50 protein-coding genes and 1 tRNA gene (2 of these 51 only partly in view) are annotated in these 56,628 nt (G+C 68.5%); 25 read left to right on the top strand and 26 right to left on the bottom strand.

Features of this window, described 5'->3' with window-relative positions; all coding sequences use genetic code 11:
* The 3 genes in view from ACK4SG_RS00575 to ACK4SG_RS00585 are tightly spaced (at most 3 nt apart) and all read right to left on the bottom strand, a layout consistent with a single transcriptional unit that may run on beyond the window.
* Positions 1 to 1,707, bottom strand: partial view of an efflux RND transporter permease subunit gene (locus ACK4SG_RS00575; RefSeq protein WP_409598926.1) — the 5' portion only. It extends 1,368 nt beyond the left edge of the window; only the first 1,707 of its 3,075 coding nucleotides appear in the window; its start codon is at positions 1,705 to 1,707; the stop codon falls past the left edge of the window.
* A 3-nt stretch (positions 1,708 to 1,710) separates the two neighbouring features.
* A complete protein-coding gene (locus tag ACK4SG_RS00580) occupies positions 1,711 to 5,196 on the bottom strand; it encodes an efflux RND transporter permease subunit (RefSeq protein ID WP_409598927.1) in 3,486 nt (1,161 codons plus the stop codon).
* A complete protein-coding gene (locus ACK4SG_RS00585; protein ID WP_409598928.1) occupies positions 5,193 to 6,323 on the bottom strand; it encodes an efflux RND transporter periplasmic adaptor subunit in 1,131 nt (376 codons plus the stop codon). The genes ACK4SG_RS00580 and ACK4SG_RS00585 overlap by 4 nt, the downstream gene beginning before the upstream one ends.
* A 227-nt stretch (positions 6,324 to 6,550) precedes the next feature.
* On the opposite strand from ACK4SG_RS00585, the gene ACK4SG_RS00590 reads away from it, so the two are divergent.
* From ACK4SG_RS00590 to ACK4SG_RS00600, 3 genes are all read left to right on the top strand, one after another.
* The gene (locus ACK4SG_RS00590) at positions 6,551 to 6,931 is read left to right on the top strand and encodes a c-type cytochrome (protein WP_409599675.1); all 381 of its coding nucleotides are present in this window, start codon (positions 6,551 to 6,553) and stop codon (positions 6,929 to 6,931) included.
* 8 nt (positions 6,932 to 6,939) lie between these two features.
* A complete protein-coding gene (locus ACK4SG_RS00595; RefSeq protein ID WP_409598929.1) occupies positions 6,940 to 7,353 on the top strand; it encodes a c-type cytochrome in 414 nt (137 codons plus the stop codon).
* 126 nt (positions 7,354 to 7,479) lie between these two features.
* Positions 7,480 to 7,767: a DUF6522 family protein gene (locus ACK4SG_RS00600; RefSeq protein WP_409598930.1), complete on the top strand. Its 288-nt coding sequence runs from the start codon at positions 7,480 to 7,482 to the stop codon at positions 7,765 to 7,767.
* A 198-nt stretch (positions 7,768 to 7,965) separates the two neighbouring features.
* Here ACK4SG_RS00600 and ACK4SG_RS00605 read toward each other — a convergent pair whose 3' ends face one another.
* The 5 genes from ACK4SG_RS00605 to ACK4SG_RS00625 are packed head-to-tail and all read right to left on the bottom strand — an operon-like array spanning position 7,966 to position 13,096.
* A complete protein-coding gene (locus tag ACK4SG_RS00605; protein WP_409598931.1) occupies positions 7,966 to 8,421 on the bottom strand; it encodes a hypothetical protein in 456 nt (151 codons plus the stop codon).
* Between the two features lie 2 nt (positions 8,422 to 8,423).
* Positions 8,424 to 9,494, bottom strand: a complete 1,071-nt coding sequence (locus ACK4SG_RS00610) for a class III poly(R)-hydroxyalkanoic acid synthase subunit PhaC (protein ID WP_409598932.1) — start codon at positions 9,492 to 9,494, stop codon at positions 8,424 to 8,426.
* A 1-nt stretch (position 9,495) separates the two neighbouring features.
* A complete protein-coding gene (gene phaE, locus ACK4SG_RS00615) occupies positions 9,496 to 10,575 on the bottom strand; it encodes a class III poly(R)-hydroxyalkanoic acid synthase subunit PhaE (RefSeq protein ID WP_409598933.1) in 1,080 nt (359 codons plus the stop codon).
* 59 nt (positions 10,576 to 10,634) lie between these two features.
* A complete protein-coding gene (locus ACK4SG_RS00620) occupies positions 10,635 to 11,252 on the bottom strand; it encodes a CDP-alcohol phosphatidyltransferase family protein (protein WP_409598934.1) in 618 nt (205 codons plus the stop codon).
* Positions 11,253 to 11,308: 56 nt separating this feature from the next.
* Positions 11,309 to 13,096 carry a 3-hydroxybutyrate oligomer hydrolase family protein gene (locus ACK4SG_RS00625; RefSeq protein WP_409598935.1) on the bottom strand — a complete coding sequence of 596 codons (1,788 nt, stop codon included), beginning with the start codon at positions 13,094 to 13,096 and terminating at the stop codon, positions 11,309 to 11,311.
* A 109-nt stretch (positions 13,097 to 13,205) separates the two neighbouring features.
* Here ACK4SG_RS00625 and ACK4SG_RS00630 point away from each other — a divergent pair, with 109 nt between their 5' ends.
* Both ACK4SG_RS00630 and ACK4SG_RS00635 read left to right on the top strand, forming a co-directional pair.
* Positions 13,206 to 14,024, top strand: a complete 819-nt coding sequence (locus ACK4SG_RS00630) for a 3-hydroxybutyrate dehydrogenase (RefSeq protein WP_409598936.1) — start codon at positions 13,206 to 13,208, stop codon at positions 14,022 to 14,024.
* A 4-nt stretch (positions 14,025 to 14,028) separates the two neighbouring features.
* Complete coding sequence (locus ACK4SG_RS00635; protein ID WP_409598937.1) at positions 14,029 to 14,694, top strand: response regulator transcription factor; 666 nt, start codon at positions 14,029 to 14,031, stop codon at positions 14,692 to 14,694.
* Positions 14,695 to 15,100: 406 nt separating this feature from the next.
* Here the strand turns inward: ACK4SG_RS00635 and ACK4SG_RS00640 are convergent, their stop codons facing one another.
* Both ACK4SG_RS00640 and ACK4SG_RS00645 read right to left on the bottom strand, forming a co-directional pair.
* A complete protein-coding gene (locus tag ACK4SG_RS00640) occupies positions 15,101 to 16,147 on the bottom strand; it encodes an NAD(P)-dependent alcohol dehydrogenase (protein ID WP_409598938.1) in 1,047 nt (348 codons plus the stop codon).
* A 90-nt stretch (positions 16,148 to 16,237) separates the two neighbouring features.
* On the bottom strand, positions 16,238 to 16,726 hold the full coding sequence (locus tag ACK4SG_RS00645) for an NUDIX hydrolase (RefSeq protein WP_409598939.1): 489 nt from the start codon (positions 16,724 to 16,726) through the stop codon (positions 16,238 to 16,240).
* A gap of 194 nt (positions 16,727 to 16,920) precedes the next feature.
* On the opposite strand from ACK4SG_RS00645, the gene ACK4SG_RS00650 reads away from it, so the two are divergent.
* Positions 16,921 to 17,010: transfer RNA gene (locus tag ACK4SG_RS00650), tRNA-Ser, on the top strand.
* 3 nt (positions 17,011 to 17,013) lie between these two features.
* On the opposite strand, the gene ACK4SG_RS00655 is transcribed toward ACK4SG_RS00650, so the two are convergent.
* On the bottom strand, positions 17,014 to 18,000 hold the full coding sequence (locus ACK4SG_RS00655; RefSeq protein WP_409598940.1) for a LysR family transcriptional regulator: 987 nt from the start codon (positions 17,998 to 18,000) through the stop codon (positions 17,014 to 17,016).
* A gap of 114 nt (positions 18,001 to 18,114) precedes the next feature.
* Between ACK4SG_RS00655 and ACK4SG_RS00660 the strand changes: the two genes are divergently transcribed.
* Positions 18,115 to 18,699 carry an FMN-dependent NADH-azoreductase gene (locus ACK4SG_RS00660; protein WP_409598941.1) on the top strand — a complete coding sequence of 195 codons (585 nt, stop codon included), beginning with the start codon at positions 18,115 to 18,117 and terminating at the stop codon, positions 18,697 to 18,699.
* Positions 18,700 to 18,780: 81 nt separating this feature from the next.
* On the opposite strand, the gene serS is transcribed toward ACK4SG_RS00660, so the two are convergent.
* A complete protein-coding gene (serS, locus tag ACK4SG_RS00665) occupies positions 18,781 to 20,061 on the bottom strand; it encodes a serine--tRNA ligase (protein WP_409598942.1) in 1,281 nt (426 codons plus the stop codon).
* A 91-nt stretch (positions 20,062 to 20,152) separates the two neighbouring features.
* On the opposite strand from serS, the gene ACK4SG_RS00670 reads away from it, so the two are divergent.
* Entirely contained in the window at positions 20,153 to 20,809 is a 657-nt protein-coding gene (locus ACK4SG_RS00670) for an energy transducer TonB (RefSeq protein WP_409598943.1), read from the top strand.
* Between the two features lie 21 nt (positions 20,810 to 20,830).
* Here the strand turns inward: ACK4SG_RS00670 and ACK4SG_RS00675 are convergent, their stop codons facing one another.
* On the bottom strand, positions 20,831 to 22,231 hold the full coding sequence (locus ACK4SG_RS00675) for a class II fumarate hydratase (protein WP_409598944.1): 1,401 nt from the start codon (positions 22,229 to 22,231) through the stop codon (positions 20,831 to 20,833).
* An 81-nt stretch (positions 22,232 to 22,312) separates the two neighbouring features.
* On the opposite strand from ACK4SG_RS00675, the gene purB reads away from it, so the two are divergent.
* The 11 genes from purB to pilH all read left to right on the top strand — a co-directional run bounded on the left by purB (position 22,313) and on the right by pilH (position 34,517).
* Complete coding sequence (purB, locus tag ACK4SG_RS00680; protein ID WP_409598945.1) at positions 22,313 to 23,677, top strand: adenylosuccinate lyase; 1,365 nt, start codon at positions 22,313 to 22,315, stop codon at positions 23,675 to 23,677.
* A gap of 1 nt (position 23,678) precedes the next feature.
* Positions 23,679 to 24,590, top strand: a complete 912-nt coding sequence (gene bla, locus ACK4SG_RS00685; protein ID WP_409598946.1) for a subclass B3 metallo-beta-lactamase — start codon at positions 23,679 to 23,681, stop codon at positions 24,588 to 24,590.
* Positions 24,587 to 25,795: a JmjC domain-containing protein gene (locus ACK4SG_RS00690; protein ID WP_409598947.1), complete on the top strand. Its 1,209-nt coding sequence runs from the start codon at positions 24,587 to 24,589 to the stop codon at positions 25,793 to 25,795. Before bla ends, ACK4SG_RS00690 begins: the two co-directional genes overlap by 4 nt.
* Positions 25,792 to 26,292 (top strand): hypothetical protein, encoded by a 501-nt coding sequence (locus ACK4SG_RS00695; protein ID WP_409598948.1) that lies wholly within the window; start codon positions 25,792 to 25,794, stop codon positions 26,290 to 26,292. Before ACK4SG_RS00690 ends, ACK4SG_RS00695 begins: the two co-directional genes overlap by 4 nt.
* Positions 26,293 to 26,454: 162 nt before the next feature.
* Positions 26,455 to 29,283 (top strand): 2-oxoglutarate dehydrogenase E1 component, encoded by a 2,829-nt coding sequence (locus tag ACK4SG_RS00700; protein ID WP_409598949.1) that lies wholly within the window; start codon positions 26,455 to 26,457, stop codon positions 29,281 to 29,283.
* A 30-nt stretch (positions 29,284 to 29,313) separates the two neighbouring features.
* Positions 29,314 to 30,513, top strand: a complete 1,200-nt coding sequence (gene sucB, locus ACK4SG_RS00705; RefSeq protein ID WP_409598950.1) for a dihydrolipoyllysine-residue succinyltransferase — start codon at positions 29,314 to 29,316, stop codon at positions 30,511 to 30,513.
* A gap of 92 nt (positions 30,514 to 30,605) precedes the next feature.
* A complete protein-coding gene (gene lpdA, locus ACK4SG_RS00710) occupies positions 30,606 to 32,036 on the top strand; it encodes a dihydrolipoyl dehydrogenase (RefSeq protein ID WP_409598951.1) in 1,431 nt (476 codons plus the stop codon).
* 65 nt (positions 32,037 to 32,101) lie between these two features.
* Positions 32,102 to 32,455, top strand: a complete 354-nt coding sequence (locus ACK4SG_RS00715) for a DUF3147 family protein (protein WP_409598952.1) — start codon at positions 32,102 to 32,104, stop codon at positions 32,453 to 32,455.
* Positions 32,452 to 33,063, top strand: a complete 612-nt coding sequence (locus tag ACK4SG_RS00720) for a TIGR00730 family Rossman fold protein (protein WP_409598953.1) — start codon at positions 32,452 to 32,454, stop codon at positions 33,061 to 33,063. Before ACK4SG_RS00715 ends, ACK4SG_RS00720 begins: the two co-directional genes overlap by 4 nt.
* Positions 33,060 to 34,064, top strand: coding sequence for a YhdH/YhfP family quinone oxidoreductase (locus ACK4SG_RS00725; protein ID WP_409598954.1), 1,005 nt, complete (start codon positions 33,060 to 33,062; stop codon positions 34,062 to 34,064). Before ACK4SG_RS00720 ends, ACK4SG_RS00725 begins: the two co-directional genes overlap by 4 nt.
* 60 nt (positions 34,065 to 34,124) lie before the next feature.
* Positions 34,125 to 34,517 (top strand): twitching motility response regulator PilH, encoded by a 393-nt coding sequence (gene pilH / locus ACK4SG_RS00730; protein WP_409598955.1) that lies wholly within the window; start codon positions 34,125 to 34,127, stop codon positions 34,515 to 34,517.
* Positions 34,518 to 34,625: 108 nt separating this feature from the next.
* On the opposite strand, the gene ACK4SG_RS00735 is transcribed toward pilH, so the two are convergent.
* Positions 34,626 to 35,531 (bottom strand): DnaJ C-terminal domain-containing protein, encoded by a 906-nt coding sequence (locus tag ACK4SG_RS00735; protein ID WP_409598956.1) that lies wholly within the window; start codon positions 35,529 to 35,531, stop codon positions 34,626 to 34,628.
* Positions 35,532 to 35,785: 254 nt separating this feature from the next.
* Positions 35,786 to 36,280, bottom strand: a complete 495-nt coding sequence (locus ACK4SG_RS00740; RefSeq protein ID WP_409598957.1) for an Hsp20/alpha crystallin family protein — start codon at positions 36,278 to 36,280, stop codon at positions 35,786 to 35,788.
* 139 nt (positions 36,281 to 36,419) lie between these two features.
* Between ACK4SG_RS00740 and ACK4SG_RS00745 the strand changes: the two genes are divergently transcribed.
* Positions 36,420 to 36,902, top strand: a complete 483-nt coding sequence (locus ACK4SG_RS00745) for a peroxiredoxin (protein ID WP_409598958.1) — start codon at positions 36,420 to 36,422, stop codon at positions 36,900 to 36,902.
* 51 nt (positions 36,903 to 36,953) lie between these two features.
* Here the strand turns inward: ACK4SG_RS00745 and ACK4SG_RS00750 are convergent, their stop codons facing one another.
* From ACK4SG_RS00750 to ACK4SG_RS00795, 10 genes are all read right to left on the bottom strand, one after another.
* Complete coding sequence (locus ACK4SG_RS00750) at positions 36,954 to 38,069, bottom strand: HDOD domain-containing protein (protein WP_409598959.1); 1,116 nt, start codon at positions 38,067 to 38,069, stop codon at positions 36,954 to 36,956.
* A gap of 129 nt (positions 38,070 to 38,198) precedes the next feature.
* Entirely contained in the window at positions 38,199 to 40,763 is a 2,565-nt protein-coding gene (gene gyrA / locus ACK4SG_RS00755; RefSeq protein WP_409598960.1) for a DNA gyrase subunit A, read from the bottom strand.
* A 177-nt stretch (positions 40,764 to 40,940) separates the two neighbouring features.
* Positions 40,941 to 42,008, bottom strand: a complete 1,068-nt coding sequence (gene mtnA, locus ACK4SG_RS00760; RefSeq protein WP_409598961.1) for an S-methyl-5-thioribose-1-phosphate isomerase — start codon at positions 42,006 to 42,008, stop codon at positions 40,941 to 40,943.
* A gap of 38 nt (positions 42,009 to 42,046) precedes the next feature.
* Complete coding sequence (locus tag ACK4SG_RS00765; protein ID WP_409598962.1) at positions 42,047 to 42,757, bottom strand: DUF3011 domain-containing protein; 711 nt, start codon at positions 42,755 to 42,757, stop codon at positions 42,047 to 42,049.
* A 150-nt stretch (positions 42,758 to 42,907) separates the two neighbouring features.
* A complete protein-coding gene (epmA, locus tag ACK4SG_RS00770; protein WP_409598963.1) occupies positions 42,908 to 43,879 on the bottom strand; it encodes an EF-P lysine aminoacylase EpmA in 972 nt (323 codons plus the stop codon).
* A gap of 46 nt (positions 43,880 to 43,925) precedes the next feature.
* Positions 43,926 to 46,274 carry an NAD-dependent DNA ligase LigA gene (gene ligA, locus ACK4SG_RS00775; protein ID WP_409599677.1) on the bottom strand — a complete coding sequence of 783 codons (2,349 nt, stop codon included), beginning with the start codon at positions 46,272 to 46,274 and terminating at the stop codon, positions 43,926 to 43,928.
* Between the two features lie 57 nt (positions 46,275 to 46,331).
* Entirely contained in the window at positions 46,332 to 47,045 is a 714-nt protein-coding gene (gene zipA / locus ACK4SG_RS00780; RefSeq protein ID WP_409598964.1) for a cell division protein ZipA, read from the bottom strand.
* A 22-nt stretch (positions 47,046 to 47,067) separates the two neighbouring features.
* A complete protein-coding gene (smc, locus tag ACK4SG_RS00785; protein WP_409598965.1) occupies positions 47,068 to 50,571 on the bottom strand; it encodes a chromosome segregation protein SMC in 3,504 nt (1,167 codons plus the stop codon).
* A gap of 129 nt (positions 50,572 to 50,700) precedes the next feature.
* The gene (locus tag ACK4SG_RS00790) at positions 50,701 to 50,985 is read right to left on the bottom strand and encodes a BolA family protein (protein WP_409599679.1); all 285 of its coding nucleotides are present in this window, start codon (positions 50,983 to 50,985) and stop codon (positions 50,701 to 50,703) included.
* A 23-nt stretch (positions 50,986 to 51,008) separates the two neighbouring features.
* A complete protein-coding gene (locus ACK4SG_RS00795; protein ID WP_409598966.1) occupies positions 51,009 to 51,308 on the bottom strand; it encodes a YciI family protein in 300 nt (99 codons plus the stop codon).
* A gap of 291 nt (positions 51,309 to 51,599) precedes the next feature.
* On the opposite strand from ACK4SG_RS00795, the gene ACK4SG_RS00800 reads away from it, so the two are divergent.
* From ACK4SG_RS00800 to ACK4SG_RS00820, 5 genes are all read left to right on the top strand, one after another.
* Positions 51,600 to 52,532, top strand: coding sequence for a segregation and condensation protein A (locus tag ACK4SG_RS00800; protein WP_409598967.1), 933 nt, complete (start codon positions 51,600 to 51,602; stop codon positions 52,530 to 52,532).
* Complete coding sequence (gene scpB, locus ACK4SG_RS00805; RefSeq protein WP_409598968.1) at positions 52,529 to 53,338, top strand: SMC-Scp complex subunit ScpB; 810 nt, start codon at positions 52,529 to 52,531, stop codon at positions 53,336 to 53,338. The genes ACK4SG_RS00800 and scpB overlap by 4 nt, the downstream gene beginning before the upstream one ends.
* Positions 53,335 to 54,915: a pseudouridine synthase gene (locus tag ACK4SG_RS00810; RefSeq protein WP_409598969.1), complete on the top strand. Its 1,581-nt coding sequence runs from the start codon at positions 53,335 to 53,337 to the stop codon at positions 54,913 to 54,915. The genes scpB and ACK4SG_RS00810 overlap by 4 nt, the downstream gene beginning before the upstream one ends.
* A 149-nt stretch (positions 54,916 to 55,064) precedes the next feature.
* Positions 55,065 to 55,454: a hypothetical protein gene (locus tag ACK4SG_RS00815; protein ID WP_409598970.1), complete on the top strand. Its 390-nt coding sequence runs from the start codon at positions 55,065 to 55,067 to the stop codon at positions 55,452 to 55,454.
* Positions 55,455 to 55,593: 139 nt separating this feature from the next.
* Positions 55,594 to 56,478 carry a pirin family protein gene (locus tag ACK4SG_RS00820; protein WP_409598971.1) on the top strand — a complete coding sequence of 295 codons (885 nt, stop codon included), beginning with the start codon at positions 55,594 to 55,596 and terminating at the stop codon, positions 56,476 to 56,478.
* Between the two features lie 52 nt (positions 56,479 to 56,530).
* Here the strand turns inward: ACK4SG_RS00820 and tpx are convergent, their stop codons facing one another.
* A protein-coding gene (gene tpx, locus ACK4SG_RS00825; RefSeq protein ID WP_409598972.1) for a thiol peroxidase crosses the window boundary here: on the bottom strand, positions 56,531 to 56,628 show its 3' portion. Its footprint extends 403 nt past the window's final position; only the last 98 of its 501 coding nucleotides appear in the window; its start codon lies off the right edge, out of view; its stop codon occupies positions 56,531 to 56,533.

Raw genomic sequence — 56,628 nt, forward strand, 5'->3', positions numbered from 1 at the left:
CACTTCCTTGCCCATCTCCTCCTTGGAGTAGGCGCCCTTCCACTGGTAGAAGACGTTGATCTCGGTGGGATCGCTGTCGTCCCCACTGCCGGGGGTGTGCAGTATCGGATACACGCTTGCCAGCGAGATGGCGAGGATGCCGGCCACACTCCAGCCGCGGTGCTGCAACGTCCAGCGCAGCGCCCGCGCATAGCGCTCCTGCAGGCGCGAAATGAAGGGCGACTTCACCGCCGGCGGCGTTTTCATGCGCGCGGAAAGCATCGGGATCAGGCTGATGGCCACCAGCCATGACGCCAGCAGCGAAACCGAGATCGTCACCGCCAGCTGCGACAGGTAGATGGTGATGATGTTCTTCTCGCCAAACAACATCGGCAGGAACACCACGCAGTGGCAGAGCGTGCCCGCCGACAGCGCGATGGCAACGTGGCGGGTGCCAAGGATCGAAGCGAGCCAGGGCTTGTCGGGATACTTTTCGCGCTCCTGGTAGATGCTCTCGACCACCACCACGGCGTTGTCCACCAGCATGCCTACCGCCAGCAGCAGGCCCATCATCGAGATGATGTTGAGGGTGATGCCGGCGAAGTACATGAAGCCCAGGGTCATGGTGAAGCAGATCGGAATCGCCGTGGTCACCATCAGGGTGGACGGCCAGTGGCGCAGGAAGGCGTACAGCACGACCACCGACAGCAGCAGGCCGATGGCGCCGGCCTCAGCCAGAGCGGACAGCGAACCCACCACGGCCTGGCCCTGGTCGTCGGTGATCTCAATGGCCACGCCGCGCATCGCCGGATCGGCTTCCAGCACCTTGATTTCCTCGCGTACGCGGCGCGACAGATCAACCAGGTTCGCGGCGCGCTCCTTGTAGATGTCCACGCCCACGCTGGGCTTGCCGTCCATCTGGCGCACATAGTTCATGCGCTGCGGCTTGAATTCGACATCGGCGACGTCGGACAGGCGGGTACCCTTCCTGTCGATGGGCAGGTCACGCAGCTGCTGCAATTGCTGCAGCTCCCCCAGCGGCTGCACGCGCAGGCGCTGACCCGCCTCGGTGATCTGCCCGGCGGAAACCGCAAAATTGGCCGCCTGCAGCTTCTGCACCAGCTCATTGAGCGCCACGCCATGCGCGGTCAGGCGGTCCTTGTCCAACGCGACCAGCACCTCCTGCTTGGCCACGCCCTCCACTTCCACGCGGGCGACGCCCGGAATGCGCTCCAGCCGCTGCTTGATGCTGCGTTCGATCAGGTCGGCGCGCGTGGTCAGATCCACGTCGCTGGTCAGGCGCAGGCTTATCGCCTCGCGATCGGACGTACTCCAACGCTGCACGAAATAGCGCCGGAAATCGTCGGGAAGCTGGTCGCGGATGGCGTCGATGCGCTCGCGCGCCTCGGACGCAGCGATGGCCACGTCCCGGCTCCAGTCGCTGAAACGCACCTGGATCGAGCCACCGTCGGCATTCGCCCGTGAGTTCATCGACTCGATGCCCGGCATCGTTGCCAGCGCTTCCTCCACCGGCCGGACCAGGTTGCGTTCGACCTCCTCCGGGGTGGAGCCAGGATACGGCAGAGATACGAAGAAAAACGGGATGGAGGCTTCCGGCTCCGCCTCCAGCGGCAGCCGGAAGGAGGCGATCAGGCCGATCACCACCATCGACACGAACAGCATGATCGTGGTGATGGGACGGCGGATGGAGAGTTCGGTGATGTTCATCCGTCAGGCCTTCGCGCCACCGCTCAAGGGGTCGTGCTCGTGGGCGATCACGTCCGCCGCCTGCGCGGCCACGCTGCGGGCGCGGCGCCCCCGCTCGGCGTAGTACTCGTCCGGCTTGCGGTCCAGCAGGTCGTACACGATCGGGATCACCAACAGCGTCAGCAGCGTGGAGACCAGCAGGCCGCCGATCACCGTGATCGCCATCGGGCTACGCACTTCGGAACCCTCGCCAAAAGCCAGCGCCAACGGCAGGAAACCGAACACCGCCGTCAGCGTTGTCATCATGATCGGCCGCAGGCGCGAACGCGCGCCGTCCACCAGCGCCTGCCGCTTGGGCACGCCGGCCTCGCGCAGCTGGTTGACCTTGTCGATCAGGATGATCGCGTTCTTCACCACCAGGCCGACCAGCAGGATCAAGCCGATGAACACCACCACCGAGGCCGGCGAACCGGTCAGCAGCAGCGCGGCCACCGCACCGACCAGTGCCAGCGGGATGGTGAACAGGATGACGAACGGATGCAGCAGCGATTCGAACTGCGAGGCCATCACCAGGTAGACCAGGAAGATGGCGAGCGCGAACGCGAACAGCAGCGAGCGGATGGATTCGTCAAGCTCCTGGCCCTGACCACCAATGCGCATGTCGATATCGGTACCCAGCGGATTCTTCGCCACCATGGCCTCGACTTCCCGGATCGCGCCGCCAAGGTCGATATCGCGCAGGTTGGCGGACACGATGGCGACCCGACGCTGGTCGACACGGTGGATCTCGCTGGGGCCGGTGGTGGCAATCACGTCGGCGACCGCGGCCAGCTCCACCGGTGTGCCGCTGCCGGGATTGACGATCAGCCGGCGCAGGGTGTCCACCGAGCTGCGGTCGGACTCCTGGACACGCACCAGCACGTCGATCTTGCGGTCGCGGAAGCTGTAGCGTGTGGCCACGTTGCCCTTGACCTTGTTGACCACGACATCGGCGATCTGGCGGGTGGTCAGGCCCAGCGCGGCAGCGCGGTCCTGGTCGAAGCGGATCTGGATCTCGGGGAAGCCCTGCTCCACCGTCGATTTCACGTCGGCATAGTGCGGGTTGGCGCGCAGCATCCCCGCCAGCTTGTTGCCGGCCTTGCGGATCGCCTCCAGATCGGTGCCCTCCACCTCGATCTCCAGCGGCGGCGACAGGCTGAACAGCTCGGGCCGGCTGAAGTCCACCTGCACGCCGGGGAACTGCTGCATGGTCTTGCGCAGCGACTCGGTCAGCGCACCCTCTGCATCGTTGCTGGTCATCACCACCGACAGCTTGCCGATGTTCTCGCCGCTCTCGGTCGGATTGGCATCCAGCCGGGTGCCGCTGCCGGACACGCCGTAGAGCACCCGCACGCCTTCGTCCTTCGCATGCGCGGCCTGCACGTCGCGGATCAGCGCGTCGGTTTTGGCCAGCGGCGTGCCGGGCGGCAGCTTGGCGGTCATGTCGAAGCGGTCCTGCGCGAACTGCGGGATCAGGTCGGTGCCCAGCAGCGGCACCGCGGCCATGGTCAGCGCGAACGCCAGCGCGGCGACGGCGAGCACCGGCACCGGCCGCTGCAGCGCCTTCGGCAGCACCCGCATGTACGCGCGCTCGGCACGGCCGTAAGGCGCCATCGCCAGGTCGCTGGCCTTGCGCATCACCGGCCCGACGACCGCCGCCAACCCGCGCCAGACCCGCACGATCAGCCAGGTCACGCCGAAGAAGCCATAACGGAACATCGCGCCGAGGCCACGGCCAGCATAGGCCGCCGGCCTCTGCCATTTCTTGCCCGGCTGCCAGTGCGGATGCGCGGCCTCCTCGGGGAAACCCAGCGGCGGACGCCCCTTCAGCGCGCTCAGCATCGGGATCAGCGTCATCGCCACCAGCAGCGAAACAGCGATGGCGATCGCCACGGTCAGCGCCTGGTCGCGGAACAGCTGGCCGGCGATGCCCTGCACGAACACCAGCGGCAGGAAGACCGCGATGGTGGTCAGGGTGGACGCGACCACGGCCATGCTGACTTCACGGGTGCCGGCGATGGCGGCATCAAGGATGCCCAAGCCGCGCTCACGGGCTTTGGCAATCGATTCCAGCACCACGATGGAGTCGTCCACCACCAGGCCGGTGGCCAGCGCCAGCCCCCCCAGCGACATCACATTGAGGCTCAGTCCCAGCTGGCCCATGAAGAAAAAGGTGGCGATGATCGACACCGGCAGCGACAGCGAAATGACGAAGGTGCTCCAGCCGTCGCGCAGGAACAGGAAGATGATCAGCACCGACAGGATGCCGCCGATCACGCCGTCCAACTTGACGTCATGGATGGCATTGCGGATGAATTTCGACTGGTCCTCGATCGTGGTCAGCTCGATGTCGGCCGGCAGCTTCTCGCGGATGCTCTTGAGCTTGGCTTCCAGCGCATCGGCGGTGGATACCGTGTTGGCATCGCCTTCCTTGTAGATGGCGAGTTCCACCGCTTCGCGGCCGTTGAGGCGGATGATCGCCTCGCGCTCCTTGTAGCCCTGGCGCACGGTCGCTACGTCGCGCAGGCGCAGCGGCGAGGCGCCCGACTGGGTGTTGCCGCCGCCCTGCGACAACGCCGCCATCACGCGCGCATCGCCGCTGGCCGCAGCCAGGCGCAGCGCCTGCTCGGTGGAAGCGTTTGAAGAAGCGCCCGCTGTGCGAGTGGTCAGCAGCATGTTCGCCATTTCCTCGACGGTGGCGAACTGGTTCACCGTGCGCACGAGGTAGCGCTGCGAGCCTTCCTCCAGGCGACCGCCAGAGACGTTGACGTTTTCCTGGGCCAGGCGGTTGATGACACTTTCCAGCGACAGGCCGTACTGCGCCAGCTTGCGCTGATCGATATCGACCTGCACTTCATCCTCAAGGCCGCCGCCGACCTTCACCGCGGCAACACCGTCCACCGGCTCGAGCTTGCGCTTCAAGTCATCGTCGGCAAAGCGGCGCAGTTCGATCAGCTGGCGGATGCTTTCCTCCTGGCTGCCCGGCTGCCGCTTCGGCGACAACGCAAGCCGCATGATCGGCTGGGTGGAAGGGTTGAAGCGCAGCAGCACCGGCGGTTTGGCGTCCAGCGGGAACTGCAGGGTCTCCATCTTGTCGCGCACGTCCAGGCTGGCCTGGTCCATGTCGGTCCCCCAGGCGAACTCCAGCACCACGTCCGACTGGCCCGTCCGTGAAATCGACTTGAGCTTGCGCAGCCCCTTGACCACGCCCAGCGCTTCCTCGGCAGGTTGCGAGATCAGGGTTTCCACCTCGGCTGGCGCCGCGCCCTCGTAGTCGGTGCGCACGGTCAGGGTGGGATAACTGAGGTCGGGCAGCAGGTTGACCTTGAGGCTGCCCAGCGAGATCAGGCCGAACAGCACCAGGGTCAACGTCATCATCGCGACGGTGACGCGGCGGCGGGTGGCGAACTCCACCAGGTTGAAACCGCCCGTCGGCGCGTGGTCCGGCGGCGTGTTCGACGGCACGCTCATCGGGCACCCGCCTGCGCGGGCGCCGGGGCGGCAGGCTTGTCACCGATCACCTGCACGGCGCTGCCTTCGCGCAGGGCCGACTTGCCGGCAACCACCACCAAATCGCCCGCGCGCAGGCCCTGGCGTACCTCCACCCATTCGCCATCGACGTAGCCCAGCTTGAGCTCGGCGCGAATGGCCTTGCCGTCTTTCACCGTGAACACCGCAGGCGTACTGCCGTCTTCCAGCAGCGCGGCACGCGGAATCACCAGCGCATTGGCACGCTGGTCGTAATTGATGCGGATGCGCCCGAACATGCCTGGCTGCAGCAGGCCGTCACCGTCGAACGCGCATATCACCCGGAAGGTGCCGCTGCCGGAGTCCACCACTGGCGAGACGCGGTCGATGCGGCCATTGAACACCTTGCCCGGCAGGGCATCCACGGTGAGCTGGACGGCCTGGCCGGCCTTCAGCGTCTCGATCTCGCGCTCCGGCACGTTCAGCGTGGCTTCCAGACGCGAGGTATCGACGATGGTGAAGATCGGCGTATTGATCTGCACCAGGTTGCCCGGTTTGATGCTGCGCGTCGCCACCACGCCGGAGATCGGCGCGGTCACCGTGCCGTAGGACAGCTCAAGCTTGGCCATGCGCAACTGCGCGCGGGCGTTCTCCAGGTTGTAGCGGAGCTGGTCCACGTCGTTGATGCTGACCATGCGCTGCTCCAGCAGTTGCGCGGACCGCCGGTAGTTGGCCTCCAGCTTGCGCACCTCGGCATCGGCCTGGGCCACTTGGAGACTGGCACGATCGCGATCGATCCGCACCAGCGGCTGGCCGGCGACGACCTTCTGGCCGACGTCGGCATAGACCTGCAGGGCGATCCCGGAGGTCTTGGCGACCACCTGCGCTTCCGCGCGTGCTTCCAGTGGGGCGGTGCCGGTGTAGCTGGCGGCGATCGATCGGGTGGTGGCTTTGGCAACCTCCACTGGAATCGCCTCGGGGCCCTTGCTGGCCGCCTCCTTGGCATCCGCCCCTTGGCCACTGCCTCCCTTGCAGGCACTCAACCCCAGGGCGATGGCCAACAGGCCAAGCCTGGCGAGGAAACGCACGCGGTCGCTGTGTTGACGGTGGACATGGCGCAATAGGGACATGGGATAGGGAATCGCAATTGGTTGGTGTTGTAGTCAAGTATTTCACCACACCTGGTGCCCGCGCTATCCGCCGAAGGTCATGCCTGACCCGATTTCCAGGTCAGGCTGGAGAACTGACCTGCCTGCCTGAATAGGAACAAACCGGGATCATCGCTATACTCGAAAACCGCGACGCCGGATGCGGCGTCTTCCATCTCCCGAACGACACAGCCCGGAACAGCCCGATGATGCGACCGCTGCCGATTGCCGCAAGCCTTGTCCTGCTTCTGGCGGCTTTTGCCGTCACCGCGCAGGACCCGCCCGCCCCCGCGGCGGCGGAAACCTCCGCCACCGCAGCCGCACCGGCCGCATCCGCCGCCGGCGATGCCGCCCGTGGCAAGGGATTGGCCTATACCTGCCGCGGCTGCCACGGCCTGACCGGGTACAAGAACGCCTATCCCAGCTATCACGTGCCGAAAATTGTCGGTCAGTCGGAAACCTATCTGCGCAACGCCCTGACCGAATACCGCACCGGCAAGCGCAAGCACCCGACGATGCAGGCCCAGGCGCAGAGTTTTTCCGAGCAGGACATCGCCGACCTTGCCGCCTACCTGTCCAGTCTGAAGTGAGCCGCGCCATGACCAAGATTTCCCTGTCCCTGCTCGTTCTCGGCTGCGCGCTGGCCCTGTCCGCCTGCGGCGGCAAGGCCGAAGGCGAGCACGCCAGCTCGTCCGCCGGCCTGCCGAAGGGCGATGCCGCCGCCGGTCGCGAATTCGCCGCCCAGGGCGGCAGCGGTGCGGCGCCCTGCGCGTCCTGCCACGGCGCCGACGGCAATGCACCGATCGATGCCATGTACCCGAAGCTGGGTGGGCAGTACGCCGACTACATCGCGCATGCACTGCAAGCCTATCGCGACGGCTCGCGCGACGGGGCGACGGCCACCGTGATGGCCGCGCAGGCCAAGGGGCTGAGCGACCAGCAGATCGCCGATCTGGCCGCCTACTACGCCAGCGTCACCGGCACCCTGCGCGACCTGCACGACGCGAACTGACCAACCACGCCACGCGCCAGACTTCCAGAAAGGGGCCGCAAGGCCCCTTTCTGCTGCGGGCGCCGCAGCTGGGGGATTGATCGACATCAGGGCGCCTCGCTCCGGTCGCAGCCACAATCAACGGCGATGCCACCCGCCAAGCGGATTTCCATGGGCAACCCCATCCCGATCGACGTCAACCCGTCTCCCGATATCGCGCTCGACCCGGCGCCGGTGGCCGCGGCACTGGGGCTGTCGACGGCCGAGTTCCTGCGCCTGCTGGAGACGCGCCGGATCAGCCAGCTCTGCGAACGCGGCACCGGCGAGGACGCAGGCCTGTACCGCGCCAGCTTCTATCGTGGCCGCAGGCGTGTCCGCGTGGTGCTGGATCACGCGGGGCGCCAGGTCGGCCCGCTCGAGATTCGCGACGCCTGACCAGCGCACGCATGAAAAAAAGACCCGGTCTCGCAGGCATTGCGCCTGGAGGGGACCGGGTCCGCGGCCGGAGCGATTCTCCAGCGGCGCCTTGCACACCGCGGAGTTTTTCTCCGGAGTGCCAAGGCTACGACCGGCGACGTTAGGAAAAAGATAAGTCCGCCGCATTCAGCACTGCCGTTCGTCGGCGATGCGCATTCAGTCGCGCGCCCACGGCCACCAGCCGCGGCCAATGCGCGCGTAGCGGTCGGCGGCGCGCTCGAAGGGATTGCTGGCCACCACGCCGCCATGCAGCAGGTACAGCGGCAGAAACAACGCACCCAGCGCCATGTACTGGAAGACATGGGCGCGCTCGTGGTCGGCCAACAGAATCTGTGGCTCCTGACCCTGCCCGGCATCATGCGCATACGTGTTGCACGCACGCTCGAGCACGTCGCCGGTGTCCAGGATCACGTTACCCAGCGTGAGTGCCCCGCCCGGCCCCCATGGCACCCGCTGGAACACGCAGGCAAGCTCGCGTCGGCTGATGCGCACGCGCGCCCCGGCTGCCAATGCCGCCAGCCCCACCGCCAGGCCAAGCGCAGTGACAGGCATCGCCCAGACGATGCCGACGCCCTGCGCGAGGCGCAGCAGCCAGCGCGGCGGCACGCACATGCTCAGCGCGACCGCTGCGCCAGCCAGTCGTGGATGGTCTGCGGCACTTCCTTCTGGGCGCGCCCGGACACGTAAATGCCGATATGCCCGCCCTTGAACGACAGCTCGGTGTAGTCAGCGCTGCCGCACAGCCCGCGCAGCGCGCGCGAAGCATCCGGCGGCACCAGGTGGTCCTGCTCCGCGTAGATGTTGAGGATGGGCATTTCCAGCAGGCCCAGATGCACCTCGCGCCCGCCCACCTTCGCGCCACCGGTGACGAAGCGGTTCTCCTGGAAGAACTGCTTGCTGAACTCCCTGAACGCCTCACCCGCCTGGTCGGGCGAATCGAAGATCCACTTCTCCATCCGCAGGAAATCCTCCATCGCCTTGCGGTCGTCGAGGATGTCAACCATGCCCACGTACTTCTGCGCGAACAGCCGCCAAGGCTTCAGCATCAGGTACGTGAAATTCATCATGTCGGCCGGCACGTTGCCAAGCGTGTCCACCAGCAGGTCCACGTCGATCTCGCGGTTCCAGTTCGACAGCATGTTGTCCGGGGTGTGGAAGTCCACCGGGGTCACCATGGTGATGAGGTTCTTCACCCGTTCCGGGTGCAGCGCCGCATAGCACAGCGAGAACGCGCCACCCTGGCAGATGCCGAGCAGGTTGATCGCCGGCAGGCCGTGCGCGTCGCACAGGTGCTCGACCGCGCCGCCGATGAAACGCTCGATATAGTCCTCCAGGGTGAGGAACCGATCCGACCGGTCGGGATAACCCCAGTCGATCACGTAGACGTCCTCGCCGCGGGCCAACAGGCCCTTCACCAGCGAGCGGTCGGCCTGCAGGTCCACCATATAGGGGCGATTGACCAGCGCGTAGGAGATCAGGATCGGGACGCGGGCCGAGGGCGGGGCGTCGCCCCGAAAGCGGTACAGCACCACCTTGCCGTCACGCCAGACTTCCTCGCGCGGCGTCACGCCGTAGTGCACGTCGTCCAGGTCGCGCAAGGTGTCAAGGCTGGCGGACAGCTTGCGCTGCAGCCGGGCGGCGTCTTCGACCAGCGATTCGAAGGTGATGTTCAGCGGACCGATCATCTCAGCGCTTCCTGGCAGGCGTCTTGGCGATCTTGCGGGTGGTCCGGGTGGACTTGGCCGGTGCCGGCTTCACGGGCGCGGCCTTGGCGGTGCGGGTGGACGCCACACGGGTGGCGCTTTTCGTCACCTTGCTCGCTGTCGCGGGTTTGGCCGCCGCCTTCTTCTTGACCACGGAGGTGCGCGGCGCGGGTGCAGGGGAACGCGGTGCAGGCGCATTCTCCCGACGCTGCAGCCGGCGCAGCTGACGCTCCACTTCAGCCAACCGGCGGTAGGCGCCATCCAGTTCCGAGCGCGCCGGCCAGCCGAAGGTGGCTGCAGCCTGCTCGCCCACCGCCTGCGCGGCCGCGCGCAGGCGCATCTGTGCGTTGACCAGTTCACCGAAAGCGTGGCGGTACTCCGGCGACAGCGCCATCTGCGCCCACGCTTCCTCCGCGGCATCCACCCAGAGGTCGAACAGGGCGCGCACGCTGCCGATCTGACGGCCGGGCTCCTCGTGCTCGGCCAGCTTGGCTTCGAACCGCGCCATCGCGTCGCGGGACACCGCGTCCATCAACTTGCCGTAAGCCTGCTGCGCGTCCTGCCAGCGCAATTGCGCCAGCGCCAGCGCTTGCAGGCGCTCCTGATGCTCGCGGGTGAAGCCGAAGGCCGGCATCCGCAGGGCGGCAGCCGCATCGGCGCGCAGCCCCTGCAACGAGGCATTGGCAGCGTCCATCCACTGCGCGATGCCTTCCAGCCCGGGCCCGCGCATGCCATCCACCAACCCCGCGAACGGATGGCTGCCGGCAAAAGCCTCCTGCCACGCCGCCGCGACATCGGCGGCGCTGTGATCGCGGCCGGCAAAGCGCGCGGCCACCTGCTGCATCTGCGCGTACCAGTCGCCGCACTGGCGGTTGAAATGCGCCAGCGCCGGGCCGAAGGCCTCCGTGCCCCCCGCCTGCCGCATCCACGCCTCCAGCATGTCACGCATGCCCTGCAAGCCGGGGTCGGCCGGCGGCGGCGCGGCGATGCCGCGCATCGCATCCCCCCACAAGGACATGTACTGGCGCGCCAGCGCCGCGAAATCGTTGGATGCGTCCGCCATGGTTCCTCCCGGAATTGCCCGATCCTAGCAATGCGGCGATGACACCGCCATCGCGCCGCTCACGGTTTCGGAATGCGCAAGGTCTTGCTGATCATCAGCGAGCCCGACAGCGCATACAACAGCACCAGTGGATGCAGCTGCCAAGGCCCCAGCTGCACGACGCCCAGCCACAGGGAAGGGCCGATCTCGCCGCGCCAGGCCAACCAGGCCAGCAGGCCCACGATGACCACGCTGGTCGGAATCGGCGTGCCCTCGAAATAGCGCACCTTGCCCGCGTCGCCGGACAGCTGCTCGGCGGTGACGTTGTAGCGCGCCAGCCGGCTGACGCCGCAGCCGACGAAATAGCTCAGCACGCCCCAGTCCCAGCCGCCCTGCAGGCCGCAGGCATAGCCCAGTGCCGCCGGGGCGACGCCAAAGCTGATCACGTCGGCCAGCGAGTCGAGCTCGCGCCCGAGGGTGGAGGACACCTTGCGCCAACGGGCGATCCGGCCGTCCAGTGCATCGAAGACGAACGCCAGTGGAATCAGCGCCATGCCCACCAGCAGGTCGCGCACGTTGCCGTCCTGCAGGAAGCGCATCGCCGCGAAGATCGCGCCGGTACCGCAGAAGGCATTGGCCAGGGTGAACCAGTCGGCGAGATGGAAGTCCCGCAGCATCGAGAAGTGGCGCTGCTTCATCGGGGGCTCCGGCAATGGAGCCCCCAGCGTGCCAAGCGGGCGCGAAGCCCGCAAGCTCAGCGTGGGATCGCCAAGTTGGCCGGCGCCAGCGGCGCCCCCATGCGTGGCACCGTGGCGATCACCGCATCCGCTGGCAGCGCGCCGGTTCCGTCGAGCCAGGCATCGACGCGATCCAGCGCCTCGTACACGTACGGCAGCAGTGGCAGGTAGGCCGCGGCCATGTGCGGCAGGCCGAGGAACGCATCGAAGTGCTGGGCGTTGCGGACCTGCCAGTAGCGCACGTCGCGGCCGGCGGCCTTGGCCATCGCCACGTACGGCGCGCTGGAGAACGCCTGCGGCACCAGGCCATCGTCGGTACCGTGGATCACCACCACTGGCAGCCCGGCCCGCGGCGGCGCGGCACGGGTGGCCTTGATGCCCGCTTGCACGCGCCGGGCGTCGTTGCCATCGCCGGTCCAGAGGGAGCGCAGGCACTGCAGGCCGGTCAGGCCCAGGTCGGCCAGCGGCTGCGGATCGACGATACCCACGCCGGCACCCGGGGGGATGCCGCTGCCGTCCGCGATCCACGCGGCCCGCTCCGCCGCGGTGGCCGCGCGCGGGCTGAAATCGGCGCCGAGGGCCGCATAGCGGTAGCCACAAGGATGGGCATCGTGCGGATAGCGGCCGTAAGCCGAGGCATAACCCACGGCGATCGCACGCCACAAGTCGAAGCCCACGCTGATCGCACCCGCGCGCAGGGCCGCATCGGTCCAGCCAGCGGCATGCAGCTTTGCCAGCGCGTCCCGCTGCTGCGCGTCAAGGGTCGCGCCCGACAGCACGCCGCGCGCGGCCAGCGCCGCGCACTTCGCCTCCAGCCCCGGCATGGCCGGGATGCCAAGCGGCGGCAAGGCGCAGGGCATCAACAGCGCGGCCTCGGTGGTGTAGTCGTAGAGCGATCGTGCCCCGTGGCCCTCGGCCAGCACGTTGGGTTCACCGGCCACGACCGCATCGAGCCAGGGCTCGCCGTCCTCCGCCGCGCGCAGCACCGCGCCACCCCCGTTGGAGATGCCAACGGCAATAACCCGCGTGTTGCTGAAGGTGAATGGCGCCTGCTGCGGCAGCTGCGCATTGAGCGTGGCCAGCGCGAATTCCGCCGCCTGCTTCACGTGGCGCCCCCAATCGACTTCCGGGTTGTCCTGCGAATGGGCGTGTTTGTAGGCGATGCCGGTGCCGGTGGCGGGCGTCGGCGTGAAGGCAAGCCCCGCACCGGCCGGCGCCACCGTCCCATCCTCGCGGATGCCCTGCCCCGCATCGAGGTCGAAATAGTCGGTACCGGCGCCTTTGTCGGTGTAGGCCACCGCGCAGCCGCGCGGCAGGCCCCAGGCGCCCGCCACGGCGATCGCGCCATAGACTCCGCGCGAGCCGGACGAGGCCGCCACCACCACGCAGCGCTTCCCGGCATCGAAGGCATCAGGCAGCTGTACCAGCACGCGGTGGGGCTGCGATGCGTCGGGCACCCGCGCCAGTGCACTGAACTCGCGGCCCGGCACCGGCGCCAGACTGCCGTACAGGGTGCCGTAACCGCCGCCGGGGGCCAGGTCGGCAATGCCGCGCCAGTTGCTCCACAGCGCGCGCCGGCGCAATTCCGCCGGCGTGGGATGGTCGACATCGGCGAACGCGGGCGGCACCATCGTCTGCAGGCCCGCCACGCCGAGGCCAGCGGTCAGCAGGTCGTCGTGGTCGCGGTGCACAGTGGCGCGCGTCGGGCTGAACATGGCGGCAGGCTCCTGGGCGGCGGGCAGGCCCGCGCAGCCGGCCAGCAGGACGAGGGCCGCAGCGAAGGCGCGATGGTGGAATGTGGTCATGCCCCGACCATACCGCGAGGCCGGGTCAGGCTGCATCGTACTTTCGTCCCGGCCACGGCCGCGGTGATCCTGCTAGCGTATGGCTCCCCCTTTCCACCGGACGCCCAGCATGCGCGAGTCCTTCCTCCACGGCCGCACCGCCCTGGTGACCGGCAGCACCTCCGGCATCGGCCTGGCTATCGCCAAGGCCCTGGCGGCGGCCGGCGCGCGCGTGGCCATCAATGGCCTTGGCACCGATGAGCAGATCGCCGCAGCCATCGCCGAAGTGGACGCCGCCGGCGGCGCCCGCCCGGATTCAGTCAGGCACTTCGGCGCGGATCTGCGCGAGCACGCCGAGATCGAGGCGATGATGTCGGGGCTGGCCGAGTGGTCGAACGGCGGCATCGACATCCTCGTCAACAACGCCGGCATCCAGCACGCGGTGCCGCTGCACGAGATGCCGGTGCACAAGTGGAACGACATCATCGCCGTCAACCTCTCCTCGGCGTTCCACACTATGCGCATCGCGATGCCGGCGATGGCCTGCCGCGGCTACGGACGGGTCATCAACATCGCCTCCGTGCACGGCCTGGTGGCATCGAAGGACAAGGCGCCTTACGTGGCCAGCAAGTTTGGCGTGGTCGGCCTGAGCAAGGTCGCCGCGCTGGAATACGCCGCGCTGGGCAACCGCGACTCCGGCGGCGTGACGGTCAACTGCATCTGCCCGGGCTGGGTGGAAACGCCGCTGATCGAGCCGCAGATCGAGGCGCGCATGCAGGGCGGCAGCCGCGAGGACGGCGTACGCGCCCTGCTGGCGGAGAAACAGCCCAGCCTACGCATGACCCTGCCCGACGAAATCGCCACGCTGGCGGTGTTCCTGTGCCGCCGCGAAGCGCACAACATCACCGGCACCGCAATACCGGTGGACGGGGGTTGGACCGCGCAGTAACACCATGCCTTCGCTGCTGATCGCCGACGACCACCCGCTGTTCCGCGCCGCGCTGCGCCAGGCCGCGCGTGACGCGCTGGGCGACGTGCAGCTCTTCGAAGCAGGCGCGCTGGACGACGTGCTGGCACTGCTGGACGCGCAGCCGCAGGTGGACCTGGTGCTGCTGGATCTGCACATGCCCGGCAACCACGGGCTGGCCGGGCTGGCGGCGATCCGCGCACAGTTCCCGGGGGTGGCGGTGATCGTGGTGTCGGCCAACGACGACCCGCGCGTGGTGCGTCGCGCGCTGGACCACGGCGCCGCGGGCTACCTGCCCAAGAGCGCGGGTCTGGACGAACTGCGCGATGCCATCCGCAGCGTGCTGGCCTGCGAGACCTGGCTGCCGCCAGCCCTGCGGGCCAGCGTGGCGCGGGCGCAGAGCGCGCCACAGGACGCGGATCTGGCCGCACGCCTGGCCAGCCTGTCGCCGCAGCAGTTCCGGGTACTGGCGCTGGTGGCCGAAGGCCTGCTCAACAAGCAGATCGCCGACCGCCTGGACGTGCAGGAGCGCACGGTGAAGGCGCACCTGACCGCCATCTTCGAGCGCCTGGGCGTACGCAACCGTACCCAGGCCAGCGTGGTGCTGCGCGAGCTGGAGCTGTCTGATCCCGCTCGACAGATCGAGGCGTGACCGGCAGGACACGCGCTGGCGAATTCATCGCCAGCCCCGCTGACAGCCGCACCATGCCTGGCGTGGAACCCGTTATCCACACTCTTATACGGCACTCCATCCACAGCATGTGTGGACAACCGGCCTCGCCTTGCTTCATGTGCATGCATTCGCGTTGGCGATTTTCCAGCCAAACCCGTTGACAGCCGCGCCAGGCTTGGCGGACGCGGGCTTATCCACACCGTTATACGCGTTGCATCCACAAGCCCTGTGTACAACCGGCGCGCACTGCAACGGCCACAAAAAACGGAGTGGCGAACAATTCGCCACTCCGCTGGAGCCCTTGCAGCGCCTTGCGATCAGACGCTTATCCACATCGTTATGCGACGCACCATCCACAGCTGCTGTGGACAATCGCCGCAAAGCCTCACATGGTCGCTGCATCAATGACGAAACGGTACTTCACGTCGCTCTTGAGCATGCGCTCATAGGCCGTCTCGATCTGGTCCGCACGGACCATCTCGATGTTGGCGACGATGCCGTGCTCGGCACAGAAGTCCAGCATCTCCTGGGTCTCCTTGATACCGCCGATCAGCGAACCGGCGATCGCACGACGCTTGAAGATCAGGTTGGCGACGCTGGGCGAAGGATGCGCGTGCTCGGGGACACCGACCAGGCACAGCGTGCCGTCGCGTTTGAGCAGGCTGGTGAACGCATCCAGGTCGTGGCTGGCAGCGACGGTATCAAGAATGAAGTCGAAGCTGTTGCGCTGGGCCTTCATCTGTTCGGCGTCACGCGAGATCACCACGTCGTCGGCACCCAGCGCATGGGCTTCCTGGCGCTTGGACTCGCTGGTGGTGAACGCCACGACACGCGCACCCATCGCATGGGCGATCTTGATGCCCATGTGGCCGAGGCCACCGATGCCGACGATGCCGACCTTCTTGCCCGGACCAACGTTCCAGTGGCGCAGCGGCGAATAGGTGGTGATGCCGGCGCATAGCAGCGGGGCCACGGCCGCCAGCTGGTCATGCGGATGGCGCACGCGCAGGACGAACTTCTCGTCCACCACGATCCGCTGCGAGTAGCCGCCCAACGTGTGGCCGGGCGCGTCGGCGGTCGGGCCGTTGTAGGTGCCCACCATGCCCTGCTCGCAGTACTGCTCCAAGCCTTCCTCGCAGGCGGCGCAATGTTGGCAGCTGCCGACCATGCAGCCGACGCCAACGGTATCGCCGACCTTGAAGCCGGTCACCTCGCCACCGACGGCACTGACGTGGCCGACGATCTCGTGGCCGGGCACGCACGGGTACAGCGTCCCGGGCCACTCCGAGCGCACGGTATGGAGGTCCGAATGGCAGATCCCGCAGTACGCGATTTCGATCTGGACGTCGTGCGGGCCCGGCGCGCGGCGCTGGATGTCGAGGGCGACGATGGGCTGGTCGGCGGCGTGGGCGCCCCAGGCTTTCACAGTCATGGCAGTTTCCTGATGGGGGATAAGCGCTTCATTGTGCGCTCATCGCATGCGCGGGGGGAGCATCCCATCGGAATGCAGCGTTGCGCGGGATCAGACCCGGGAGTAGCGCCAGGACACCATGCGCCCGTCGCGGTACGGCATCACGCCGTGGAACGGGCGCGGATCGGCGTCGAACACCAGCGGCAGGAAATGGCGGTCGCCCTCCCACAGTGGCAGCTCGAGCAGGCGATCGACGTCCACCCACTCCAGCGTGCCCTCCGGGTTCCGTTCGGGCGGCTCGCCGCAAAAGGCATCCACCACGAACACGAAGCCCAGCCAGTCCTCGCCCTGCTTGCCGAAACCAGGCCAGCTGATCGTGCCGCGCAGGCGCACGGCCCTGCATTCGATGCAGGCTTCCTCGCGCAGCTCGCGACGCAGGCCGGCCAGCACGTCCTCGTCGGGCTCAAGCTTGCCGCCCAGACCGTTGTACTTGCCAAGGTGCTGGTCGCCGGGACGGGCGTTGCGGTGGATCATCAGCACGCGACGACGGTCGGGTGACAGGACGTAACCGAGGGTGGCGACAATGGGGGTATAGGGCATGCGCACAGTGTGCCAGCGGAGGCTCTGCATGCGACAATCGCAGGCATCGACGGAAGCGTGGCCGAGTGGTTTAAGGCAGCGGTCTTGCTCGCGCAGGCAGGATGCCAGAGCGAACAGCGGCGCAGCCGCTGGCCCGCAGGGCGAGGCGCAGGATGCGCCGAGTAAAACCGCCGTGAGACAATCCGCAGATACACGGAAGCGTGGCCGAGTGGTTTAAGGCAGCGGTCTTGAAAACCGCCGTGGTAGCGATACCACCGTGAGTTCGAATCTCACCGCTTCCGCCATCCCTATGCCGGGGCCTTGGCCTTGCCGTTCGCCCGGGCCTTCGCCTTGGCCTTCAGGCATTCGGGGTCGCTGCAGCCCAGCCGTGCGGCCTCCAGCATCGGTGGCAGCTTCTGCGCCAGGAAATCGATGAACACGCGCACCGCCGGCAACATACCGCGACGGGAGGCGAACACCGCATGGGCGATGCCCTGCGGCAGCCGCCAATCCGGCAGCACCACTTCCAGCCGACCCGAGCGCACGGCCTCGGCGCAGATGGTCTCCGGCAGCAGGGTGATGCCGATGCCTGCCTCGGCCATGGCCTGCATCATCGGGAAATCGAACCCGGTGACGCGCGGCTGCAGTTCGATCCGGCGCACCTCGCCGTCCGGGCCGTGCAGCTCCCAGCGCTGGCGCGCCTCGTCCTCGCTGATGCTGAGGGTGACATGCTGGGCAAGCTCTTCCGGGGATTGCGGGCGACCGGCGCGATCCAGATAGGCGGGGCTGGCGACCAGCAGCTCCTGGATCTGGCCGAAGCTGCGCATCACCAGGCTGCCGTCCTCGTCCAGCTTGCTGCGCACGCGGATGGCCACGTCCACGCCTTCGTTGATGACGTCCACCCGACGGTTGCTGACCACCAGCTGCACCCGCACCTTTGGATATAGCGCCATGAACTCGGGCAGCAGCTTCGGCATCTGCTGCTGCGCCATCGACACCGGCACGCTGACCCGCACGCTGCCGCGCGGCTCTGCGCTCAGGCGGTCCACCGCCTCGCGGGCGGCCTGGGCCTCGGCCAGCATGGACTGCGCGTGACGGTGCACGCTGGTGCCGACATCGGTCACCGCGAAGCGGCGGGTGGAACGCTGCAACAGGCGCACGCCCAGTTCCGTCTCCAGTGCGCTGATACGCCGGCTCAGCCGCGACTTGGGAATGCCCAGCGCGCGCTCGGCGGCGGCGAACCCGCCGTGGTCCACGACCGCGGCGAAGTAGTAGAGGTCATTCAGGTCATGCACGTCGATAATTCCATTTATGGAACGATTAGTGATATCTGATCACGCTTATCCCATCAAAGCAACAGCCTAGAGTGCCGCCCACACGGCAACGCCGCTTCCCCACAAGGCACTCCGATGAAACTCCTGCATCTGGATTCCAGCATCCTCGGCGACGGCTCGGCCAGCCGCGCGCTCTCGTCCGCCATCGTCGCACGCTGGACGCGCGACGTCCCCGGCCTGGAGGTCCTGCACCGCGACCTGGCCGGCGAGCACGTCCTGCCCCACCTGGACGGCGCCAGCTTGGCCAAGGCCGACCCCACTGAGGCTGCACGCTCGGCCCGCGCGCTCGAGGATTTCCTGGCTGCCGACATCGTGGTACTGGGCGCGCCCATGTACAACTTCGGCATTCCCAGCCAGCTCAAGGCCTGGATCGACCGCATCGCGGTGGCGGGCAAGACGTTCCGCTACACCGCCGACGGCCCGCAGGGCCTGGCCGGCGGCAAGCGCATCGTGGTGGCCGCCACTTACGGCGGGCAGCACCCGGCGGACAGCGGGCGCAATTTCGTCGAGCCCTACCTGCGCCAGGTGTTCGCCTTCCTGGGCATCACCGCGGTGGAGTTCGTCAGCGCCGAGGGCCTGAACATCTCGCCCGACCTGTGCACCCAGGCGCTGGACGCCGCGCAGGCGCGCATTGACGCGATCCTGCCGCTGGCCGCTTGAACCCTTCCGCGCCCTCCCCCCTGCCGGAACGCGACGGGCCCGCAATGCGGGCCCGCTTTTTAGCTGCACGAATCAGGTGCGTCAGGCGATGCGGTCGGCCCCGCCCATGTAAGGGCGCAGGACCTCCGGCACCACGATGCTGCCGTCGGCCTGCTGGTAGTTCTCCATCACCGCGATCAGCGCGCGCCCCACGGCCACGCCGGACCCGTTGAGCGTGTGCACCAGCTCCGGCTTGCCGGTGGCCGGGTTGCGCCAGCGCGCCTGCATGCGGCGGGCCTGGAAGTCGCCGCAGTTGGAACAGGACGAGATCTCGCGGTAGGTCCCCTGCGACGGCAGCCAGACCTCCAGGTCGAAGGTCTTGGTGGCGCCAAAGCCCATATCGCCGGTGCACAGCAGCACGCGGCGGTACGGCAGGCCCAGCTTTTCCAGCACGGCCTCGGCACTGCGGGTCATGCGTTCATGCTCGGCGCCTGACTCGTCGGGTTTTGCGATGCTGACCAGCTCGACCTTCTCGAACTGGTGCTGGCGGATCATGCCGCGTACGTCGCGGCCGCCGCTGCCCGCCTCGGAACGGAAGCACATCGAATGCGCGGTCATCCGCAGCGGCAGGCGCTCGGCGTCGAGGATCTCGTCGCGGACGATATTGGTCAGCGGCACTTCGCTGGTGGGGATGAGGTAGCGCTTGTGCTCGCCCAGGTGGGTGGAGAACAGGTCTTCCTCGAACTTCGGCAGCTGGCCGGTGCCGCGCATCGACTCGGCGTTGACAATCACCGGGACGTTGGTTTCCTCGTAGCCGTGCGCGCCGGTGTGCAAATCCAGCATGAATTGCGCCAGCGCACGGTGCAGGCGAGCCAGCTGGCCGCGCAGCACAGTGAACCGCGAGCCGGACAACTTGGCCGCGGTCTCGCCGTCCAGCCAGCCGTGGCGCGCACCCAGCTCCACGTGGTCCTTGACCTGGAACTCGAATGTCCGCGGTGTGCCCCAGCGGTGCTGCTCGACGTTGGCGGTCTCGTCGGCGCCCAGCGGCACGGACGGATCCGGCAGGTTGGGAATGCCCAGCGCAATGGCTTCGATCTCGACCCGGATGCGCTCCAGCTCGACTTCCGAGGCCTTCAGCTCTTCGCCGAAGCCGGCCACCTCGGCCATCACCGAGGTCACGTCCTCGCCCTTGGCCTTGAGCATGCCGATCTGTTTGCTGCGGGTGTTGCGCAGGTTCTGCAGCTCCTGCGTGCGCACCTGGATGCGCTTGCGGTCAGCTTCCAGCGCCTCCAGCCGGGCCACGTCCAGTTCGAAGCCGCGACTGGCGCGCAGGCGCTCGGCGAGATCGGCGGTGTGGTTGCGCAACAGGACGGGATCAAGCATGGGGATCTGGCGGGTCGAAAGTGAACCGTCATTATCACCGAGCGCGCGCCTGATCACAGGCCGCCCGTCAGGGCTGTGCCAGAATGCAGGCATGTCGCCGTCCGCTCCGCCGCCGCCATCCCGGCCCGCCCTGCCGCTGTCGCCCCGCCTGCTCAAGCGTCTGGCCATCGCCTTCGGCATCGGCCTGCTGCTGTTCCTGCTGGTCTGGCTGAATTCGCGGCACGATTACGACTTCTACAAGCCCGACGGCTCCGAGGCCGCGCCCGGCCAGACCGAATCGCTACCCGCCCCGCTGCCTCCCGATGTTGCAGGACGCCAGGACGGTGCCAGCGGCCTGCGGGTGGTTGGCAAGGGCAGCGCCAGTGACACCCCGGTGGCGCCGGGTGACAGCCCGGCCCGGATCCTCCAGGCTCCCGCGCGCCCGGCCGCGCCTGCGCCAGCACCGCCACCCGCCACCGCCGCCGCCACCGACCGTACGACGCCGGAACCGCTCTCCACGCCCGCGCCGCGCTACCCGCAGGAAGCCCTGCGCATGGGCGCCGGCGGCACGGTGCAGATCCGGGTCACGGTGGCGGCGAACGGCAGCGTGGACCGTCTGGAGATCACCGAGAGCAGCGGCAACCGCTATCTCGATCGTGCCGCGCTGGAGGCAGTGCGGCGCTGGCAGTTCCAGCCCGCGATCCGCAACGGCCAGCCGGTCGCCGCCGATGTCACGGTGCCAATCGCGTTCAACCCGAACGGGCGCTGAGAACGGGCGCTGCGGCCCGCCTCAACCCCCGATCCCACCGTGGGTGAGCGCGGCCGGGTCCAGCAGCCGACGTAAGGTGTCGGCGTCCAGCCCGCTGTCTTCCAGCGCCACCTCCAGCACCGGACGGCCTTCGGCGTAGGCGCGCTTGGCGATCCGTGCCGCCCGCTCGTACCCGATCACCGGATTGAGCGCGGTGACCAGGATGGGATTGCGCGCCAGCGCGGCGGCAACGCGGTCTTCGCGCACGCGCAGGCCGGCGATGGCCTGGTCGGCCAAGGCGCGCATCGCGTTGGCCAGCAGGCCGATGGCCTCGTCGAGGTTGCTGGCGATCAGCGGCAGCATCACGTTGAGCTGGAAGTTGCCGCTCTGCCCGGCCACGGTCACCGCCTGATGCAGGCCGATGACCTGGGCACAGACCATGCACACCGCCTCTGGGATCACCGGATTGACCTTGCCCGGCATGATCGAGCTGCCCGGCTGCAGGGCCGGCAGCTCGATCTCGCCCAGCCCGGCCAGCGGGCCGGAGTTCATCCAGCGCAGGTCGTTGGCGATTTTCATCAGCGCCACCGCCAGCGCATTGAGCTGACCCGACAGCTCCACCAGGTCATCCTGCGCTGCCAAGCCTTCGAACAGGTTGTCGGCCTGGACAAACTTGATGCCGGTAGCGGCCGCCAACGCCTTGGCCACGCGCTTGCCGAACTTGGGATGGGCATTGATGCCGGTGCCGATGGCGGTGCCGCCAACCGGCAGCCGGCGCACGCGCTTCAGGCTGTCCTCGATCCGGGCCTGCGCCGAGTCCAACTGTGCGGCCCAGGCGGAAAACTCCTGCGCAAACGTGAGCGGCATGGCATCCATCAGGTGGGTGCGGCCGGTCTTGACCACGCTGCCCAATGTCTTGGCGCGCTTGCCGATGGTCTTGCGCAGATGCGTCAGTGCCGGCAGCAGGGCTTGCCGCACCTCGAGTGCCGCCATCACCCGGATCGCCGTCGGCACCACGTCATTGCTGCTTTGACCCAGGTTGACGTGATCGTTGGGATGCACCGGCTGGCCACAGGCGGCGCTGGCCAGATGGGCGATCACCTCGTTGGCATTCATGTTGCTGGACGTGCCCGAGCCGGTCTGGTAGCGATCCACCGGGAACTGGTCGGCGTGGGCCCCACCGGCAATGGCCGTGGCGGCCGCCACGATGGCGTCGGCGCGGGGAGAATCCAGCAGCCCCAGGTGGCCATTGACCATGACCGCCGCCGCTTTGACCAGCGCCAGCGCGCGCACGAACGCCGCTGGCATCGGCCGTCCGGAAATGTGGAAGTTGTCGCGTGCACGCTGGGTCTGCGCGCCCCACAGCGCATCGGCAGGCACCTGCAACGCGCCCATGCTGTCGTGCTCGGTGCGGGTCTTGCTGCGGGTCATGCGCGTGGCCATGGGCTGCTCCAGGGGTGTGGTGCCCCGGAGCATAGCCCTGCGACGGTTTAGAATGCGCGTTTACCCGCCCGCACGCTGCCCATGTCCAACGCCCTGACCGCCCTGTCTCCGCTCGATGGCCGCTATGCCGGCAAGGTCGATCCGCTGCGCCCGATCTTCTCGGAATACGGGCTGATTCGCGCCCGCGTGATCGTGGAAGTGGAATGGCTGCTGGCGCTGGCCGCCGAGCCGGGCATCCCGGAACTGGCGCCGTTCTCCGCTGACGCCGTGGCGCGTCTGCGGGCGCTGGCCGACGGCTTCTCGGTCGAACACGCGGCGCGGGTCAAGGCCATCGAGGCGACCACCAACCACGACGTCAAGGCGGTGGAATACTTCATCAAGGAACAGCTGAAGGACGATGTCGAGCTGGGCCCGGCGCTGGAGTTCGTGCACTTCGCCTGCACCAGCGAGGACATCAACAACCTGTCCTACGCGCTGATGCTGCGTCAGGCGCGGCAGGACGTGCTGCTGCCGAAACTCGACGCACTCATCCAGACGCTGCGCGCAATGGCGCACGAGCACGCCGCGCTGCCAATGCTCTCGCGCACCCACGGCCAGACTGCCTCGCCCACCACCGTCGGCAAGGAACTGGCCAATGTGGTGGCGCGCCTGCACCGCCAGCGCACGGTGCTGGCCGGGCTGCCGATGCCCGGCAAGATCAACGGCGCGGTGGGCAACTACAACGCCCACGTGGCGGCCTATCCGGACGTGGACTGGCCGGCGTTCTCGCGCCGCTTCGTCGAGTCGCTTGATCTCGACTGGCAGCCCTACACCACCCAGATCGAGCCGCACGACGGCATCGCCGAACTGTGCGACGCCGCCAAACGCATCGATACCATCGCGATCGACCTGTGCCGCGATATCTGGGGCTACATCTCGCAAGGCTACTTCAGGCAGGCGGTCAAGGCTGGCGAAGTGGGCAGCAGCACCATGCCGCACAAGGTCAACCCGATCGACTTCGAAAATGCCGAAGGCAACTTCGGCATCGCCAACGCCCTGTTCGAGCATTTCGCCGCCAAGCTGCCGATCAGCCGCTGGCAGCGCGACCTCACCGACTCCACCGTGCTGCGTGCGCTGGGCACCGCCTTCGGCCACATGCTGATAGGCTTCGACGCCCTGCAGCGCGGCCTGGGCAAGCTGAGCGTCAACCCGGAGCGGCTGGCCGCCGACCTCGACGCCAGCTGGGAAGTGCTGGCCGAGGCCGTGCAGACGGTGATGCGCCGCCACGGCCTGCCGAATCCGTACGAACAGCTCAAGGCGCTGACCCGCGGCCAGGGCATCACGGCGGACTCGATGCGTGCCTTCATCGCCGCGTTGGATCTGCCCGATGCCGACAAGGCACGCCTGCTGGACATGACCCCGGGCCGCTACACCGGCCTGGCGGAGCGGCTGGCGCGGGAGATCTGACATGCAGTCTGGCCACCCGGTAGTCCTGGTGGCGGCCCTGCTGGCGCTGGCCGCGAGCGGCCCATCGCGCCCAATCGACGGTGTGCCGGCGCCCGTGGACGTGCCGGCGTGCCCGCTTGACGCCAGCCCGATGGACGGCTGGAGCGACCGCGCTCCGCCGCGTCGCATCTTCGGGAACACCTACTTCGTCGGCACCTGCGGCATCGCGTCCATCCTGGTGGTGGGCGATGCCGGCGCGATCCTGATCGACGGCGCGACCGACCGGGCTGCCGACGCGATCCTCGCCAACGTCCGCGCGCTCGGCATCAATCCGCGGCAGGTCAAGCGCCTGCTCAACACCCACGAGCACATGGACCATGCCGGCGGGCTGGCCGGCCTGCAGCGGGCCACAGGCGCTCCCGTATTGGCACGCGCCCCTGCGGTCGCTACCCTGCGGACCGGCAAGCCCGGCCACGACGACCCGCAGTTCGGCGAGCTGGCCGGCTTTCCCGCCGTGGCCGACGTGCGCCCCCTGGCCGAAGGCGCCGCGGTGCGCCTCGGCAACCTCGTGCTGCAGTCGCATCCGACGCCCGGCCACGCCCCCGGCGGAACCAGCTGGACGTGGCGGTCCTGCGAAGGCAGGCGGTGCCTCGACTTTGCCTACATCGACAGCCACAGCGCGCTGACCGACGGCCACTTCCGCTTCATCAACCATCCGGCCTACGTGGCCGCGTTTGAGCGCAGCCTGGACACCGTCGCCCGCCTCCCCTGCGACGTGCTCCTCACACCCCATCCTGTCGCCAGCAACCTGCTGGCGCGGCTCCGCGGCGAGGCACCGCTGGTCGATGCGGGGGCCTGCCGGGCCTTCGCTGCGGCCGCGCGCGCCAACCTCGCCAGCCGCCTGGCCGACGAACGCAAGGAACCGAGGCGATGACCGAGGTGCCCCCGCCCATCGAAATCGACGCCGCTGCCGGGCCGGCCCCACTGGGCATGCCACCGGAAACCTTCCTGCGCGACTACTGGCAGAAGCGTCCGCTGCTGATCCGCAACGCCTTTCCCGGCTTCGTCTCGCCAATCACGCCGGAAGACCTGGCCGGGCTGGCCTGCGAGGACGGCGTGCTGGCGCGGCTGATCGAGCATGACAAGGCCCGCGATGGCTGGACGGTGCGCCACGGGCCGTTCGCGGAGGACGATTTCCCCGGCCTGCCCCACCACGACTGGACGCTGCTGGTGCAGGACGTGGACAAATGGGATGCCGACCTGCGTGCGCTGTTGCCACACTTCGACTTCCTGCCGCGCTGGCGGATCGACGACATCATGGTCAGCTTTGCCGCCACCGGCGGCTCCGTCGGCGCGCACGTGGACCAGTACGACGTGTTCCTGCTGCAGGCGCAGGGCCACCGCCGCTGGCAGATCGACGCCTCGCCCGCGCCGCCGCTGGAGTTCCGCAACGACGTCGACATCAAGCTGCTCCGCGACTTCCAGCCCACCCACGACTGGGTGCTGGGCCCCGGCGACATGCTCTACCTGCCGCCCGGCGTCCCCCACCACGGCGTGGCGGAAGACCCTTGCCTGACCTTCTCGGTGGGCATGCGCGCGCCGTCCGCGGCCGAGTTGCTGGGCGACTACGCCGACACGCTGGCCGCCGACGCCCCGGACGAACTGCGCTACGCCGACCCCGATCTCGTGCTGCCTGCCGATGCCACCGAGATCGACGAGGCCGCGATGGCACGGGTGGAAGCGGCGCTGCGCCGGTTGCGGATGGACGATCCCGACCGCTTTGGCGACTGGTTCGGCGCCTTCATCACCACCTACCGTAGCGCCGTGCAGCCGGCACCCGACGACGATGCCCCGCCGCGTACCGCGCTGGAGCGGGCGCTGGCCGCCGGGGCCCGGCTGTGGCGACACCCGTGGTCGCGGATGGCCTGGCGGCGCGCCCGCCAGGGCGGCCCGGGCGCGGCGCGGCTGTACGCCGGCGGCGCCGCCCACGCCCTCGACGTAGACGACGCTCGCCGGCTGGCCGCCGCGGACACCGTCGATGCGACGCTGTACGCTGGACTTGCGGAGGCGGGCAAGGCCACGGTGGTGGCCCTGCTGGCCGCCGGCCACTACCGCCTGGACGAGGAGGACGCGCCATGACCGAGGACGCCGCCAACGACGGCCTGCTGCGGATCACCGACAAGGCCAGCGCGGTCGAAGTCACCGCCCGCGTGCTGGCGGGCGCACGGCGGGCCGTGTGGATCCGCAGCCTGGATCTCGAACCGTGGCTGTTCGACCACCCCGACGTGCTGGCGGCGCTGCGGGCCTTCGCCACCTCCGGCCGCGAGGTCGAGGTGCGCGTGCTGCTGCACGATGCCGCCGCGCCGCAGTCCGCGCGCATGAAGCTGCTGGCACTGGCCCAGCGCCTGCCCAGCGTGTTCCAGTTCCGCGAAGTGGTGGATCCCGCCTACCGCGAGGACCGCGCCGCGATGGTGGCCACCGACGCCGGCGGCTACTACGTGCGCGCGCAGGGCGACGACGTGGCCGGCAGCGCCTGCCTGGATGGCCGCGCCCGGGTGCGGCAGTTGCAGCAGCGGTTCGAGGAAATCTGGGAGCGATCCCGTCCCGTGACTGAATACCGGGCGCTGGGCATCTGAAATCCGCCGCTTATTGACTTCGGTCGCATGCGCCCGCGGCACCCCTGCGGCTATAATTCCGACTCTTTGCTTGCGCGCATTCAGATTTTGTCCCGTCCTGACCTGAGGCCAGCGCCGGAACGGGCACACCCCCCACCCCACCGATAGGTTGCTTGCCACACCGTGGACAGTCTCCTCAAGCAGTTCGCCCAAACCTCCCAGCTCGGCGCCAATGGCGCGTACATCGAAGATCTCTACGAGCAGTACCTGGTCGCGCCGGACAGCGTGGACCCCAAGTGGAAGCACTATTTCGATGCCCTGAAAGGGCGCGAAACCGGCGATATCCCGCATTCGGCGGTGATTGCCCAGATCGCCGAAGCCAGCCGCCAGGCCCGCCAGGCCAGGCCTTGCACAGGTGCCGGCGACGAGCGCGAGCGCCATGTCGGCCGCCTGATCACCGCCTACCGTTCGCGCGGCCATCTGGCCGCCAAGCTGGACCCGCTGGGGCTGACCCCGCCGCTGGATCCGCCCGACCTCACCCTGCCATTCCATCAACTCTCCGAGCGGGACCTGGACAGCGAGTTCAGCACCGGCGGCGTGGCCGGACGGCCGCGCATGAAGCTGCGCGAGCTGCTGGCCGTGCTGAAAGCCACCTACACCGGCAGCATCGGCGCCGAGTTCATGCACATCACCGACGCCGATCAGCGCCGCTGGATGTACGAGCGCCTGGAAGCCGCAGCCGGCAATTACGGACTGACCAATGAGGACAAGCGCCGCATCCTTGAACGGCTGACCGCCGCCGAGGGGCTGGAGCGCTACCTGCACACCAAGTACGTCGGCCAGAAGCGCTTCTCGCTGGAAGGCGGCGAATCGCTGATCCCGCTGCTGGACGTCACCATCCGCCGCGCCGGCACCCAGGGCGTCAAGGACATCGTGATGGGCATGGCCCACCGCGGCCGTCTCAACGTGCTGGTCAACACCCTGGGCAAGCCGCCGCGCAAACTGTTCGACGAGTTCGAGGGCAAGTTCGAGCACACCCGTAGCGAAGGCCACGCCCACACCGGCGACGTCAAGTACCACATGGGCTTCTCCAGCGACGTGGCCACCCCCGGCGGCCCGGTGCATCTGGCGCTGGCGTTCAACCCGTCGCACCTGGAAATCGTCGATCCGGTGGTGGCCGGCAGCGCACGCTCGCGCCAGCACCGTCGCAACGATCACGAGCGCAAGCAGGTGATGCCGATCCTGATCCACGGCGACGCCGCCTTTGCGGGTCAGGGCGTGGTGATGGAGCTGTTCCAGATGTCGCAGGCACGCGGCTTCCGCGTCGGTGGCACGGTACACATCGTGGTGAACAACCAGGTGGGCTTCACCACCAGCGCCACCGAGGACGCCCGCTCCACGTTGTATTGCACCGACGTGGCCAAGATGGTCGACGCCCCGGTGCTGCACGTGAACGGTGACGACCCCGAAGCGGTGGTCTTCTGCGCCGGACTGGCGCTGGATTTCCGCCAGACCTTCGGCAAGGACGTGGTCATCGATCTTGTCTGCTACCGCCGCCACGGCCACAACGAAGCCGACGAACCGGCCGCCACCCAGCCGGTGATGTACAAGAAGATCCGGTCGATGAAGACCACCCGCGAGCTGTATGCCGAGCGGTTGGCCGCTGAAGGTAGCGTACCGGCCACCGAGGCACAGGCGCTGGTGGATGCCACTCGCACCAAGTTGGACGCTGGCGAAGTCACCACGGAGCTGGCCAAGCCACAGCCCGACGCATTGGCCGTGGACTGGTCGCCGTTCCTGTCCGGGAAACTGTCCGATCCGGTGGATACCCGGGTGGCGCGCAAGACGCTGGACGCGCTGGCCAGCCGGATCAACACCATTCCGGACACGATCAAGCTGCATCCGCGCGTGGCCAAGATCTATGACGACCGCCGCAAGATGGCAGCCGGCGAGCAGCCGGGCGACTGGGGCTTCGCCGAAAACCTGGCCTATGCCACCCTGCTGGACGAAGGCTATCGCCTGCGCCTGGTCGGCCAGGACTGCGGCCGCGGCACCTTCTTCCACCGCCACGCGATCCTGCACGACCAGAACACCGACGCCTACCACCTGCCGCTGCGCGAGCTGGTGAAAAACCCCGAGGACGTCACCATCATCGACTCGCTGCTCAGCGAGGAGGCGGTGATGGCGTTCGAATACGGCTATGCCACCGCCGATCCGATGACTCTGGACATCTGGGAAGCCCAGTTCGGCGACTTTGCCAATGGTGCGCAGGTGGTGATCGACCAGTTCCTCGCCGCCGGCGAGGCCAAGTGGGACCGCCTGTGCGGCCTGGCCCTGTACCTGCCGCACGGCTACGAAGGCCAGGGCCCGGAGCACAGCTCGGCGCGGCTGGAGCGTTTCCTGCAACTGTGCGCGCTGGACAACATGGTGGTCTGCACGCCCACCACCCCGGCGCAGGATTTCCACATGATCCGTCGGCAGATGCGTCAAAGCACGCGCAAGCCGCTGGTGGTGATGACGCCCAAGTCGCTGCTGCGCCACAAGCTGGCGGTGTCCACGCTGGACGAGCTGGCCAACGGCAGCTTCCAGCGGCTCATCCCGGACACCACCGCGACCGCCAAGAAGGTCAAGCGCGTGGTGGTCTGCGCCGGCAAGGTCTATTACGACCTGCTGGAAGAGGCGCAGAAGCAGGAGATCAAGGACGTGGCCCTGGTCCGCGTGGAGCAGCTGTATCCCTTCCCGCGTCCGGAGCTGACCGCGGAGTTGAAGCGCTTCGCCTCCGCCACCGAGGTCATCTGGTGCCAGGAAGAGCCGCAGAACCAGGGCGCTTGGTACCAGATCCAGCACCATCTGCGCGCCTGCCTGCAGCCCAAGCAGGTGCTGGGCTACGCGGGCCGCGCACGCTCGCCCTCGCCCGCCGTCGGCCACATGGCCGACCACGTGGCCGAACTCAACAAGCTGCTTGCCGACGCCCTGGTGAACCCGCTGGGCGGCGACAGCGACGCCGACTAACCTATTTCCGCATTCCGACAGGACGCCCTCATGGCCATCGAAGTCAAAGTCCCGGTTCTCCCCGAATCCGTCTCCGACGCCACCATCGCCAGCTGGCACAAGAAGGCCGGCGACGCGGTGAAGCGCGACGAAAACCTGCTCGACCTGGAAACCGACAAGGTCGTACTGGAGGTTCCCTCGCCGGTCGACGGCGTGCTGAAGGAAATCCGCTTCAAGGAAGGTGACACCGTCACCAGCCAGCAGGTGATCGCAGTGATCGAGGAAGGCGCCGTGGCGGCTGCCCCGGCCGCCGAGCCTGCCAAGCCCGAAGCATCCAAAGCCGAAGCCCCCAAAGCCGAAGCCCCCAAGAGCGAACCGGCCAAGCCGGTGCCGGCCGCTGCCGACAGCCTGCCGCCGGGCGCCCGCTTCGCCGCTGCCACCAGCGGCGTGAACCCCGCCGACGTGGCCGGCACCGGCCGCCGCGGCATGGTCACCAAGGAAGACATCGTCAACTACGCCAGCGGCAAGACCGCCGGCGTGGCCGGCGGCGCCCGCCCCGAGGAGCGCGTGCCGATGACCCGCATGCGCGTCCGCATCGCCGAGCGCCTGATGCAGTCCAAGAACTCCATCGCCATGCTGACCTCGTTCAACGAGGTCAATCTGGCCAAGGTCATGGAGATGCGCAAGGAGCTGCAGGACGACTTCGTCAAGACCCACGGCATCAAGCTCGGCTTCATGAGCTTCTTCGCCAAGGCGGCCGCCAACGCGCTGCAGCGCCATCCGATCATCAATGCCTCGGTGGACGGCAACGACATCATTTACCACGGCTACGCCGACATCAGCATCGCCGTGGCCACCGACAAGGGCCTGGTCACGCCGGTGCTGCGCAACGTCGAACGGATGGGCTTTGCCGAGATCGAACAGGGCATCGCCGACTACGCCAAGAAGGCACGCGACGGGAAGCTGGGCCTGGACGACCTGCAGGGCGGCACCTTCACCATCACCAACGGCGGCACCTTCGGCTCGCTGATGTCCACCCCGATCGTGAACCCGCCGCAGAGCGCCATCCTCGGCATGCACGCCATCAAGGAGCGTGCCATCGTCGAGAACGGCCAGGTCATCGCCGCGCCGATGATGTACATCGCGCTGAGCTACGACCATCGCATCATCGACGGCAAGGACGCGGTACTGTTCCTGGTCGACATCAAGAACCAGCTGGAAAACCCGCACCGCATGCTGCTGGGCATGTGATTCCGGCGACGGGAACCGGCAACGGTTCCCGTCCTGTTTCGGGGCATCACAGGTCGAATCCTGCCCCCGCTACCAAGTTCAGGAACAAAGCAATGAGCGAACAACAGCAATTCGACGTCGTCGTCATCGGTGCCGGCCCGGCCGGCTACCACGCCGCCATCCGCGCCGCGCAGCTGGGCCTGAAGACCGCCTGCATCGATGCCGCCCTCGGCAAGGACGGCAAGCCCGCACTGGGCGGTACCTGCCTGCGCGTGGGTTGCATCCCGTCCAAGGCGCTGCTGGATTCCAGCCGCCAGTTCTGGAACATGGGCCACCTGTTCGACCAGCACGGCATCAGCTTCAAGTCGCCTGCGATCGATGTGGCCAAGATGGTGGCCCGCAAGGATGCCATCGTGAAGCAGTTCACCGGCGGCATCGCGGCGCTGTTCAAGGCCAACAAGATCACCACCTTCTACGGCTTCGGCCAGCTGCAGCCTGGCAACGTGGTGACGGTGAAGCAGCACGACGGCAGCGAAATCGCGCTGAAGGGCACCAACGTCATCCTCGCCGCGGGTTCCGACTCCATCGAGCTGCCGTTCGCCAAGTTCGGCGAGCACATCATCGATAACGTGGGTGCACTGAACCTGGAACAGGTACCCAAGCGCCTGGGCGTGATCGGCGCCGGTGTGATCGGCCTCGAACTGGGCAGCGTGTGGAACCGCCTGGGCGCCGAGGTCACCATCCTCGAGGGCATGCCCACCTTCCTCGCCGCTGCCGATGCCGAAGTCAGCAAGGTCGCGGCCCGCGAGTTCAAGAAGCAGGGGCTGGACATCCGCCTGGGCTGCAAGGTCAGCAACACCGAAGTGAAGAAGGACGGCGTGCACGTCCGCTACACCGACGACAAGGGCGCCGAGCAGACCCTGGTGGTGGACAAGCTGCTGGTGGCCGTGGGCCGCCGCGCCGCCACCCGTGGCCTGCTGGCCGAGGGCACCGGCGTGCAGCTCAACGAGCGCGGCCAGATCGTGGTGGACGAGCATTGCCACACCGGCGTCGACGGCGTGTGGGCGGTGGGCGACTGCGTGCGCGGCCCGATGCTGGCGCACAAGGGCTTCGAGGAAGGCATCGCGGTGGCCGAGCTCATCGCCGGCCTGCCCGGCCACGTCAACTTCGACACCATCCCTTGGGTGATCTACACCGAGCCGGAAATCGCCTGGGTCGGCAAGACCGAGGAGCAGCTGAAGGCCGAGGGCATCCCGTACAAGGCCGGCAGCTTCCCGTTCGCGGCGGTCGGCCGTGCGGTGGCGATGGCCGAGCCGGCAGGCTTCGTGAAGGTGCTGGCGCACGCCGAGACCGACACCATCCTGGGCATGCACCTGGTCGGCGCCAACGTCTCCGAGCTGGTGCACGAGGGCGTGCTGGCGATGGAGTTCAAGGGCAGCGCCGACGACCTGGCGCGCATCTGCCATGCGCACCCGTCGCTGAGCGAGGCCGTGCACGATGCCGCGATGGCGGTGCACAAGCGGGCGATCCACAAGGCCAACTGAGGCCGCCCGCGTCCCCGGACGGCGCCTTCGCGGCGCCGTTCGCATTTCGAGACCCCGCCACGCCGATGCCCCTGCAGTTCCTGCTCAAGACGACGATCACGGTGGCGCTGGTGCTGCTTGCCTCGGGCCTCGCCAAGCGCCCCGGCCTGCTGGGCGCACTGGTGGCGGCGCTGCCGGTGACGTCGCTGCTGGTGCTGGGCTGGCTGTATGTCGATACCGGCGACCCGCGCCAGGTGGCGCGACTGTCGATGGATATCTTCTGGTTCGTGCTGGGCGGGCTGGCGTTCTTCCCAGCGCTGAGCCTGTCGCTGCGGGCCGGCTGGCCGGTGTGGACATGCTTCGCGGTCGCGGCACTCGCCGCCTTCGCCGGCATGAGCGCCACCCAGGCGGCCTTGACCCATTTCAGGAGTGCAGGATGAAGACCCTCTGCGTCTATTGCGGTTCCAACGCCGGTGGCGATCCGGCCTACGTCGCCCTCGCCCGCCGCTTGGGAAAGCGGCTCGCCGATGACGGCATCGCGCTGGTCTACGGCGGCGGCAATGTCGGTCTGATGGGCACGGTGGCCGACGCCGTGCTGGCGGGCGGCGGCGAGGTGATTGGCGTCATCCCGCAGCAGCTGGTGGACTGGGAAGTGGCGCACAAGGGCGTCACCCGGCTGGAGGTGGTCGACTCCATGCACACCCGCAAAGCGCGGATGTTCGAACTGGCCGACGGCTTCGTCGCCCTGCCCGGCGGTTTTGGCACGCTTGATGAAATGTTCGAGATGCTGACCTGGCGCCAGCTGGGCCTTGGCAAGAAGCCCTGCGCCTTCCTCGAAGCGAACGGGTTCTGGCAGCCGCTGATGGCGATGCTGGACACCATGGTGCGCGAGCGCTTTCTGCATCCCGAGCAGCGCCAGGACATGTGGCACGGCAGCGACATCGACGCCCTGCTGGCCTGGATGCGCAGCTACGTGCCGGCGCAGGCCGACAAGTGGTTGGACGAGAAGCGCCGCTCGCAATTGCAACTCACCCCGGAGGACGTATGAGCATCCCCACCCGTTTCCGCGCCTTCCGCATCCATAACGACGCAACCGGCTATCACGCCGGCATCGAAACCCTAGCGCTGGACGACCTAAGCCCCGGCGACGTGGTGATCAAGACCGCGTACTCCTCGGTCAACTACAAGGACGCCCTGGCCGGCACCGGCAAGGGCAAGATCCTGCGCCAGTTCCCGCTGGTCGGCGGCATCGACGTCGCCGGCCATGTGGTCGCCTCCACCGATCCACGCTTCAAGGAGGGTGACCCGGTGCTGGTGACCGGTTGCGGCCTGTCGGAAACCCGTGACGGTGGCTATGCGGACTACGCACGCCTGGACGCGCGCTGGGTGATTCCGCTGCCCGCGGGCCTGACCCTGCGCGAGGCGATGATCCTGGGCACCGCCGGCTTCACCGCCGCATTGGGCCTGCTGCGCATGATCGAGAACCGGCAGACACCGGCACTGGGCCCGCTGGCGGTGACCGGTGCCACCGGCGGCGTGGGCTCGCTGGCCATCGCCATCTTCCGCAAGGCCGGTTTCGAAGTGCATGCCATCAGCGGCAAGGCCGACCAGGCCGACTATCTGCGCGCACTCGGCGCCCACGCCGTGCTGGGCCGCGAGGCCCTGGCCCCGAACCGCCCACTGGATTCGGCGCGCTTCGGCGGCGGCCTGGACAATGTCGGCGGCGCCATGCTGGCCAGCCTGCTGGCCCAGACCGCACCCTACGGTAATGTCGCCAGCTGCGGGCTGGCGGCCTCGCCCGAGCTGCACGCCACGGTCATGCCGTTCATCATCCGCGGCGTCTCGCTGCTGGGCGTGGCCTCGGCTGGCACCGCACGCGAGATTCGCGACGAGGTCTGGCGCCGGCTGGCGCACGACTGGAAACCGGACAACCTGGACGCGATCTGCACCCACGAAACCACCCTGGACACACTGCCCGAGGTGTTCACCCGGATGCTGGCCGGCGGCTCGCTCGGCCGCACCCTGGTGCGCATCGACAGCGGGCACTGACCGGGTTGCAGGCAGACGACCTACCGCTACAATCGAACCCATACCCAGGGGATTTTCCGCATGGCTCGCATTCTGATCGTTGACGACTCGCCCTCGCAGTTGATGAGCATCCGTCGCATCGTCGAAAAGCTCGGTCACGAGGCGTTGACCGCCGAAGACGGTGCGGCCGGTGTGGAAGCCGCCAAGCGCGAGCTGCCGGATTTGATCCTGATGGACGTGGTGATGCCCAACCTCAACGGGTTTCAGGCCACCCGCTCGATCACCCGGGATCCGGCCACCAAACACATCCCGGTGATTCTGGTCACCACCAAGGACCAGGACACCGACCGCGTCTGGGGCATGCGTCAGGGCGCCAAGGCCTATATCACCAAGCCGTTCAGCGAGTCCGAACTGGCGGAGATGATTCGCCAGTACCTGCCCGGCAACGCCGGCAGCGGGGCCGGCACCGCCTGAGCCAGGCACCCGCATGGCCAAGCGGCGCATGCGGGCGCGGGCGATGCGACGGGCCGGAGACCACAACCACGGCCTGCTGCCCGCGGGCGCCGGCGGGAACGCCGCCGGTTACGCACGCCGCCAGTCGTCACCGAACGCATCGCGCATCTTTTCATAGGCCTTGCGCTGGGCCTCCGTATGCGCTTTTGGCGCAAGGATCTCCAGTTCGACGATCTGGTCGCCCGCCGGCGCATTGCCGCTACCGGGTAGCCCGCGACCGCGCAGCCGCAGTTTGCGACCAGCTTCCGAATCCGGCGGAATCTTCACCTCAACCGGCCCGCCCAGGGTGGGCACATTGAGCGTGGCCCCCAGCGCCGCTTCCCAGGGCGCCACCGGCAGGGTGTAGAGGATGTTGCGGCCATCGACCTCGAACTGCGGGTCGGCCGCGTACTCCACTTCCAACAGCAGGTCGCGGCCGCCGTTGCCCTGCCCGGCCAAGCGGATGACCTGGCCAGGCCGTATGCCCTTGGGCACGCGCACGTCCAGCGTGCGGCCGGCCACGCCGATGCGCACGCTGCTGCCGTTGTAGACCGCATGCAGCGGCACCGCCAGCCTGGCGCGGGTGTCGCCCATCGGCTGCCCTGCACGGGCGCCTCCGGGGGCGCGGCCACGGCCTCCGAACAGGTTCTCGAAGAAGTCGGAGAACCCGCCGCCGGCACCACCGCCGGCGAAGATCTCGTCGAAGTCAAAATCGGGCTGCCCGCCCGGACCGCGCCCGAAGCCACCCGGCGGCGGCCGGATCTCGTCGCCCGGGCGGTAGCCGCTGGCGCGCAGCTGGTCATAGGCCGCCCGCTTCTGCGGATCGCGCAGCGCCTCGTAGGCCTCATTGACGGCCTTGAACTTCTCCTCGGCGCCTTTTTCCTTGCTGACATCCGGGTGGTACTTGCGCGCCAGCCGGCGGTAGGCCGTCTTGATTTCCGCTTCGCCGGCGCTGGGTTCGACCCCGAGGATGCCGTAGTAGTCCTTGAATTCCATGCCAGCCAATTTCCAGATCAAAGGGGGGAAGATACGACATGCCGGGCCTTCCCCGATATGTCCTCCATGTCGTCACCACCTATATGGATGCGACAGCTCCGGCCGTTCATGCTGCGGATCACCGCTGCACGATGGGCCGCACAACCACGGGGGGAGACGGTCTGTTGGAGGATGCCCCAACAAAGACGGCCCGCGAGCAGCGCGGGCCGTCCAACATACACTCACCGGGCCCCGACGTCCGGCGCGTGGCCGCATCAGGACACGCGGGTCTCGCGCTTGCCAACCGGGATGCGACGCGGGGTGGTTTCAGGCCGCTTGGGAATGCTGATTTCCAGCACGCCGTTGTGGCCCTGGGCCGTAATGCCCTCCGGATCGGCGCTGTCGGGCAGCGCGAAGCGGCGGTGGAACATGCCGTAGCGGCGCTCGATGCGGCTGTAGCGCTCGGCGTGCTCCTGCACCTCGCTCTTGCGCTCGCCCTTGATCGACAAGATGCCCTTGTCCATCATGATTTCGACATCATCCGGATCGATACCGGGCAGATCGGCCAGGATCAGGAAGCGGTTGTCCTCCTCGCGGATGTCCACCCGCGGCGTCCACTCGCTGGTCACCACCGACGACCCATCGGCCAGGTCGCCCAGTTGGAAGAACCGTTCGAACAGCTGACGCACGTCATCCGCAGCCGAGAGCTGGCCGGTACGACGCGGCGCTTGCGTGATCCTGGAATCATGGGTATGAGTGATCGTGTTCATAGCATCCTCCTCCTGCGAGTTGCGGCAGTACCACTGCCGCGACCCAGTAGATGGGAGCAAGGGCATCGTCGCTCAAGAGACGCGCCGCCGGCCCGCTCAACCGCAGTCAGGATTTTTTCAGCCATACAGGAGGCCCCCAATGTCCATCCAGATCGGCCAGCGCGTCCCCGAAGCCGTCCTGCAGTACATCGAGGACGGCGTCCACCGGATCGATACCCACACGTTGTTCGGCAATCGCAAGCTGGTCCTGTTCGCGGTGCCGGGGGCCTTCACCCCGACCTGTTCGGAACGCCACCTGCCCGGCTACGTGGAGCACTACGATGCCTTCCGCGCCAAGGGCATCGAGGTGGCCTGCATGGCCGTCAACGATGCCTTCGTGATGCACGCGTGGGGCAAGAGCCAGCATGTGCCGCCGGGGATGAAAATGCTGGCAGACGGCAATGCGGACCTCACCCGCGCGCTGGGGCTGGAGCTGGATGCCAGCGGCTATGGCATGGGGGTGCGCAGCAAGCGCTTCGCCCTGTATGCCGAGGACGGCATCGTGCGGGGGTTGTGGGTGGAAGCACCGGGTGAATTCCGGGTCTCTTCCGCGGAGTACGTGCTGGCCCATCTCCCCACCTGACTGCCATTCCCTGCCGCCGGCATCACGGAGGTGGGGTGGCGGCCGGACAGGTCAAGCCAGCAGCCGCACCCACATCCCGGCAAAATCGGCACTGACGCCGCGGCTGGCGGCCCAAGCTTCCAGCATCTCCAGGCCTTCGTCCCGACTGAAGCGCCCCTCACGCACCAGCATGGCCAGCGCCGCGGCGATGCGGCCGGCCCGCAATGCACGGCCCAGCGGGTCGGTGGGCATGGCTTCGGCGCGTTGTGCCTCCAGCGCTACGCCTATGCGATCGGACAGCTCCCACGCCATGGCGATGCGATGGGCCATGGGCGCAGCCTGCTCGTCCAGGACGCGCGCCACCGTGCGCGGATCGGGGGCCAGGTGCGCATGCAGCGCATAGTTGTCCCGCAGCACCTGCGCCACCACGATGGCGCCCAGCCCGTGCAGCAAGCCCACCATCTGCGCGGCGAAGGCATCCTCCTGTCCACGCCCGGCGCGTATCATCCCGGCAGCCACGTCGGCAGCCAGCTGGGTGTGCTCCCAGATCACGCCCGGCAGGCGACCCAGCGGGCCATCTCCGGTCTGCATGACAGGCTGCAGCAGCGCGGCGGCAATAACCGGCCGCAGGCCATCCAGGCCCAGCAGCGTTGCCGCACGCATCAGACTTTCGACCGGTTTTTCCTGGATCCGGTAGAACGGGCTGTTGGCGATCCGCAACAGGTTGGCGGAGAGCGTCGGATCCTCGCTGACGATATGGGCGATCTGTTCCAGCGAGATGTCGGGATCATTCAGCGCACGCATCAGCTTGGGCAACAGCTGCGGCCGGCGCGGCATGTGGCGGGCCTGGAACTGGGTGCGGGAGAGCAGGTTGGCACAGGCCGCGGCGATGGCGGCGTGCGCGGCAGCGGCCTCGTCGGCCGGCATGGGATCGGCCGCCGATGCAGGCGTCACCGCGGCGGCATAGAGCTCGCGTACCAGTGCCCGGCCGGTGGGAATGCGGGGATCCGCAGCAGCCTCGGCGTCCAGCGGGGCGGCATCCGCGTCGCCCTCGTCGTCCGACGGGCGTGGCGCGTAGCGGGGGGCTGGACGGCGATCATCACCGTCGTCGCGCAGGTACCACCAGATGGCGATGCCGATCACCACCACCAGCACGCCAGCGATCGCCCCCCATGCCCACGCGTCCATTCTTCCTCCGCCGTCCGTTTCCCCGGTGCACGCACAGGCACCGTCCCCGGCATGCACGGGGACAGGCTACCCGAAGTCGAGCGCGAAATCGCAGGCCGGGGCGTCCCCGCCGGGGGGCATCGCCGCGGCTCATTCCGCCGCGTCAGCGATCTCGTCGGCAGCGGCGTCCAGGGTGGCGTCCAGGCGCTCGATCGCCTGCAGCTTCTCCCCTTCGGCCAGACGCATCAAGGTGACACCCTGGGTGTTGCGGCCCACCTGCGAGATGTCCGATGCCGGCGTGCGGACCAGCGTGCCGCCGTCGGAGATCAGCAGCACATCGTGGTGATCCGACAACTGGATTGCGCCGACCAGCGCGCCGTTGCGCTCGTTGGTCTTCATCGCGATCACGCCCTGGGTGCCGCGCCCCTTTTTCGGGAACGCGTCCAGCGCGGTGCGCTTGCCATACCCGTTTTCGCTGGCGGTCAGGATATCCCCCTCGCCATCGACCACGATCAGACTCACCACCCGTTCGCCCTCGGCCAGCTTCATGCCACGCACGCCGGTGGCGGTGCGGCCCATGGCGCGGACGCTGGCCTCGTCGAAGCGCACCGCCTTGCCATTGCTGGCAAACAGCATGATGTCGCGCTGGCCATCGGTCAGTGCCGCGCCGACCAGGGCATCGCCGTCGTCCAGGCTGATCGCGATCTTGCCGCGCGCCAGCTTGAAGGCGAACTCGGTCAGCGCGGTCTTCTTCACCGTGCCGCCCTTGGTGGCGAAGAACACGAACTTGCCGTCCTCGTACTCGCGCACCGGCAGCACCGCCTGCACCTTCTCGCCTTCCTCCAGCGGGATCCAGTTGATGATCGGCCGGCCGCGCGCATTGGGGCCGGCTTCTGGCAGCTGGTAGACCGGCAGCCAAAACACCCGGCCCTGGCTGGTGAAGGTGAGCAGGGTGTCGTGGGTGTTCACCAGCCACAGCTGGTCGATGAAGTCCTCGTCCTTCGTCACCGCGGCGTTGCGGCCCTTGCCGCCGCGCTTCTGCGCGCGGTAGGCGGTGGCCGGCTGGCGCTTGGCATAGCCTGCGTGCGACAGGGTGACCACCACGTCTTCCGGCGCGATCAGGTCGAGGATGTCGAGATCCTCCTCGGAGGCGCGGATCTCGCTGCGGCGCGGGTCGTTGAACTCGGCCTTGAGGTCGCGCAGCTCGGTGCGGATGACGTCCATCAGCACGTCCGGGTTCTCCAGGATGCGGATCAGCCCGGCGATCTCCTCCAGCAGCTGGCAGTATTCGTCGGTGAGCTTCTCCTGCTCCAGTCCGGTCAGGCGATGCAGGCGCATCTCCAGGATCTGCTGGGCCTGGGTGTCGGTGAGCTGGTAGCCGCTCGCCAACAGGCCCACGCCAGCCGGCAGGTCCTCCGGACGCGAGGCCTCGGCGCCGGCCGCGGCCAGCAGGCTGCCGACCAGGCCCGGCTGCCAGGTGCGCGCCAGCATGCGCTCCTTGGCGACCTGCGGGTTTTCCGAGGTCTTGATCAGCTCGATCATCTCATCGATGTTGGCCAGCGCGACGGTCAGGCCTTCGAGGATGTGGGCGCGGGCACGGGCCTTGCGCAGCTCGAAGATGGTGCGGCGGGTCACCACCTCGCGGCGGTGGCGCACGAAGGCCTGGAGGATCTGCTTGAGGTTCAGCAGCTGCGGGCGGCCATCGACCAGCGCCACCATGTTGATGCCGAACACCGACTCCATCTGGGTCTGCGCGTAGAGGTTGTTCAGCACGACCTCGGCGGATTCGCCGCGCTTGACCTCGATGTAGATGCGCATGCCGTCCTTGTCGGACTCGTCGCGCAGCTCGCTGATGCCCTCGAGCTTCTTCTCCTTCACCAGCTCGGCGATCTTCTCGATCAGCCGCGCCTTGTTCACCTGGTAGGGGATCTCGGTGACGATGATCGACTCGCGGCCGTTATCGGCCACCTCGATATCGGCCTTGGCGCGCATGCGCACGCGGCCCTTGCCGGTGCGGTAGGCGACGTGGATGCCGCCGACGCCGTTGATGATGCCGGCGGTGGGGAAATCCGGGCCGGGGATGAACTCCATCAGACCATCGATGTCGATCTGCGGGTTGTCGATCAGCGCGATGGTGGCATCGACCACTTCGCCGAGGTTGTGCGGCGGGATGTTGGTCGCCATGCCGACCGCGATGCCGGCGGAGCCATTGACCAGCAGGTTCGGTACCCGGGTCGGCATGACCGTGGGCTCGAGTTCCTTCTCGTCGTAGTTGGGCTGGAAGTCGACGGTGTCCTTGTCGATGTCGGCCATCAGCTCGTGCGATAGGCGCGACATGCGCGCCTCGGTGTAACGCATCGCCGCCGCAGAGTCGCCGTCAATAGAACCGAAGTTACCCTGCCCGTCCACCAGCATGTAGCGCAGCGAGAACGGCTGCGCCATGCGCACCAGGGTGTCGTACACCGCGCTGTCGCCGTGCGGGTGGTACTTACCGATGACGTCACCGACGATGCGCGCCGACTTGTAATAGGGCTTGTTGCTGTGCGCGCCCAGCTCGTTCATCGCGAACAGCACGCGGCGGTGGACCGGCTTCAGGCCATCCCGAACGTCCGGAAGTGCGCGCCCCACGATCACGCTCATGGCGTAATCGAGGTAGCTCCGCCGCATCTCGTCTTCCAGCTTGACGGGGATGATTTCCTTGGCGAGATCGGCCATCGTGCGTCCGTTTCCAATCGTGAATTCCAGCCCGCAGGCGCCCTACGGACACAAGGTCCGCACGCAGGCCAAACGGGAATTCCAGCAACGGGAAATCATACCATCCGGGGGCAGGTAACGCACCCCGGATATCGCGGAGAATCAACCGTTTGCGCGCGCCTGCCGATCGGGCACGGGTCAGCCGAACAGCGCCCGCATGCGTGCCGCGTCGGGCCGCTCCACCACGCCCTGCTCGGTCACGATGGCGTCGATCAGATCGTGCGGCGCGACGTCGAACACCGGGTTCCAGGCGCGCACGCCCTCCGCCACCACGCGCTTGCCACGGAATGCCAGTAGCTCGGCCGGGTCGCGCTCTTCGATCTCGATGAGATCGCCGCTGGCCGTGGCCATGTCCACGGTCGAGGACGGCGCGACCACCATGAACTTCACCCCGTGGTACTTGGCCGCGATCGCCAGCGAGTAGGTGCCGATCTTGTTGGCGGTATCGCCATTGGCGCAGATGCGGTCGGCGCCGACCACCACCCACTGCACCTGCCCGGTCCTCATCAGGTGCGCCGCGGCGGAATCGGCGATCAGGGTGGCATCGATGCCATCCTGGCCGAGCTCCCACACGGTCAGGCGGGCCCCCTGGTTCCAGGGCCGGGTCTCGGTGGCAAAGACGCGCTCGATGCGGCCGGCAGCGACGCCGGCGCGGATCACGCCCAGCGCGGTACCAAAGCCCGCCGTGGCCAGTGACCCGGTGTTGCAATGGGTCAGCACACCGCTGCCGAGGCCGATCAACGCGGCGCCCGCACGCCCCATCGCCCGGTTGGCGGCGAGATCCTCGGCCTCGATCGCCCGCGCCTCGCGCTCCAGCGCCTGGCGCCAATCCTGCCCGGGGGCGACCGCCGCCAGCGCCCGGCGCATGCGCGCCAGCGCCCAGGCCAGGTTCACCGCCGTCGGCCTTGCGGCGTTGAGCTGCTGCAGGGCGGGCTCCAGCTGGCGGGCGGCATCGGCAGCACTGACGGCCTCCAGGGCCCGCCCGGCCAGCACCACGCCCCAAGCCGCTGCGATGCCGATGGCCGGCGCGCCGCGCACAGTCAGGGCGCGGATGGCCTCGGCCACGTCCTCACTGGTCCGGCAGGCCTCGTGCACCACCGTGAACGGCAGCACGCGCTGGTCCAGCAGTTCCAGCGCATCACCGGTCCAGCGGATCGGACGGATATGGTCGTAACGGTCGTAATCGATCGCGGCATCATCGGTCATCCGCCCATTTAACCACGCCCACCCGCCTGCTCCATGCCTCAGAAACTGAGGAACTCCGCACGACAGCCCTGCGCAACCCAGATGCCGGTGCGTTGATAGCCCCAGCTGCGGCCTTCGATGCAAGACGCACGGGACAGCTGGCGCACCAGCCGGACGCCGGCACGGATATTGGCGGCACACGCCACGTAGCGGCCATCATGGGATTCGCAGCGGAACACCCGGCTGCCGTAGCCGTAATCGGGGCGATCCCAACCGCCGCCGCGCACCAGCGCGAACTCGCCGCGGCAGCCCTGCGCAACCCAGACGCTGCCGCGGTCGGCACCCCAGCTCTGGCCTTCGATGCAGGCCGATCGGGACAACTGGCGCACCAGCTGCGCACGCCCGCGACCCGGCAGGGCGCAGCGGTTGTAACGCCCGTCATTGGAGCCACAGCGCACGATGTCACCGCCCGGAGGGCCGTCATGACCGCCGCCCAGCACGCGGAAGTCGGCGCGACAGCCCTGCGTGACCCAGACGCCACTGCGACCATCGCCCCAGCTGCGCCCCTCGATGCAGGGCGCGCGGGAAATCTGCCGCTCCAGCACGACGCGCCCACCCCCGGTGGGACACTCGCGGGTGCGGCCATCCTCGGATTCACAGCGGACGATGCCGCCGCCGCGGTAACCATCGTCACCGTAGTACTGGGCAGCAGCCGGCAGGGCGGCCGAGGCGGCCAGCAGGCCGGCGAAGGTGGCGATCAGGGTACGCATGGTCTGGCTCCTTTATCCCTCGGCCCGGCATGGGCGCGATCCCGATGCCCGACTCTAGGCGGGCCGGCTTAACAGCAGGAAAAATACGTCGCGCACGCCGCCGCGCGGACACCCAGCATTCATTCACCCGTACCGGACAGCGCCCCCCTGTCAGGCGCGCGCAAAATCGAATGCCAGCACGTCGGCGATGCGATCTGTGTCCAGCAGCGCCATCAGCAGGCGATCCACGCCCAGCGCCACGCCCGCGCAGGCCGGCAGCCCGTGTTCCAGTGCCGCCACCAGCGCCTCATCCAGTGGTACCGCGGGCAGGCCGCGAGCCGCACGCACCTGGCCGTCGCGGACGAAGCGCGCGCGCTGCTCGGCGGCGTCGACCAGCTCGTGGTAGCCGTTCGCCAGTTCCAGCGCGCCCAGGTACAGCTCGAAGCGCTCGGCCACCGGCGGATCGTCCGGACGGATACGGGCGAGCGCCGCCTGCGAGGCCGGCCAGTCGTGGACCGCCAGCAGCACATCACGATCGAACGTGGGCTGCAGGCGGTGGGTCATCAGCAGGTCCAGCCAGTCGTCGCGGGTCAGGCCGTCGGGATCGATGGCCACGTCGCCCAGCGCGTTGCGCAGAATCCCGACATCGTCCAGCAGCGGGTCCAGCTCCAGCCGATCCCGGTAGAGATCGCGGAACGTCGTCACCTGCAGTGACGCCTCTCGCCCGACCAGCGCCAACGCCGCGCGCACCAGCGTCACCGTTTCGTCCAGCAGGTGCAGGTGATCCCAGCCAATGCGGTACCACTCCAGCAGGGTGAATTCGGGGTTGTGGCGACCACCCGCCTCACCATCGCGGAACACCCGGCCCAGCTCGAAGCAATCACCGATACCCGCCGCCAGCAGACGCTTGAGCGCGAATTCCGGCGACGTGCGCAGCCATCGGGTGCGCGGCGCGCCATCCGTTCGCCCGGAGAACTCCACCGAGAACGAGGCAATGTTCGGCTCGGTATTCCCCGCCAGCGACAGCACCGGCGTCTCCACTTCCAGGACGCCACGCGCATGGAAGAATTCGCGCACCAGGCGGTTGAAGGCGGCGCGCAGGCGCAGCGCCTCGAAGGTGGCGGTGGGTTGCCAGCCGGTCATGGCGCGCGCCTCCCGCAACGACGCAACATGGCGGCAAGCGGGGCTTTCATGCGTGCTCCGCCAGGAATGCGAGCAGCTTCGCCTCGTCCCAGACCTCGACACCCAGCTCCTCGGCCTTCGCCAGCTTGGATCCGGCCGCTTCACCGGCCACCACGAACGAGGTCTTCTTCGATACGCTTCCAGCCGTCTTTGCACCCAGCGCTTCGAGCTTTTCCTTCGCGGCGTCGCGACTCATCGACGACAAGGTGCCAGTGAGTACGACGGTCTTGCCTAGCAACGGCCCGGCGGCCTGCCCGCCTCGCTCCGGCAGGCGCGCCCGCAAATCCGCCTGCGCCTGCGCGCTGCGCAACAGCAGGCGGGCGTTGGCCTCCACCTCGAGCCAAGCCACCAGCGCTGCCGCGGACTCGGCCGGTAAGCCGGCGGCGACCAGGGCATGCATCGGCGCGTCCAGCAGTGCCTGCGCGTCGGCAAACGCGGCACCCAACTGACCGGCACGGATCGCGGTGACCTTCGGAATCTCCAGGTCCACCAGCAGCGTGGGCAGGTCCAGGCCCTCGCGCAGCGCGGGCGATGGCGGACGGGTGTCGTCAATCCGCACGCCACGCTCCAGCAGCCGGTCGATGACCTGCTGGTTGCCCGGCTGGTCGAAGAAATGACCGATTGCCCGCGCCACCTCGCCGCCGATGTCGGGCACGCGCTTGAACAGCGGCCACGGCAGACGCCGGATCAGTGCGAGGTCCCCAAACCACTGCGCCAGCGCCTTGGCGGTGCTCTCACCGACATGGGGAATGCCGAGCGCGAACAGGAAGCGTGCCAGCGTGGTGGTGCGGCTGCGGTCAATCGCCTCGATCAGGTTGTGGGCCCATTTGGTGGCGACCTTGCCGGCCTTGACCGTCTCCGGCACAGAACCCTCCCGCTCATCGGCACGGCGCTTCATCTCCAGCAGATCGTCCAGCGTCAGCCGATAAAGATCAGAGACATCTCGCAGGTAGCCGAAGTCCACCAGCGATTCGATGTAGCGCTCGCCCAGGCCATCGATATCCATCGCCCGGCGCGACGCGAAGTGGAACACCGCCTGCACGCGCTGGGCCGGGCAACTGAGTCCGCCGGAACAGCGCCATACCGCGGCGCCTTCTTCGCGCACCAGCTCGGCGCCGCAGACCGGGCAGGCCGCGGGCATGGACCAGGGCTGCGTGCCGGGCGGCCGTTCGTCCAGCACCACTTGCACCACCTCGGGGATCACGTCGCCGGCGCGCCGCACGATGACGGTGTCGCCCACGCGTGCATCCAGCCGGGCCACGTGGTCGGCGTTGTGCAGGGTGGCCCGCGTCACGGTGACGCCGCCCACCTGCACCGGCCGCATCAACGCCCACGGCGTCACCGCGCCGGTGCGGCCGACGTTGACCTCGATCGATTCCAGCACTGTGGCCTGCTCCTGCGCCGGGAACTTGTGCGCAATCGCCCAGCGTGGCGCGCGCGAGACGAAGCCCATCTCGCGCTGGCCGGCGTAGTCGTCCAGCTTGTAGACCACGCCATCGATGTCGAACGGCAGTGCGTCGCGGGCGGCACCAATGCGCCGGTAATAAGCCAGCAATCCGTCGAGACCATGCACCACAGTGGCCAGCTCACTGACTGGCAGCCCCCAATCGCGCAGGCGAGCGAGCGTTGCCGAGTGGGTCTCCGGCAAGGTACCGCCTTCGACCAGGCCGACGCCGTAGGCGAAGAAACTCAGCGGACGCTGCGCGGTGACCGCAGGGTCCTGCTGGCGCAGCGAGCCGGCGGCCCCATTGCGCGGATTGGCCAGCACTTTGCCACCGTGCAGGCGCGCGTGTGCGTTCCAGCGCTCGAAGTCCGCGCGCGCCATGAAGACCTCGCCGCGCACTTCCAGTAGCGCCGGCCAGCCTGCGCCCTCCAGCAGTTGCGGGATGACAGAAATGGTGCGCAGGTTTGCGGTCACGTCCTCACCGGTGGCGCCGTCGCCCCGGGTCGCACCCTGCACGAACACACCGCGCTCATAGCGCAGGCTGATCGCCAGTCCATCCAGCTTGGGCTCGGCGGAGAACACCAGATCATCGCGCCCCAGCCGCTCGCGGATGCGGCGGACAAAGTCGGCCACTTCCTCGTCGCTGAAGGCATTCGCCAGCGACAGCATCGGCACCGCATGTTCGACCTGCGCGAACCGGCCGGAGGGCGGCGCCCCCACCTTGCGTGTCGGCGACTCCGCGCTGGCCAGCTCGGGATGCTCGCGCTCCAGCGCCTCCAGCTCGCGTACCAGTGCGTCGTACTGGGCGTCGGTGAGGTCCGGATCGTCCAGCTGGTGGTAGCGCCGGTTGGCGTCCTCGATGCGGCGGCGAAGGTCGGCGATGCGGGCGGCAGTGTCGGTCATGCCGCCGATTGTCGCCTGCCCTGCCGCCCACCCCAAGCCCTGCCTGCCGGCCGGGCCCCCCGCGAGTCACCAGCGGGTGGACTTGCCCAGCGGCGGCGCGGCGTTCTGGCGGTCGTAGGCGCGCAATTCGTCGCGGATGTGCTGGATACGCTGGCGGCCCAGCGCGCTGCGCTCCTCGTCCAGCACCACGCCGTCCAGCAGGTCGGCCATGCGCTGGGCGGCGGGCTCCATGGTTTCCCAGGCGTCCAGCGCCGGGATCGGCGCAGGCAGGGTCAGGAAGAACGCGATCGCCGGGGTTTCCACCTCGCCAATGCGCGCCATGTCGAAGCTGCCGGGCTTGATGATGTTGGCCACGCTGAAAATCGGCCCGACCTCGGGGCGACCGTCCACCAGGCGGTGGAAGACGTCCATGTAGCCAAAGGTCAGGCCAGCCTTCTCGGCGGCCACCACGATGTCCGGCCCCCGCAGCTTGCTGCCCGCCTTGGCCGCCACGTACAGGGAGATGATGCGATCGAACTGGTCGACAGGGCGTTTGCCCAGCGTGCTCTGCGGCGCGGGATTGCCCAGCGGCAGTTCCTCCTGTTCGACGTTTTCCTCCCAGGCCGCATCGCCTTCCGCCCCCGCAGTGGGCTCCACCCGCCCGGATGCCTCGCCGCCCGCCTCGCGCGGGACGCGACGCCCCTGCCCGTCCTTGCGGCTGCGGCCGAAAAAGATGATCGCGCCGAGCAGCAGCGACATCGCCACCGCAATGCCGATCCGGAGCAGGGTCATGTCCGACATCGATAGGCTCTCCTGAAACGGATTAGGCGGCACCGGCCAGGCGCGCGGCCTCGGCCAGATCGACGGACACCAGGCGGGACACGCCCGGCTCGCGCATGGTCACGCCCGAGAGCTGTTGCGCGGCTTCCATCGTCGCCTTGTTGTGGGTAACAAACAGGAACTGTACCGTCTGACTCATCTCGCTGACCATCGCGGTGAAGCGGCCGACGTTGGCCTCGTCCAGCGGCGCGTCCACTTCGTCCAGCAGGCAGAACGGCGCGGGGTTGAGGCGGAAGATCGCGAACACCAGCGCCACCGCGGTCATCGCCTTCTCGCCGCCGGACAGCAGCGAGATATTCGACACGCGCTTGCCCGGCGGGCGCGCCATGATCGCCACGCCGGTGTCCAGCAGGTCCTCGCCAGTGAGTTCCAGATAGGCATGGCCACCGCCGAACAGGCGCGGGTAGAGCTCCTGCACGCCGGCATTGACGCGGTCGAAGGTGTCCTTGAAGCGGCCGCGGGTCTCGCGGTCGATCTTGCGGATCGCCTCTTCCAGCGTCTCCAGCGCGGCCCGCAGGTCGGCGTCCTGGGCATCCAGATACTCCTTGCGCTGGGCGGCCTCGGCATGCTCGGCGATCGCGGCCAGGTTGACCGGCTCCAGGCGACGCAGCTTTGCATCCAGTTCGGCAACGGCACGCTCCCACGCCGCGGCATCGGCATTCTCCGGCAGCGCATTGAGCACGTCGTCCATCGCGAAGCCGGCCTCGGCGATGGCGGCGGAGAACTGCTCCGCTTTCAGGGCCAGCGCCTGTTGCTCAAGGCGTCGCTGGTTGATCGCTTCGCGCTGCTCCAGCGCCTGCGCGTCGCGCTGCTGGCGCACCTGTTCGTACTGGCGCAGCTCGGCATCGATGCCTTCCAGCACCGATCGGGCCTGTGCCAGCTCGCGGTCGGCACGTACGCGCTCCTCCAGCGCAAGCTGGCGTTCGGCCTCAAGGGCTTGGACGGGGGCATCCCCTTCGGCCAGCTGCGCGGCCAGCTCGCCCAGGCGTGAATCCAGTTGCCCGCGCTGCCCGCCCATGCGTTCCAGCGCTTGCGCCAGCGCCACCGCCTGCACCCGCTGGGATTCCACTGTCAGCGCCAGCGCATGGGCGGCGTCGCGCGCCTCGCGGGCGGCGGTACGGGCGGCTTCGCGCTTCTCGGTGAGATAGCGACGTTCGTTTTCCAGTGTCTGCCGCGTGGACTCCAGGTTGCCCATCCGGCCCAGCGCATCCTCGATGCGGATGCGCGCTTCGGCGGCCTGCTGCTTGTAGCCTTCCAACGCTTCGTCCAGCTGCGCCAGTTCGGCATCGATACGGGCGATGCGATGGCGCGCGTTCTCCAGCCGGCCCTGCTGGCTCTGCAGCTGACCGGCCAGCTCGGACACGTTGCGATGCGCCATGTACAGCTGGCGCTGGGCGTCCTCGCGCTGCTGCTCGGCGACAAGATGCGCATCGCGCAGCTGGGCCAGCGCGGCGTCCAGCTCACGCTCGCGCAGCTGGAGTTGCTCAATCTCGGCGCGCAGGGCCTGGATGTCCTTTTCGCGCAGCAACGCGCCCTGCTTGGCCGCACCGGAGCGCGCGATGCGCACCCATCCATCGCCCAAGCGCTCGCCGCCACGAGTGATGACCGAGTCGCCCTCGCCCAGCGTGGCCTGCAGCGCGCGCGCATCGGCCAGCGTCTCCGCGGCGTGCAGGCGCGCCAGCAGGCGGCGGATCGCACGCGGACCCTGCACCTTGGATGCAAGCGAGGTGGCGGGGTAGACCGTGTCGTCGGCGGCGCCGGCGACCAGCGCCAGACGGCCCTCGCCGAGTTCGCCCAGCGCATCGACCAGCTGCTCCGGCGCCTCGACGATCACCGCTTCGATCAGCTGGCCCAGCGCGGCTTCGACCGCGTTCTCCCAGCCGGACTCCACCTGCAGGCGCTCGCCCACGCGGGCGGCATCGTGCAGGCCGTGGCTTTCCAGCCACTGCTTGGCCGCGCCCTGCTCCTGCCCCAGCGCGGCGGCCTGCAGGGTTTCCAGCGACGCCAGGCGACCGCGCGCGGCCTGCGCCTGCTTGCGCAGCTCGGCCAACTCCGCCTGTGCGGCGCGCTGGCGCTCCTGCACGTCGGCGGTGGCCTGCTTGCGGGCTTCCACCTCGCCGGTCAGCGATTCCAGCGATTCCTTCTGGGTCTCGTGCTGGAGCTGCAGCTGCTCGAAGGCATCGGCCAGCGTGTCCAGATCCAGGCCGGCGCGCTCCTCACGCAACTGCTGCCGACGGCGGTCGGTGTCAAGGATCTGCCGGTCCAGATGCTCGATGCGGGTGCGCTCGACATCGCCAGCGCGCGCGGCTTCAGCCTGCTCGCGGCTGTGCGCGTCCCAGCGCTGCTGCCAGTCGGCCAGCCGCGCTTCGGCATCACGCAGCGCGTCCTGGCGCAGCAGGTCTTCTTCCTGCAGCAGCTCGAGCCGGGGTTCGGCCTCGGCCAGCGCTTCCTTCAGGACGTCGAGCTTCTGCTGGTCGCCGCTGATGTGGTGCCCCAGTTCGGCCAGCGCCGCCTGCGCCTCATCGCGCGCACGCTGCAGGCGCACCGACAGCTCGCGCTGGTGGGCAATCTGCTGCTCCACCCGGGCCAGCGTGCCGCCGACCTGGTAGACCGCGGCCTGGGCGGCATTGAGGGCGTCGCTGGCGGTTTCACGACGCTCGCGCCCGGCTTCCAGCTCGCTCTCGGCATGGCGCTGCTCTGAGATCAGCTGCTCCAGCCGGGTTTCCTCGCGCGCCAGCTTCTCGCGCAGGCCCTGCAGGCGGGCATCCAAGGTGCGGAACTCCAGCGCTTTCCACTGCGCGTCCTTGATCTTCCGCTCGGCCTGGATCGCCGTGTACTGCTCGGCCTGTTTTGCCTGCCGAGCCAGGTGCTGCAATTGCTTTTCCACTTCCTCACGCAGGTCGCCCAGGCGGTCCAGGTTCTCGCGGGTGTGACGGATGCGGGTTTCGGTCTCCTTGCGGCGTTCCTTGTACTTGGAGATGCCTGCCGCTTCCTCCAGGTAGACGCGCAACTCTTCAGGCTTGGCCTCGATGACCTGCGAGATCATGCCCTGCTCGATGATCGAGTAGCTGCGCGGCCCCAGGCCGGTGCCGAGGAACAGGTCGGTGATGTCGCGGCGACGGCACTTGCCGCCATTCAGGTAGTACGCGCTCTGGCCGTCGCGGCTGACCGTACGCTTGACCGAGATCTCGTTGAACGCGGCGTATTCGCCGGTGATGGTGTGGTCTGAATTGTCGAAGATCAGCTCGACGCTGGCCTGCGAGACAGGCTTGCGCGCGGAGCTGCCGGAGAAGATCACGTCGGTCAGCGAGTCGCCGCGCAGGCGGCTGGCCGCGCTCTCGCCCATCACCCAGCGGATCGCGTCGATGATGTTGGACTTGCCGCAGCCGTTCGGACCGACGATGCCGGTCATGTTGGTCGGCAGGTGCAGCGTGGTCGGGTCGACGAAGGATTTGAAACCGGACAGCTTGATGGTGGAAAGGCGCATGCGCGTCGATGGACCCTGGCGGCGCAATGCGCCGCTTGCAGAAATGGGGGGAACGTGTCCCCTAAGTAGCTGATTTACCGAAGGGAAGACAGGTGGCACGCGGGTGCCATTGGCCGAGTATAGCCGGCGTCAATCGGCCTCGCCCGGGGCTTTGGCGCGGATCGCCAGAGCGTGGATGTCGGTCTGCATCATCTCGCCCAAGGCGGCATAGATCAGGCGATGCCTGGCCAGCAGCGGCTTACCCGCGAACGCGGCACTGACAATGTCCACGCGGAAGTGGCCTTGGCCGCCGCGGGCACCGGCATGGCCGGCGTGCCGGTGGCTGTCGTCGTGCACCTCCAGCGACACCGGTGTCAGGGCCTGCGCCAGCAGGGTGCGGATGCGCTCGACGCGTTCCGGGTTGAGCCGGGGAATATCGGCCTCGGTCCAGCCGGCGGTCACGGCAGCACCTTGCGGAAGGGCCGCACCTCGACGCGGGTATAGACGCCGGCCGCGCAGTAGGGATCGGCATCGGCCCAGGCGCGGGCTGCGTCCAGCGATGCGAACTGCGCCACCACCAGGCTGCCGGAGAACCCGGCTGGACCCGGATCCTCGGCATCGATGGCCGGGCACGGGCCCGCCAGCAGCAGCCTGCCCTCGTCACGCAGCGCGTGCAGACGCGCCAGATGTTCCGGGCGCGCGGCCAGCCGTTTCGCCAGCACGTCCTGCCCGTCGTACCCCTCGATCACGTACCACATGCCCTGCGCCCTCCATGAACCAATGCCGCCATTGTAGGGGGCACCAGTGGACAGCCGTGACGGCAGCCCGTACCCTTGGCCGATCGTGAAAGGCCCGATCCTGCGGCCCGCGCGGCCATCCGGCGCTCCACGCCGCCCCGCGCCCGTCGATCCGGCCTCCCGCCACCCGTTCCGATGCCGCCCCGCGACGGGCGCATGCGCGCCGGCATGGCGGACTGCTGCAGGTGCAAGCTGATCCGGCCGGATACGGCCACCGACCCATGCTGTGGCCCGGAGGGGGCCGCAAACCAGATGACATCCCAATCCAGCAGCGGCCCGTTGGCCGATGCCCCCGCCCAAAATCCGAGCACGCGCCCCGAATCGCAGGCCACACCCCAGCAGCAGGAAATGCCGCTGGCGATGGTGCTTGGGCAGCCGGTGGTGGAGATCCCCAAGGATCTGTACATCCCGCCGGACGCGCTGGAAGTCATCCTTGATGCCTTCGAGGGCCCGCTGGACCTGCTGCTGTACCTGATCCGCCGGCAGAACCTGGACATCCTGGACATCCCCGTCGCCGAAATCACCCGGCAGTACGTGGATTACATCCAGACCATGCACGAAATGCGTTTCGAGCTGGCCGCCGAGTATCTGGTGATGGCCGCGATCCTGGCCGAGATCAAGTCGCGGATGCTGCTGCCGCGTCCCCCCAGCGAGGACGGCCTGGAGGACGACCCGCGCGCCGATCTGGTCCGCCGCCTGCAGGAGTACGAGCGCTACAAGAAGGCCGCCGAGGATCTGGACACCCTGCCCCGGCTGGAACGCGACACCACGGTGGCCACCGCCCACGTCCCCGAGCGTGCCGCGGTGCGCCTGCCGCCGCCCGTGGAACTGAAGGAAATGCTGCTGGCCCTGCACGACGTGCTCAAGCGCGCCGAGCTGTACACCCAGCATGCGATCAAGCGCGACGCCCTCAGCGTGCGCCAGCGCATGGGGGAATTGCTGGAGCGCCTGGCCGGCGGCGCCTTCCACCGGTTCGAATCGCTGTTCACCGCCGAGGAAGGCAAGCTGGGCGTGGTGGTCACCTTCCTCGGCCTGCTGACGCTGGCCAAAGAGCAGCTGATCGACATCGTGCAGGACGCGCCGCTGGCGCCGATCTACGTGAAATCACTGGCCGGCGACAACGCCCCCGTCGCGGTGGATGCGCTGTCCAGCGAGTTCGATGACGCAACCGAGCCGAACGCATGACCCAGATCGACCAAGCCCTCGTCACCCGCATCGTCGAAGCCGCACTGCTGGCCTCCCACCAGCCGCTGTCCCTGGTCCAGCTGAAGGGTCTGTTCCCGCTGGACGAGCCGATCCCGGACAACGCGGTGGAATCAGCCCTGCTGGAGCTGCAGGCAGCCTGCGAGGCGCGCGGCGTGGAGCTGGTCGAGGTCGCCTCGGGCTGGCGCTTCCAGGTCAAGGCTGACGTGCATCCCTGGGTAGCGCGCCTGTGGACCGAGCGGCAGACCAAATACACCCGCGCCACCCTGGAGACGCTGGCGCTGATCGCCTATCGCCAGCCGATCACCCGCGGCGAGATCGAGCAGATCCGCGGCGTCACCGTGAACAGCAGCATCATCAAGGCGCTGGAAGAGCGCGACTGGATCCGCGTGGTGGGCCACCGCGACGTGCCCGGCAAGCCGGAGCTGCTGGCCACCACCAAGACCTTCCTCGACTACTTCGGGCTGAAGCGGCTGGACGAGCTGCCGCCACTGTCGGAACTGAAGGACATCGGGGAGCTGGAGCCGCAGCTACCGCTGGAGCCGGCAATTCCGGCCGGCGCGGCCGGAACCACCACCGACGCCGCCACGGACGCCGCTGCCAACGCAATCGCCGCACCCACCGATAGCGACACCAACACCGACGGTGCCAGTGGGGAAACCCCCATCGCCGGGCAGCAGGACGACGACACGGCTCCTGAAGCCCTGTCCGTCGACCACCAGGACCAACCCAACGCAGAACCCCACGGAGACGACGCGGACGCCGCATCGTCGGAGCAGACCCCATGAACAATAAAGAACAGACCCGCCGCCCGCTGAGCCTCAAACGGGACGCTGCGCCCAACACCGAGGCCCCGCGCATCAGCGAACGCCTGCACAAGGTGCTGGCGCAGGCCGGCCTTGGCTCGCGCCGCGCGCTGGAACAGCGCATCGCCGACGGCCTGGTCAAGGTCAATGGCGAAGTCGCACAGACCGGCATGAGTATCACCGGCGGCGACAAAATCGAGATCGACGGCCGCACTTTCGTGGCCAGCGCGCTGACCGAACCCTCGCGCGTGCTGATGTACAACAAGCCTGAGGGCGAGGTCACCACCCGCGAGGATCCCGAGGGCCGGCCGACCATCTTCGACGCCCTGCCCGCGCTGAAGGGCGCCCGCTGGATCGCGATCGGCCGCTTGGACATCAACACCACCGGCCTGCTGCTGCTCACCACCGACGGCGAGCTGGCCAACGCGATGATGCACCCGTCCCACGAAGTGGAACGCGAGTACGTCTGTCGCGTGCGTGCGCCGGAAGGGGAGGACGAAGTGTCGGACAAGATCGTCGACCGCCTTGCCCGTGGCGTGGCGCTGGAAGACGGCCCGGCCAAGTTCGACGAGATTGAACGCATCAGCGGCGGCGATGCCCCCCGCGAAGGCCGCCACGACTGGTTCCGGGTGCTGCTGAAGGAAGGCCGCAACCGCGAGGTGCGCCGGCTGTGGGAGTCGCAGGGCTGCCAGGTCAGCCGCCTGAAGCGCATCCGCTACGGCCAGGTGCGCCTGCCGCAGCCGCTGCTGCGCGGGCAGTCGCAGGAACTGCCGCAAGCCGAGGTCGAGGCGCTGCGCAAGGCGGTCGGGCTGGAGGACGGCGCGCCGTCGGCGCTGACGCTGATGCCGGTACTGGGCCAGCGCAAGGCGGCCAAGACAGTCGTTGCCGGCAACGCCCGCGGCCACGGCTACGTGGGCGGCCACACCACTGCCGACGAAGGCCGCGAGCTGCGCCGCTTCGACCAGTTCCGCGAGGACCGCGGCCGCCGCGGCGCCCCCCGCAAGGCCGGTGGCCTGACCGTCACCGGCGAGATGGCCGCCCAGCAGCGCGACAAGCGCCTGAAGGTGAAGGGTCCGCGCCAACCCGGCCAGCGCATGAAGCCCGGCGAGCAGCGCGGCGACAACCCGGCGGCGATGCGTACCTGGTTCGTGCCGGACGGCGTGGACACCGGCCCATCCGGCCACCGCAACCCCGGCCAACGCGGCCCGAAGAAGTTCGGCGACAAACCCTACGGCGCGAAGCCCTATGGCGATCGCCCGGCCGGTGGCCGTCCCGGCGCCGGCAAGCCGCGGCCCCAGGGCAGCGGGTTCGGCGGCGGCGCGAGCGAGGCCCGCCCGCAGCGCGCGCCCAAGCCCTACGGCCATCCGGGCAACGCCCCGCACTTCCCGTCCGACCACGCCCACGGCGGCGGCTTCAATCCCTACGGCGCGCCGTCGCAGCGGCCTCGCGGCGGCAAGCCCGGCGGCGGTCGTCCCGGCAACGCCGGCCCGCGCGGTCCGCGCCCGGCCGGTGGCAAGCCCAGCGGCGGCCACCGTGGGCCGCGCGGTGGAAACCGCTGAGCGCATCGCACCGGCGCACGCGGTTCGCCCCGCGGCGCTGGTGCCATCCGGCATCACGGCGGCTGTGCGGCCAAGGCGCAAGCGCCTTGACCCCGCCGGCCGTCGAAGCGCTTACGATCGGGGCTGACACCACACGCCGCCAAAGCCCCATGCCCGCTACCCTGCTGTCCCTCCTGCTTGCCGCAGCCGGCGCCCAATCGCCTGCCGCCACGCCCTCGCTGGACTACGTCGATGCCAAGCGCCTCGCCGATGCCGACGAGGCCAGCGTGTCCGGGCCGGCCCACGACGCCATGCTGGCCGCGCAGAAGCAGCTGCTGGACGCGGGCGTGGTGGCGTGCTCGCTGGGCCGGCCGCAGTCCGACTTCAGCCCGTTCACCTTGGTCATGCGCCTTGACGCTGCCGGCCGCGTGCAGCAGACCTGGCGCCAGGGCAGCTCGCCGCTGGCGATCTGCCTGCAGCGCTACGTGCGCGACAAGCTGCTGTTCGTGCCGCCGCGCGCGCCGTTCCATGCGGCGCTGGAGATCAGCTTCACCAAGTGAGGGCGCCCGGCCTGACGGACCACAAGAAGCACTGACGGAACGATACGTGTCCCTCCGATGAATTGATGCTGATTCAGCAACAACCCATCATGGCACCCGCAGCCACCGGCCTTCTGCCGTTGCGCACAGGAGCACCGCCATGCAGACCACCTCCCCGAAGCGCATCCTCGAGATCACCAGCGCCCCCGGCCGCCACTGGGTCGGCAATGGATTCCCGGTGCACGGAATGTTCGGCTACAACGGTCCCGGCGTGGCCCAGCGCAGCCCGTTCCTGTTGCTGGACTACGCGGCCCCCACCCGCTTCGAACCCACCACCGAGCGTCGCGGGGTCGGCCAGCACCCGCACCGCGGGTTCGAGACTGTGACCATCGTGTACGCGGGCGAAGTGGAGCACCGCGATTCCGCCGGCAACGGCGGCGTGATCGGGCCGGGCGACGTGCAGTGGATGACCGCGGCCGGCGGCATCCTGCACGAAGAGTTCCACTCCAGCGCCTACGCGGCACAGGGCGGGCCATTCGAGATGGTGCAGCTGTGGGTCAACCTGCCCGCCAAGGACAAGCTGGGCCCGGCCGGCTACCAGGGCATCCTGGACGCGCAAATCCCCACGGTGGCACTACCGGAGGGCGTCGGTACCGCCCGCCTCATCGCCGGCGAGTACGCGGGCCAGCGCGGCCCGGCCCGCACCTTCACCCCGATGCACGTCTGGGATGTACGCCTGTCCGCCGGTCGGAGCGTCGCGCTGCCGCAGCCGGAGGGCTGGACAACGCTGCTGGTGGTGCTGGACGGCACCGTGCAGCTCAATGGCACGGAGGTGCTGCGCCCGGCGCAGATGGCCACGCTGTCCACCGGCGGCACTGGAGTGACGATCGAGGCCAACGGCGACGCCAAGCTGCTGCTGCTCGCTGGCGAGCCCATCGACGAGCCGGTGGTGGGCTATGGCCCGTTCGTGATGAACACGCAGCAGGAGATCCTGCAGGCCATCGCGGACTTCAACGGCGGCCGGTTCGGCACGCTGCCGTCCTGATCCACCGCGACGGCGCGCAGACAGGCACGCCGTGCCCTCAACCGGACCATCCTCAGGCAAGCGCAGCCAGCGCGGCGGCGTAGTCGGGTTCGCTGGTGATCTCCGGCACCAACTGCGCGTGCAACACACGATCGTCCGCATCCAGTACCA

The sequence above is a fragment of the Thermomonas sp. genome, assembly GCF_046293095.1.
GTDB lineage: Bacteria > Pseudomonadota > Gammaproteobacteria > Xanthomonadales > Xanthomonadaceae > Thermomonas.

Coding starts and splice junctions, on each gene's coding strand:
- ACK4SG_RS00725 (WP_409598954.1), top strand. CDS start 33,060: ATGAGCATCCCCACCCGTTTCCGCGCCTTCCGCATCCATAACGACGCA.
- epmA (WP_409598963.1), bottom strand. CDS start 43,879: ATGACCGGCTGGCAACCCACCGCCACCTTCGAGGCGCTGCGCCTGCGC.
- ACK4SG_RS00715 (WP_409598952.1), top strand. CDS start 32,102: ATGCCCCTGCAGTTCCTGCTCAAGACGACGATCACGGTGGCGCTGGTG.
- ACK4SG_RS00690 (WP_409598947.1), top strand. CDS start 24,587: ATGACCGAGGTGCCCCCGCCCATCGAAATCGACGCCGCTGCCGGGCCG.
- ACK4SG_RS00745 (WP_409598958.1), top strand. CDS start 36,420: ATGTCCATCCAGATCGGCCAGCGCGTCCCCGAAGCCGTCCTGCAGTAC.
- ACK4SG_RS00595 (WP_409598929.1), top strand. CDS start 6,940: ATGACCAAGATTTCCCTGTCCCTGCTCGTTCTCGGCTGCGCGCTGGCC.
- gyrA (WP_409598960.1), bottom strand. CDS start 40,763: ATGGCCGATCTCGCCAAGGAAATCATCCCCGTCAAGCTGGAAGACGAG.
- ACK4SG_RS00695 (WP_409598948.1), top strand. CDS start 25,792: ATGACCGAGGACGCCGCCAACGACGGCCTGCTGCGGATCACCGACAAG.
- ACK4SG_RS00630 (WP_409598936.1), top strand. CDS start 13,206: ATGCGCGAGTCCTTCCTCCACGGCCGCACCGCCCTGGTGACCGGCAGC.
- scpB (WP_409598968.1), top strand. CDS start 52,529: ATGACCCAGATCGACCAAGCCCTCGTCACCCGCATCGTCGAAGCCGCA.
- ACK4SG_RS00585 (WP_409598928.1), bottom strand. CDS start 6,323: ATGTCCCTATTGCGCCATGTCCACCGTCAACACAGCGACCGCGTGCGT.
- ACK4SG_RS00720 (WP_409598953.1), top strand. CDS start 32,452: ATGAAGACCCTCTGCGTCTATTGCGGTTCCAACGCCGGTGGCGATCCG.
- ACK4SG_RS00815 (WP_409598970.1), top strand. CDS start 55,065: ATGCCCGCTACCCTGCTGTCCCTCCTGCTTGCCGCAGCCGGCGCCCAA.
- ACK4SG_RS00605 (WP_409598931.1), bottom strand. CDS start 8,421: ATGTGCGTGCCGCCGCGCTGGCTGCTGCGCCTCGCGCAGGGCGTCGGC.
- ACK4SG_RS00640 (WP_409598938.1), bottom strand. CDS start 16,147: ATGACTGTGAAAGCCTGGGGCGCCCACGCCGCCGACCAGCCCATCGTC.
- ACK4SG_RS00740 (WP_409598957.1), bottom strand. CDS start 36,280: ATGAACACGATCACTCATACCCATGATTCCAGGATCACGCAAGCGCCG.
- zipA (WP_409598964.1), bottom strand. CDS start 47,045: ATGTCGGACATGACCCTGCTCCGGATCGGCATTGCGGTGGCGATGTCG.
- sucB (WP_409598950.1), top strand. CDS start 29,314: ATGGCCATCGAAGTCAAAGTCCCGGTTCTCCCCGAATCCGTCTCCGAC.
- ACK4SG_RS00645 (WP_409598939.1), bottom strand. CDS start 16,726: ATGCCCTATACCCCCATTGTCGCCACCCTCGGTTACGTCCTGTCACCC.
- ACK4SG_RS00810 (WP_409598969.1), top strand. CDS start 53,335: ATGAACAATAAAGAACAGACCCGCCGCCCGCTGAGCCTCAAACGGGAC.
- purB (WP_409598945.1), top strand. CDS start 22,313: ATGTCCAACGCCCTGACCGCCCTGTCTCCGCTCGATGGCCGCTATGCC.
- pilH (WP_409598955.1), top strand. CDS start 34,125: ATGGCTCGCATTCTGATCGTTGACGACTCGCCCTCGCAGTTGATGAGC.
- ACK4SG_RS00765 (WP_409598962.1), bottom strand. CDS start 42,757: ATGCGTACCCTGATCGCCACCTTCGCCGGCCTGCTGGCCGCCTCGGCC.
- serS (WP_409598942.1), bottom strand. CDS start 20,061: ATGCTTGATCCCGTCCTGTTGCGCAACCACACCGCCGATCTCGCCGAG.
- ACK4SG_RS00795 (WP_409598966.1), bottom strand. CDS start 51,308: ATGTGGTACGTGATCGAGGGGTACGACGGGCAGGACGTGCTGGCGAAA.
- ACK4SG_RS00675 (WP_409598944.1), bottom strand. CDS start 22,231: ATGGCCACGCGCATGACCCGCAGCAAGACCCGCACCGAGCACGACAGC.
- ACK4SG_RS00610 (WP_409598932.1), bottom strand. CDS start 9,494: ATGATCGGTCCGCTGAACATCACCTTCGAATCGCTGGTCGAAGACGCC.
- bla (WP_409598946.1), top strand. CDS start 23,679: ATGCAGTCTGGCCACCCGGTAGTCCTGGTGGCGGCCCTGCTGGCGCTG.
- ACK4SG_RS00820 (WP_409598971.1), top strand. CDS start 55,594: ATGCAGACCACCTCCCCGAAGCGCATCCTCGAGATCACCAGCGCCCCC.
- ACK4SG_RS00735 (WP_409598956.1), bottom strand. CDS start 35,531: ATGGAATTCAAGGACTACTACGGCATCCTCGGGGTCGAACCCAGCGCC.
- ACK4SG_RS00660 (WP_409598941.1), top strand. CDS start 18,115: ATGAAACTCCTGCATCTGGATTCCAGCATCCTCGGCGACGGCTCGGCC.
- ACK4SG_RS00750 (WP_409598959.1), bottom strand. CDS start 38,069: ATGGACGCGTGGGCATGGGGGGCGATCGCTGGCGTGCTGGTGGTGGTG.
- smc (WP_409598965.1), bottom strand. CDS start 50,571: ATGCGCCTTTCCACCATCAAGCTGTCCGGTTTCAAATCCTTCGTCGAC.
- phaE (WP_409598933.1), bottom strand. CDS start 10,575: ATGGCGGACGCATCCAACGATTTCGCGGCGCTGGCGCGCCAGTACATG.
- ACK4SG_RS00600 (WP_409598930.1), top strand. CDS start 7,480: ATGCCACCCGCCAAGCGGATTTCCATGGGCAACCCCATCCCGATCGAC.
- ACK4SG_RS00800 (WP_409598967.1), top strand. CDS start 51,600: ATGACATCCCAATCCAGCAGCGGCCCGTTGGCCGATGCCCCCGCCCAA.
- ACK4SG_RS00620 (WP_409598934.1), bottom strand. CDS start 11,252: ATGAAGCAGCGCCACTTCTCGATGCTGCGGGACTTCCATCTCGCCGAC.
- ACK4SG_RS00635 (WP_409598937.1), top strand. CDS start 14,029: ATGCCTTCGCTGCTGATCGCCGACGACCACCCGCTGTTCCGCGCCGCG.
- lpdA (WP_409598951.1), top strand. CDS start 30,606: ATGAGCGAACAACAGCAATTCGACGTCGTCGTCATCGGTGCCGGCCCG.
- ACK4SG_RS00670 (WP_409598943.1), top strand. CDS start 20,153: ATGTCGCCGTCCGCTCCGCCGCCGCCATCCCGGCCCGCCCTGCCGCTG.
- ACK4SG_RS00580 (WP_409598927.1), bottom strand. CDS start 5,196: ATGAGCGTGCCGTCGAACACGCCGCCGGACCACGCGCCGACGGGCGGT.
- mtnA (WP_409598961.1), bottom strand. CDS start 42,008: ATGACCGATGATGCCGCGATCGATTACGACCGTTACGACCATATCCGT.
- ACK4SG_RS00590 (WP_409599675.1), top strand. CDS start 6,551: ATGCGACCGCTGCCGATTGCCGCAAGCCTTGTCCTGCTTCTGGCGGCT.
- ACK4SG_RS00625 (WP_409598935.1), bottom strand. CDS start 13,096: ATGACCACATTCCACCATCGCGCCTTCGCTGCGGCCCTCGTCCTGCTG.